Annotated in this window: 54 protein-coding genes, 2 tRNA genes and 2 rRNA genes (1 of these 58 running past the window's edge); 10 read left to right on the top strand and 48 right to left on the bottom strand. The window is 70.0% G+C overall.

Features of this window, described 5'->3' with window-relative positions; translation table 11 throughout:
- From araA to BLR04_RS35260, 13 genes are all read right to left on the bottom strand, one after another.
- Positions 1-634 carry the beginning of an L-arabinose isomerase gene (araA, locus tag BLR04_RS35320; protein WP_090773522.1) on the bottom strand. 830 nt of this gene lie to the left of the window's left edge, so the window shows 634 of its 1464 coding nt (coding positions 1-634); it begins with the start codon at positions 632-634; the stop codon falls past the left edge of the window.
- A complete protein-coding gene (locus BLR04_RS35315) occupies positions 631-1287 on the bottom strand; it encodes an L-ribulose-5-phosphate 4-epimerase (RefSeq protein WP_090773521.1) in 657 nt (218 codons plus the stop codon). The genes araA and BLR04_RS35315 overlap by 4 nt, the downstream gene beginning before the upstream one ends.
- Positions 1284-2984, bottom strand: a complete 1701-nt coding sequence (gene araB, locus BLR04_RS35310) for a ribulokinase (protein ID WP_090773542.1) — start codon at positions 2982-2984, stop codon at positions 1284-1286. The genes BLR04_RS35315 and araB overlap by 4 nt, the downstream gene beginning before the upstream one ends.
- Before the next feature lie 44 nt (positions 2985-3028).
- Positions 3029-4042 (bottom strand): LacI family DNA-binding transcriptional regulator, encoded by a 1014-nt coding sequence (locus BLR04_RS35305; RefSeq protein ID WP_245740878.1) that lies wholly within the window; start codon positions 4040-4042, stop codon positions 3029-3031.
- A 62-nt stretch (positions 4043-4104) separates the two neighbouring features.
- Positions 4105-5367 (bottom strand): multiple monosaccharide ABC transporter permease, encoded by a 1263-nt coding sequence (mmsB, locus tag BLR04_RS35300; RefSeq protein WP_218129290.1) that lies wholly within the window; start codon positions 5365-5367, stop codon positions 4105-4107.
- 5 nt (positions 5368-5372) lie between these two features.
- Positions 5373-6902: a multiple monosaccharide ABC transporter ATP-binding protein gene (gene mmsA / locus BLR04_RS35295; RefSeq protein ID WP_090773519.1), complete on the bottom strand. Its 1530-nt coding sequence runs from the start codon at positions 6900-6902 to the stop codon at positions 5373-5375.
- A gap of 58 nt (positions 6903-6960) precedes the next feature.
- Entirely contained in the window at positions 6961-8079 is a 1119-nt protein-coding gene (gene chvE, locus BLR04_RS35290) for a multiple monosaccharide ABC transporter substrate-binding protein (RefSeq protein WP_090773518.1), read from the bottom strand.
- Between the two features lie 194 nt (positions 8080-8273).
- Positions 8274-9269, bottom strand: a complete 996-nt coding sequence (gene yjfF, locus BLR04_RS35285) for a galactofuranose ABC transporter, permease protein YjfF (protein ID WP_090773517.1) — start codon at positions 9267-9269, stop codon at positions 8274-8276.
- Positions 9266-10318, bottom strand: coding sequence for an ABC transporter permease (locus BLR04_RS35280; RefSeq protein WP_090773516.1), 1053 nt, complete (start codon positions 10316-10318; stop codon positions 9266-9268). Before BLR04_RS35280 ends, yjfF begins: the two co-directional genes overlap by 4 nt.
- Positions 10315-11856: a sugar ABC transporter ATP-binding protein gene (locus BLR04_RS35275; RefSeq protein WP_342672327.1), complete on the bottom strand. Its 1542-nt coding sequence runs from the start codon at positions 11854-11856 to the stop codon at positions 10315-10317. The genes BLR04_RS35280 and BLR04_RS35275 overlap by 4 nt, the downstream gene beginning before the upstream one ends.
- A gap of 69 nt (positions 11857-11925) precedes the next feature.
- Positions 11926-12909 carry an ABC transporter substrate-binding protein gene (locus BLR04_RS35270; protein WP_218129289.1) on the bottom strand — a complete coding sequence of 328 codons (984 nt, stop codon included), beginning with the start codon at positions 12907-12909 and terminating at the stop codon, positions 11926-11928.
- 67 nt (positions 12910-12976) lie between these two features.
- Complete coding sequence (locus BLR04_RS35265) at positions 12977-13960, bottom strand: LacI family DNA-binding transcriptional regulator (protein WP_090773539.1); 984 nt, start codon at positions 13958-13960, stop codon at positions 12977-12979.
- 172 nt (positions 13961-14132) lie between these two features.
- A complete protein-coding gene (locus BLR04_RS35260; RefSeq protein ID WP_090773514.1) occupies positions 14133-14888 on the bottom strand; it encodes a metallophosphoesterase in 756 nt (251 codons plus the stop codon).
- A 95-nt stretch (positions 14889-14983) separates the two neighbouring features.
- Here BLR04_RS35260 and BLR04_RS35255 point away from each other — a divergent pair, with 95 nt between their 5' ends.
- Positions 14984-15178 (top strand): DUF4236 domain-containing protein, encoded by a 195-nt coding sequence (locus BLR04_RS35255; RefSeq protein ID WP_090773513.1) that lies wholly within the window; start codon positions 14984-14986, stop codon positions 15176-15178.
- Between the two features lie 179 nt (positions 15179-15357).
- On the opposite strand, the gene BLR04_RS35250 is transcribed toward BLR04_RS35255, so the two are convergent.
- The 3 genes from BLR04_RS35250 to BLR04_RS35240 form a co-directional block, all read right to left on the bottom strand.
- Complete coding sequence (locus tag BLR04_RS35250; RefSeq protein WP_090773512.1) at positions 15358-16401, bottom strand: hypothetical protein; 1044 nt, start codon at positions 16399-16401, stop codon at positions 15358-15360.
- 2 nt (positions 16402-16403) lie between these two features.
- Positions 16404-16883 (bottom strand): SigE family RNA polymerase sigma factor, encoded by a 480-nt coding sequence (locus BLR04_RS35245; protein ID WP_245740877.1) that lies wholly within the window; start codon positions 16881-16883, stop codon positions 16404-16406.
- A gap of 77 nt (positions 16884-16960) precedes the next feature.
- Entirely contained in the window at positions 16961-17905 is a 945-nt protein-coding gene (locus BLR04_RS35240) for a helix-turn-helix transcriptional regulator (protein WP_090773510.1), read from the bottom strand.
- 92 nt (positions 17906-17997) lie between these two features.
- Here BLR04_RS35240 and BLR04_RS35235 point away from each other — a divergent pair, with 92 nt between their 5' ends.
- Positions 17998-18423 (top strand): VOC family protein, encoded by a 426-nt coding sequence (locus BLR04_RS35235; RefSeq protein ID WP_090773509.1) that lies wholly within the window; start codon positions 17998-18000, stop codon positions 18421-18423.
- Between the two features lie 20 nt (positions 18424-18443).
- On the opposite strand, the gene BLR04_RS35230 is transcribed toward BLR04_RS35235, so the two are convergent.
- The 6 genes from BLR04_RS35230 to BLR04_RS35205 form a co-directional block, all read right to left on the bottom strand.
- Positions 18444-18516 (bottom strand) — tRNA-Ala (locus tag BLR04_RS35230).
- 68 nt (positions 18517-18584) lie between these two features.
- Positions 18585-19412 (bottom strand): alanyl-tRNA editing protein, encoded by an 828-nt coding sequence (locus tag BLR04_RS35225; RefSeq protein ID WP_090773508.1) that lies wholly within the window; start codon positions 19410-19412, stop codon positions 18585-18587.
- A gap of 12 nt (positions 19413-19424) precedes the next feature.
- Positions 19425-20639: a CynX/NimT family MFS transporter gene (locus BLR04_RS35220; RefSeq protein WP_245740876.1), complete on the bottom strand. Its 1215-nt coding sequence runs from the start codon at positions 20637-20639 to the stop codon at positions 19425-19427.
- A 122-nt stretch (positions 20640-20761) separates the two neighbouring features.
- Positions 20762-21361: an SRPBCC family protein gene (locus tag BLR04_RS35215; RefSeq protein ID WP_090773507.1), complete on the bottom strand. Its 600-nt coding sequence runs from the start codon at positions 21359-21361 to the stop codon at positions 20762-20764.
- A 31-nt stretch (positions 21362-21392) separates the two neighbouring features.
- Complete coding sequence (locus BLR04_RS35210) at positions 21393-21770, bottom strand: hypothetical protein (RefSeq protein WP_090773506.1); 378 nt, start codon at positions 21768-21770, stop codon at positions 21393-21395.
- Complete coding sequence (locus BLR04_RS35205; protein WP_090773505.1) at positions 21767-22129, bottom strand: hypothetical protein; 363 nt, start codon at positions 22127-22129, stop codon at positions 21767-21769. The genes BLR04_RS35210 and BLR04_RS35205 overlap by 4 nt, the downstream gene beginning before the upstream one ends.
- 73 nt (positions 22130-22202) lie before the next feature.
- Between BLR04_RS35205 and BLR04_RS35200 the strand changes: the two genes are divergently transcribed.
- From BLR04_RS35200 to BLR04_RS35175, 6 genes are all read left to right on the top strand, one after another.
- A complete protein-coding gene (locus BLR04_RS35200) occupies positions 22203-22697 on the top strand; it encodes a 2-thiouracil desulfurase family protein (protein WP_090773504.1) in 495 nt (164 codons plus the stop codon).
- An 83-nt stretch (positions 22698-22780) separates the two neighbouring features.
- On the top strand, positions 22781-23470 hold the full coding sequence (locus BLR04_RS35195; protein ID WP_090773503.1) for a GAP family protein: 690 nt from the start codon (positions 22781-22783) through the stop codon (positions 23468-23470).
- 28 nt (positions 23471-23498) lie between these two features.
- Positions 23499-25295: a Na+/H+ antiporter NhaA gene (gene nhaA / locus BLR04_RS35190; protein WP_090773502.1), complete on the top strand. Its 1797-nt coding sequence runs from the start codon at positions 23499-23501 to the stop codon at positions 25293-25295.
- A gap of 37 nt (positions 25296-25332) precedes the next feature.
- Positions 25333-25926: a hypothetical protein gene (locus BLR04_RS35185; RefSeq protein ID WP_090773501.1), complete on the top strand. Its 594-nt coding sequence runs from the start codon at positions 25333-25335 to the stop codon at positions 25924-25926.
- A gap of 96 nt (positions 25927-26022) precedes the next feature.
- Positions 26023-26310 (top strand): hypothetical protein, encoded by a 288-nt coding sequence (locus tag BLR04_RS35180; RefSeq protein ID WP_090773500.1) that lies wholly within the window; start codon positions 26023-26025, stop codon positions 26308-26310.
- 222 nt (positions 26311-26532) lie between these two features.
- Complete coding sequence (locus BLR04_RS35175; RefSeq protein ID WP_090773499.1) at positions 26533-26886, top strand: SPW repeat protein; 354 nt, start codon at positions 26533-26535, stop codon at positions 26884-26886.
- 61 nt (positions 26887-26947) lie between these two features.
- Here the strand turns inward: BLR04_RS35175 and BLR04_RS35170 are convergent.
- Positions 26948-27020 (bottom strand) — tRNA-Ala (locus BLR04_RS35170).
- A gap of 66 nt (positions 27021-27086) precedes the next feature.
- Complete coding sequence (locus BLR04_RS35165; RefSeq protein WP_090773498.1) at positions 27087-28004, bottom strand: TetR/AcrR family transcriptional regulator C-terminal domain-containing protein; 918 nt, start codon at positions 28002-28004, stop codon at positions 27087-27089.
- Between the two features lie 160 nt (positions 28005-28164).
- Between BLR04_RS35165 and BLR04_RS35160 the strand changes: the two genes are divergently transcribed.
- Positions 28165-29355 carry an FAD-dependent monooxygenase gene (locus BLR04_RS35160; protein WP_090773497.1) on the top strand — a complete coding sequence of 397 codons (1191 nt, stop codon included), beginning with the start codon at positions 28165-28167 and terminating at the stop codon, positions 29353-29355.
- On the opposite strand, the gene BLR04_RS35155 is transcribed toward BLR04_RS35160, so the two are convergent.
- The 3 genes from BLR04_RS35155 to nadD form a co-directional block, all read right to left on the bottom strand.
- Positions 29352-29981: a histidine phosphatase family protein gene (locus tag BLR04_RS35155; protein WP_090773496.1), complete on the bottom strand. Its 630-nt coding sequence runs from the start codon at positions 29979-29981 to the stop codon at positions 29352-29354. The genes BLR04_RS35160 and BLR04_RS35155 overlap by 4 nt on opposite strands.
- Positions 29978-30373 (bottom strand): ribosome silencing factor, encoded by a 396-nt coding sequence (rsfS, locus tag BLR04_RS35150; RefSeq protein ID WP_090773495.1) that lies wholly within the window; start codon positions 30371-30373, stop codon positions 29978-29980. Before rsfS ends, BLR04_RS35155 begins: the two co-directional genes overlap by 4 nt.
- 91 nt (positions 30374-30464) lie before the next feature.
- Complete coding sequence (nadD, locus tag BLR04_RS35145) at positions 30465-31079, bottom strand: nicotinate-nucleotide adenylyltransferase (RefSeq protein WP_090773494.1); 615 nt, start codon at positions 31077-31079, stop codon at positions 30465-30467.
- 86 nt (positions 31080-31165) lie between these two features.
- Here nadD and BLR04_RS35140 point away from each other — a divergent pair, with 86 nt between their 5' ends.
- Positions 31166-32197: a M48 family metallopeptidase gene (locus BLR04_RS35140; RefSeq protein WP_176903439.1), complete on the top strand. Its 1032-nt coding sequence runs from the start codon at positions 31166-31168 to the stop codon at positions 32195-32197.
- A 101-nt stretch (positions 32198-32298) separates the two neighbouring features.
- Here the strand turns inward: BLR04_RS35140 and BLR04_RS35135 are convergent, their stop codons facing one another.
- From BLR04_RS35135 to BLR04_RS35040, 21 genes are all read right to left on the bottom strand, one after another.
- Positions 32299-34083 carry a serine/threonine-protein kinase gene (locus BLR04_RS35135; protein WP_090773493.1) on the bottom strand — a complete coding sequence of 595 codons (1785 nt, stop codon included), beginning with the start codon at positions 34081-34083 and terminating at the stop codon, positions 32299-32301.
- Between the two features lie 82 nt (positions 34084-34165).
- Positions 34166-34342: a hypothetical protein gene (locus BLR04_RS41050; RefSeq protein ID WP_176903438.1), complete on the bottom strand. Its 177-nt coding sequence runs from the start codon at positions 34340-34342 to the stop codon at positions 34166-34168.
- 50 nt (positions 34343-34392) lie between these two features.
- On the bottom strand, positions 34393-35664 hold the full coding sequence (locus tag BLR04_RS35130) for a glutamate-5-semialdehyde dehydrogenase (protein WP_090773492.1): 1272 nt from the start codon (positions 35662-35664) through the stop codon (positions 34393-34395).
- 75 nt (positions 35665-35739) lie between these two features.
- Positions 35740-36858 carry a glutamate 5-kinase gene (gene proB / locus BLR04_RS35125; RefSeq protein ID WP_393502269.1) on the bottom strand — a complete coding sequence of 373 codons (1119 nt, stop codon included), beginning with the start codon at positions 36856-36858 and terminating at the stop codon, positions 35740-35742.
- Positions 36859-37963: 1105 nt separating this feature from the next.
- The gene (gene obgE, locus BLR04_RS35120) at positions 37964-39316 is read right to left on the bottom strand and encodes a GTPase ObgE (RefSeq protein WP_090773535.1); all 1353 of its coding nucleotides are present in this window, start codon (positions 39314-39316) and stop codon (positions 37964-37966) included.
- A 403-nt stretch (positions 39317-39719) separates the two neighbouring features.
- Positions 39720-39977, bottom strand: coding sequence for a 50S ribosomal protein L27 (gene rpmA / locus BLR04_RS35115; RefSeq protein ID WP_090773491.1), 258 nt, complete (start codon positions 39975-39977; stop codon positions 39720-39722).
- Between the two features lie 15 nt (positions 39978-39992).
- Positions 39993-40295, bottom strand: coding sequence for a 50S ribosomal protein L21 (gene rplU / locus BLR04_RS35110; RefSeq protein WP_090773490.1), 303 nt, complete (start codon positions 40293-40295; stop codon positions 39993-39995).
- 216 nt (positions 40296-40511) lie between these two features.
- On the bottom strand, positions 40512-43406 hold the full coding sequence (locus BLR04_RS35105) for a ribonuclease E/G (protein WP_176903437.1): 2895 nt from the start codon (positions 43404-43406) through the stop codon (positions 40512-40514).
- Between the two features lie 144 nt (positions 43407-43550).
- Complete coding sequence (locus tag BLR04_RS35100) at positions 43551-44318, bottom strand: TIGR03936 family radical SAM-associated protein (RefSeq protein WP_090773489.1); 768 nt, start codon at positions 44316-44318, stop codon at positions 43551-43553.
- A 137-nt stretch (positions 44319-44455) separates the two neighbouring features.
- A complete protein-coding gene (locus BLR04_RS35095; RefSeq protein ID WP_090773488.1) occupies positions 44456-46366 on the bottom strand; it encodes a TIGR03960 family B12-binding radical SAM protein in 1911 nt (636 codons plus the stop codon).
- A 103-nt stretch (positions 46367-46469) separates the two neighbouring features.
- Positions 46470-47636 carry a rod shape-determining protein RodA gene (gene rodA / locus BLR04_RS35090; RefSeq protein WP_090773487.1) on the bottom strand — a complete coding sequence of 389 codons (1167 nt, stop codon included), beginning with the start codon at positions 47634-47636 and terminating at the stop codon, positions 46470-46472.
- Complete coding sequence (gene mrdA, locus BLR04_RS35085) at positions 47633-49678, bottom strand: penicillin-binding protein 2 (RefSeq protein WP_090773486.1); 2046 nt, start codon at positions 49676-49678, stop codon at positions 47633-47635. The genes rodA and mrdA overlap by 4 nt, the downstream gene beginning before the upstream one ends.
- The gene (mreD, locus tag BLR04_RS35080; protein ID WP_090773485.1) at positions 49675-50139 is read right to left on the bottom strand and encodes a rod shape-determining protein MreD; all 465 of its coding nucleotides are present in this window, start codon (positions 50137-50139) and stop codon (positions 49675-49677) included. Before mreD ends, mrdA begins: the two co-directional genes overlap by 4 nt.
- A gap of 43 nt (positions 50140-50182) precedes the next feature.
- Positions 50183-51073: a rod shape-determining protein MreC gene (gene mreC, locus BLR04_RS35075; RefSeq protein ID WP_090773484.1), complete on the bottom strand. Its 891-nt coding sequence runs from the start codon at positions 51071-51073 to the stop codon at positions 50183-50185.
- Positions 51073-52104 (bottom strand): rod shape-determining protein, encoded by a 1032-nt coding sequence (locus BLR04_RS35070; protein ID WP_090773483.1) that lies wholly within the window; start codon positions 52102-52104, stop codon positions 51073-51075. Before BLR04_RS35070 ends, mreC begins: the two co-directional genes overlap by 1 nt.
- A gap of 325 nt (positions 52105-52429) precedes the next feature.
- Positions 52430-52840 carry a nucleoside-diphosphate kinase gene (gene ndk / locus BLR04_RS35065; protein WP_090773482.1) on the bottom strand — a complete coding sequence of 137 codons (411 nt, stop codon included), beginning with the start codon at positions 52838-52840 and terminating at the stop codon, positions 52430-52432.
- 154 nt (positions 52841-52994) lie between these two features.
- Positions 52995-54581 carry an ABC transporter permease family protein gene (locus BLR04_RS35060; protein ID WP_143022351.1) on the bottom strand — a complete coding sequence of 529 codons (1587 nt, stop codon included), beginning with the start codon at positions 54579-54581 and terminating at the stop codon, positions 52995-52997.
- 11 nt (positions 54582-54592) lie between these two features.
- A complete protein-coding gene (locus BLR04_RS35055; RefSeq protein WP_218129288.1) occupies positions 54593-54937 on the bottom strand; it encodes a DUF4233 domain-containing protein in 345 nt (114 codons plus the stop codon).
- The gene (locus BLR04_RS35050) at positions 54934-56253 is read right to left on the bottom strand and encodes a bifunctional folylpolyglutamate synthase/dihydrofolate synthase (protein WP_090773480.1); all 1320 of its coding nucleotides are present in this window, start codon (positions 56251-56253) and stop codon (positions 54934-54936) included. Before BLR04_RS35050 ends, BLR04_RS35055 begins: the two co-directional genes overlap by 4 nt.
- 1121 nt (positions 56254-57374) lie before the next feature.
- Positions 57375-57491, bottom strand: a 5S ribosomal RNA gene (gene rrf / locus BLR04_RS35045).
- 77 nt (positions 57492-57568) lie between these two features.
- Positions 57569-57671, bottom strand: a 23S ribosomal RNA gene (locus BLR04_RS35040); the annotation flags it as partial.

Below are 57671 nucleotides of genomic sequence, written 5' to 3'. Positions count from 1 at the left end.
CGTCGGAGGCGGCGTCCACGGCCTCGACCAGGTCGTTGACCCCGTAGGTGTTGACGGAGACGCCGAACCGCAGCTGGGCCTCGACCTTGTCGCCCTCGGTGACGGCGACGTCGCGCATGTTGTCACCGAAGCGGGCCAGCTTGAGCGTGCGCACCTCGGCGAAGCCGCGGGCGGCGCGCACCCAGGTCATGATGCGCTCGCCGACGACCGGGTCGCTGACGTGCCCGGCCACGGTCTTGCGCGGCACCCCGAGCCGCGTCTGCACGAACCCGAACTCCCGGTCGCCGTGGGCGGCCTGGTTGAGGTTCATGAAGTCCATGTCGATGGTGCTCCACGGCAGCTCGACATTGGCCTGCGTGTGCAGGTGCAGCAGCGGCTTGCGCAGCGCGTCGAGCCCGGCGATCCACATCTTGGCCGGCGAGAACGTGTGCATCCACGTGATCACACCGGCGCACGAGTCGTCGGCGTTGGCGTCGAGCATGATCCGCCGGATGGCCGCCGCGTCGGTCAGGACGGGCTTCCACTCGACCTCGACGGGAAGCTGCTCGGCGATCTGCTGCGACTGCTCGGCCACCTGGCGCAGGGTGTCCTCGCCGTACAGTCCCTGGCTACCGGTCAAGAACCAGATCTTCAACGCGGGCTCCTCTGTCCGTAGACGTTCTGATAGCGGTCGTACAGGCGGTCGATGTCGTCCTGGGCGATGGGCAGCGGGTCGCCGAGCTGGCGGGCGATGTGCACCGTACGGGCCACGTCCTCGCACATGACGGCGGCCTTCACCGCGTCCTTCGCGTCCTTGCCGATGGAGAACACGCCGTGGTTCTGCATGAGCACGGCCTTCGACCGGTGGCCCTTGAGCGTCTTCACGATGCCCTGCCCGATGGAGTCGTCACCGATCAGCGCGAACGGGCCCACCGGGATCTCCCCGCCGAACTCGTCGGCCATCGCGGTCAGCACGCACGGGATGGCCTCGCCGCGCGCCGCCCAGGCGGAGGCGTAGGTCGAGTGGGTGTGCACGACCCCGCCCACCTCGGGCATGTTGCGGTAGACGTACGCGTGCGCGGCCGTGTCGCTGGACGGCGCGTGCTCGCCCTCCACCAGGTTGCCGTCGAGGTCGCACACGACCATGTTCTCCGGCGTCAGCTCGTCGTAGGAGACGCCCGACGGCTTGATGACGAACAGGTCCTCCCCCGGCACCCGGCCGGAGACGTTGCCCGCCGTCCAGACCACCAGGTTGTAGCGGACCAGCTCGGCGTGCAGGTCGGCGACGATCTTCCTCAGTGTGCTCATGCGTCCTTCTCCGTCCGGCGGCCGGGTGCCGCCGCTTCGTTCCTGATCGCGCGCAGGGTGTGCAGCATCCGCCCGTCGGCGAAGAAGTCGTGCAGCCTGCGGTACTCGGCGTAGAGCCGGTCGTAGGCGTCCGCGCGGGCCGCGTCCGGGACGTACGCGTTCTCGGTGCGCTTGCCCATGGCCGCGGCGGCCTCCTCGATGCCGGGGTAGGCCCCGGCGGCGACGGCGGCGTGGATGGCCGAGCCGAGCGCGGGCCCCTGGTCGGAGCCGATGACCGACAGCGGACGGCGCAGCACGTCGGAGTAGACCTGCATGAGGAAGCGGTTCTTCAGCAGGCCGCCGGCCACGACGAACTCCTCGACCGGCACGCCCGCCTGCTCGAACGTCTCCACGATCATGCGCGCGCCGAACGCGGTCGACTCGATGAGGGCGCGGTAGACGTCCTCCGGCTTGGTGGCCAGGGTCTGGCCGACGATCACGCCCGACAGGTTGTGGTCGACCAGCACCGAGCGGTTCCCGCCGAACCAGTCGAGCGCGACCAGCCCGTGCTCGCCGACCTCCTGCTTCTCTGCCAGCGAGGTGAGGTACGCGTGGATGCCGGCCTCGCCGGCCTGCTCCAGGTACGAGGCGGGCACGAAGTTGTCGATGAACCAGGCGAAGATGTCGCCGACCGCCGACTGGCCGGCCTCGTAGCCCCACAGGCCGGGCACGATGCCGTCGCGGACGACGCCGCACATGCCGGGCACCTCGGCGAGGTGGTCGCTCGGCATGATGTGGCAGGTGGAGGTGCCCATGATGGCCACCATCTGGCCGGGCCGCACGGCGTCGGCGGCGGCGGCCGTGACGTGGGCGTCCACGTTGCCGACGGCCACGGCGACGCCCTCGGGGACGCCGGTCCACTCCGCGGCCTGCGCGGACACCCGTCCCGCGAGCCCGCCGAGGTGGGCCAGCGTGGTGCTGCCGACCTTCTCACCGATCGTGCCGGTGGCGAGCTTGCCGACGAACCCGGCGAAGGCGGGGTTGAGCTCGGCGAGGTACTCCTCGGACGGGTAGGTGTCGTCCTGGAAGACGCCCTTGTACCCGACCGTGCAGATGTTGCGGCTCTCGACGCCGGTCAGCTGCCAGATGATCCAGTCGGCCGCCTCGATCCAGCGCTCGGCCCTGGCGTACACCTCGGGAGCCTCTTCGAGGACCTGCAGGGCCTTGGCGAACTCCCACTCCGAGGAGATCTTGCCGCCGTAACGCGGCAGCCAGGACTCGCCGCGGCGCGCGGCCAGTTCGTTGATCCGGTCGGCGTGCGGCTGCGCGGCGTGGTGCTTCCACAGCTTCGGCCAGGCGTGCGGCTCGGCGGGCGTCTCGAAGCACAGCGGGGTGCCGTCGGCCGTGGTGGGCAGCACCGTGCAGGCGGTGAAGTCGGTGCCGATGCCGACGATCTCCTCGGGCCGTACGCCGGAGGCCGCGATGGCCTCGGGGACGGCGATCTTGAGCACGTCGATCCAGTCCTGCGGCGACTGCAGCGCCCAGTCGGGCCCGAGGCGCACACCCGAGCCGGGCAGCTCCTGCTCGATGACCCGGTGGGTGTACTCGTGGACGGCGCTGCCCAGCTCCGCGCCGTCGCTGACGCGAACGACCACGGCTCGGCCGGAGAGCGTGCCGAAGTCCACTCCGACAACGTAACTGTTAGCGTTCACATTGATCTCCAAGGGTTCCGGGTGGCATGCCCATCATCTACCTGACCGCCCTATCCGACAGGGGCCGTGCTCGACCGGACGACGAAACCCGGCGGGACGACCAGCCGCTCGTGCGCGGCGGGTCCCATGTCGATCTGACGCAGCAGGACCTCGATGCAGTGCCGGCCCACCGCGGCGAAGTCCTGCCTGACCGTGGTGAGCGGCGGCGAGAAGAACTCGGACTCGGGGATGTCGTCGAAGCCCACCACGCTGATGTCGTCGGGGACGCGCACCCCCTCCTCCGACAGGGCGCGCAGGACGCCGAGCGCCATCTGGTCGTTGGCCGCGAAGATCGCCGTGACGCCCTTCATCGCGGCCAGGCTCTTGCCCGCCTCGTAACCGGCCCGCGGGCTCCAGTCGCCGGTCAGCGGCTCGGGCACGGGCCGTCCCGCCTCCTCCAGCACCGCGCGCCAGCCCTCGATGCGACCCTCGGTCTCGAGCCAGTCGGCGGGGCCGGTGATGTGCCAGACGGTGTCGTGGCCCTGCTCGAGGAGGTGGCGCGTGGCCAGCCTGGCCCCCTCGATCTGGTCGATGCTCACGGCCGAGACGCCCCCGTGGTGCGCGCCCTCGACCGCCACGGCGGGCATGCCCGCCGGCAGGCTCTCCAGGGCGGCCCACGCCGAGCGCTGCGGCGCCACCACCACGACGCCGTCGACGCCCTGCTCGGCCAGGTAGCCGATGGCGTCGCGCACGTTGTCGCTGTCGATGGTCTTCAGACTGACGATGCTGACGAAGTAGCCCGCGGTCCTGGCCGCCTGCTCGATGCCGTAGATCGTGCTGGCGGGGCCGTACAGCGTGGTGTCGAAGCTGACCACGCCGAGCGTCCGCGACCGCTTGGTGACCAGGGCGCGGGCCACGAGGTTGCGCCGGTAGCCCAGGCGGGAGATCGCCTCCTCCACCCGCGCCCGGGTCGCGGCCCGGACGTTCGGGTGGTCGTTGATGACGCGAGAGACCGTCTGGTGCGACACGCCGGCTTCCTTGGCCACGTCAGCCATGACCGGCTGGCGGCGCTTGGGTGGCGTCACGGTCTCTCCTTCCTCTTTCCTGGGCTGCTCGGATCTTACTAACGGATGATCGTTTCAGGCGATCAGCGCGAGACGCCGCCTCGGCGCTTCGTCCAGACGTCGAACGCCACGGCGGCGAGCAGGACGATGCCCTTGACGAGCATGACCCGCTCACTCGGCGAGCCGATCAGGGACATTCCGTTGTTGATGACCGCCATGATCAGACCACCGGTGATCGCACCCACGACCTTGCCGACGCCGCCCTGGACGGCCGCGCCACCGATGAAGGCCGCCGCGATGGCGTCCAGCTCGAAGCTGTTGCCCGCGGTGGGACCCGCCTGGTTGAGCCGGCCGGCGAAGATGATGCCGGCGATGGCCGACAGCACGCCCATGTTCACGAAGATCCAGAAGACCACCGACTTGACCTTCACGCCGGACATGACGGCCGCCTGGAGGTTGCCGCCGATGGCGTAGATCTGCCGGCCGAAGACCGTGCGGTTGGCCATCAGGGAGTAGCCGAGGACGAGCAGCGCCAGCAGCACGAGCACCCACGGCAGGTTCTTGAACCGGGCGAGCTGCACCACCAGGAAGAGGATCAGCGCGGCGCCCGCCAGCAGCTTGAGCACGAACAGCGCCATCGGCTCGACCGACTGACCGTAGCCCTTGCGGGCGGTCCGGCTGCGCCACTGCGAGACGACCATGCCGGCGATCGCCACGATGCCGATCAGCAGGCTGAACAGGTCGGCGCCGCCGAGCGGGCCGAGGCCGATGTTGCCGATGTAGCCGTTGGTGAAGCCGTTGGCCAGCGTACGGACCTGGTCGGGGAACGGGCCGATGCCCTGGTTGCCGAGCACGGTGAGGGTCAGCGCCCGGAACAGCAGCATGCCGGCCAGCGTCACGATGAACGCCGGGATCCCGAAGTACGCGATCCAGTATCCCTGCCAGGCCCCGATGACCGCGCCGGCCACGAGCGTGATCAGCAGCGCGAGCGGCCAGGGCATCCCCATGTTCACCATGAGGACGGCGGACAACGCTCCCGTGACCGCCACCACCGAGCCGACCGACAGGTCGATGTGCCCGGCGATGATGACGAGGATCATCCCGATCGCGAGGATCAGGACGTAGGAGTTCTGAACGATGATGTTGGAGATGTTCTGCGGCGTGAGGAGCGCTCCGTCGGTCAGCACCGAGAACAACACCACGATCAGCGCGAAGGCGATGTAGATGCCGCTCGATCGCAGGTTGAGGGAAAGCCCGCCGAACGACACCCGCCCGGGCTGCCGTGGCGCCCCCTCGCCGCCGCCCTTGGCGCCGACCTCCACGTCGGCGGGCGTGATGCTGCTCATCAGAGCTACTCCTGTCCCTTGGTCATGAGATGCATGAGACTTTCCTGCGTGGCTTCCCGGCGCGGAACCTCGCCCGTGATGCGACCCTCGGAGAGCGTGTAGATGCGGTCGCACAGGCCGAGCAGCTCAGGCAACTCCGAAGAGATCACCAGCACGGCCTTGCCCTCATCGGCCAGGCGGTTGATGATCGTGTAGATCTCGTACTTCGCGCCGACGTCGATGCCGCGGGTGGGCTCGTCCAGGATGAGCACATCCGGCTCGGTCAGGATCCACTTCGAGAGCACGACCTTCTGCTGGTTGCCGCCGCTCAGCTTGCCGACGATGCTGTCGACGCTGGGCGCCTTGATGTTCATGCTCTGGTGGAACTGCTCCGCTACCCGGAACTCCTGGTTCTCGTTCACCCAGCCGCGCTTGGCCAGGCCCTTCAGCCCCGCCGCGCTGATGTTGCGCTTGATGTCCTCGATGAGGTTGAGCCCGTACCGCTTGCGGTCCTCGGTGGCGTAGGCGATGCCGTGGGTGATCGCGTCCTGCACGTTGCGGATCTCGATCGGCTTGCCGTTCTTGAAGATCTTGCCCGAGATGTGCACGCCGTACGTGCGCCCGAACACGCTCATCGCGAGCTCGGTGCGCCCGGCGCCCATCAGGCCGGCCAGGCCGACGATCTCACCGCGGCGCAGCGTGAGCGACGCGCCGTCGACCACCTTGCGGTCCGGCTGGCTCGGGCTGTAGACGGTCCAGTCCTCGATCCGCAGCGCCTCTTCGCCGATCGTCGGCTCGTGCGGCGGGTAGCGGTTGTCGAGGGCGCGACCCACCATGCCGGCGATGATGCGGTCCTCGGTCACATGGTCGGTGGCCATGTCGAGGGTCTCGATCGTCCGGCCGTCACGGATGATCGTGACGGCGTCGGAGATGGCGGTCACCTCGTTGAGCTTGTGCGAGATGATCACGCAGGTGATGCCCTCGTCACGCAGCTCGCGCAGGAGGTCCAGCAGGTGGGCCGAGTCGTCGTCGTTGAGCGCGGCGGTCGGCTCGTCCAGGATGAGCAGCTTCACCCGCTTCGACAGCGCCTTGGCGATCTCGACGAGCTGCTGCTTGCCGACGCCGATGTCGGAGATCGGCGTCGTGGGGTTCTCTCGCAGGCCGACCCGCTTCATCAGCTCGGCGGCCTCGTAGTTGGTGCGGTTCCAGTCGATGAGGCCGCGCTTGGCCCGCTCGTTGCCGAGGAAGATGTTCTCGGCGATCGACAGTTGCGGGCTGAGCGCCAGCTCCTGATGGATGATGACGATGCCGGCGTGCTCGCTGTCGCGGATGCCGCCGAACTCGCAGCGCTTGCCCTCGAAGGTGATCTCTCCGTCGTACTCGCCGTACGGATAGACCCCTGAGAGCACCTTCATCAGCGTCGACTTGCCGGCGCCGTTCTCGCCGCAGATGGCGTGGATCTCGCCCTGCCGGACCGACAGGTTGACGTCCTGCAGCGCCTTGACGCCGGGGAACGTCTTGGTGATCCCGCTCATCCGCAAGATGTGCTCGGTCATATGCCCCTCGCCCAGGGAGACTCCGGGGACGGCCGGAGCCGCCCCCGGAGGCAGGCCCTTACTTGAGCTGGTCCTCGGTGTAGTAGTTGCCGCCGATGATGACGTCCTTGTAGTTGCTCTTGTCGACGATCACCGGGTCGAGCAGGTACGAGGGCACGACCTTGTTGCCGTTGTCGTAGTCCTTGGTGTTGTTCACCTCGGGCTGCTGGCCCTTGAGCACGGCGTCCGCCATCTTGACGGTCTGCTCGGCGAGCTGGCGGGTGTCCTTGAAGATGGTGGAGTACTGCTCACCGGCGATGATCGACTTGATCGAGGCGAGCTCGGCGTCCTGACCGGTCACGATCGGGTAGGGCTGGCCGCTGGTGCCGTAGCCGGAGCTCTTCAGGGCCGACAGGATGCCGATCGACAGGCCGTCGTACGGGGAGAGCACGCCGTCGACCTTGTCGCCACCGGAGTAGGTCTTGGTGAGGATGTCCTCCATGCGCTTCTGCGCGGTCGCCGGGTCCCAGCGGAGGATGGCGGCGGTCTTGAAGTCGGTCTGGCCGCTCTTCACCACGAGCGTGCCGTCGTCGATCTTCGGCTGGAGCACCGACATGGCGCCGTTCCAGAAGAACGTGGCGTTGTTGTCGTCGGGGGAGCCACCGAACAGCTCGACGTTGAACGGGCCCTTCTTGCCGTCCTCGACGCCGAGGCCCTTGAGCAGCGAGGTCGCCTGCTGCACGCCGACCTTGAAGTTGTCGAAGGTGGCGTAGTAGTCGACGTTCGGGCTGTTGCGGATCAGCCGGTCGTAGGCGATGACCGGGATCTTGCTGTCCGCCGCCTCCTGGAGCTGGGAGCTGATGGCCGTACCGTCGATCGAGGCGATGATCAGGAGCTTGGCGCCCTTGGTGATCTGGTTCTCGATCTGGTTGACCTGCGTCGGGATGTCGTCCTGCGCGTACTGCAGGTCGACCTGGTAACCCAGCGCCTCGAGCTGCTTCTTGACGTTGTCACCGTCGTGGATCCAGCGCTCGGAGGACTTGGTGGGCATGGTGACCCCGACCAGGGCGCCCGCGGGGCCCGCCGCGGCGGACGCGGAGGCGTCAGCGTCGACCGTCTTGGTGCTCGAACCGCATGCCGTCATGGTCGCGGCGAGCGCGATGGCCGACACCACGCCCCCGATTCGTCCCAACCTCATTGTGCATCTCCTTGCAATGGGGGTTGCGGCAGCGCTGGACGCGGCAGCTGCCAGCTACGTCAAGATTCCACTCACAGAAACCGACGAATCGGGACAGAGTCCACGTTCGTTTTGCCGATTGTTATCGTTAACAACGGCTGTGTCAACGGGTGACGCTTACCTGGCGGAAACGTTCCGGTAACTTTTGCCGCAGGTCAGCGCCTTGACCTGGCCGAAAACAGACGCTGGAGCACGATGAAGACGAACAGCAACATTCCAATGAAGATCTTCGTCCACCAGGACGACAGCGTCCCCTCGAAACTGATGATCGTCTGGATCAGGCCCAGCACGAGCACGCCCAGCACGGTGCCGAGCAGAAACCCGCTGCCACCGGTCAGCAGCGTGCCCCCGATGACGACCGCCGCGATCGCGTCCAGCTCCATGCCCACGGCATGCAATCCGTATCCCGAGAGCATGTAGAACGACAGCAGCACGCCACCGAGCGCGGAGCAGAACCCGCTGATCGTGTAGACAGCGATCTTGGTTCGGCCCACCGGCAGGCCCATGAGAAGCGCCGACTGCTCATTGCCGCCTGTCGCGTAGACCGTCCGGCCGAAGCGAGTGTAATGCAGCACGTATGCTGCGACGACCACGACCGCGACGGCGAGCAGCACGCTCGGCGAGATCCACAGATCGGCGAACAGATCGATCCTGGTCTGCGCGAACACCGTGAACGTCGGGTCGGTGATCGGGATGGAGTCCGTGCCGATCGTGTAGCAGAGCCCGCGCGCCAGGAACATGCCCGCCAGCGTGACGATGAACGGCTGGATGTCGAAGGCGTGCACGATGTACCCCATCACCAGCCCGAGCCCCGACCCGACCGCCAGCACGAGCGGCACGACCAGGTACGGCGGCCACCCCGGCCCCTCCATCAGGCTCGCCGCGATCATCGTCGACAGCGCGACCACCGACCCGACCGACAGGTCGATGCCGCCGGTGAGGATCACGAACGTCATCCCTACGGCGACCACCAGCAGGAACGCGTTGTCGATGAAGACGTTGAGTATCACCTGCCCGGTGGCGAAACCCTCGTAGCGGATTCCGCCCGTCGCGAACATCGCCACGAGCAGGCAGCCGGTCACCACGACCGGCAGGTACTTCCCTGGCACCCGCCGCAACCGCAACGCACCCGTGGTCATGGCTGTGTTCATGGCCTCACCCCGTCCTGCGGGCCGGGCAGGCCGGCCGTCTCCCGCTCCGTCCGGTCCGTCGCCGCCGGTACGGCGGGCGCGGCCGCCCGTTTTCGCCCGCCGAACACCTTCTCCCGGAACGACCGCGACTGGACGAGGCAGACGGCCGTCACGACCAGCGCCTTGAACAGCAGCGTCGTCTCCGGCGGCACGCCGATCGAGTAGATCGTCGTGGTCAGGGTCTGGATGATGAGCGCGCCCAGCACCGTCCCTGCCAGCGAGAACCGGCCACCGGCCAGCGACGTGCCGCCGATCACCACGGCCAGGATCGCGTCCAGCTCGATCCACAGGCCCGCGTTGTTGCCGTCGGCGCTGGAGACGTTCGAGCTGATCATGAGCCCGGCCACGCCCGCGCACAGGGCGGCGAAGGCGTAGACCATGACGAGGATCCCGCGCGAGCGGATGCCGGCCAGCCGGCTCGCCTCCGCGTTGCCGCCCACCGACTCGATCAGCATGCCGAGGGCCAGCCGCCGGGTCAGGAACGCGGTGACCACCAGCACCACCGCGACGATGACGATCCCGGACGGCACCGTCAGCCAGTAGCCGCCGCCGATCATCTTGTACGCCGGGTCGTTGACCGTGATGATCTGCCCGCCGGTGATGAGCTGGGCCAGACCGCGCCCGGCCACCATGAGGATCAGCGTGGCGATGATCGGCTGGATCCCGACCGCCGCGACCAGCAGCCCGTTCCATGCGCCCAGCAGCAGACAGAGCCCGAGCGCCAGGGCGATCGCCGTGATCAGCCCGGCGTCCAGGCTGATCTGCAGGCAGGCCAGCGCCCCCGCGATCGCCACCACCGAGCCCACCGACAGGTCGATGCCGCCCGTCGCGATGACCAGGGTCATGCCGATCGCCACGAGGATCAGCGGGGCGCCGAAGCGCAGGATGTCGATCAGGCTCCCGTACAGGTGGCCGTCCCTGACCTGGATGGACAGGAAGCTGGGCGTGAAGACCACGTTCAGGGCCAGCAGCAGCAGGAGCACCCCTGCGGGCCACACCAGACGCTTCACCGGCCTCGCCCTCCGCTCGCGATCGTCTCCATCAGGACGTCGGTCGTCAGCCGCTCGTCGTTGGGCAGCTCCGCCACGAGCCGCCGGTCGCGCAGCACCTCGACCTTGTGACTGAGCCGCAGCACCTCCTCCAGCTCGGCGGAGATGAACAGCACCGCCATGCCGCCGTCGGACAGCTCGGCCACCAGCCGCTGGATCTCGGTCTTCGCCCCGACGTCGATGCCGCGCGTGGGCTCGTCGAGGATGAGCAGCCGCGGTTCGAGGATCAGCCAGCGCGCCAGCACGACCTTCTGCTGGTTGCCGCCGCTCAGGTTGCGGACGAGCTGCTCGGGGTTGGGCGGGCTGATCTTCAGCGCCTTGATGTAGCGCCCCACCAGCTCGTCCTGCTGCTCGCGCGGTACCGGCCTGGTCCAGCCCCTGGTGGCCTGCAGCGCGAGGATGATGTTCTCCCGCACGGTGAGGTCGGGGATGAGGCCGTCGGCCTTGCGGTTCTCCGAACAGAAGGCGATCTTGTGGTTCATGGCCGCGCGGGGCGTGCGCAGCGACGCCGGCGACCCGCCGACCGCCATCTCGCCCGTGCTCGCGTGGTCGGCGCCGAACAACAACCGCGCGATCTCCGTACGTCCCGAGCCCAGCAGCCCGGCCAGACCGACCACCTCGCCCTCGTGGACGGTGAGCGTGAACGGCTCGACGGCACCGGTCCTGCCGACGCCGCGCGCCTCGACGAGCGGCCGGTCGAACGTCCGGTGCGCGCCGTGCAGCCGTTCCAGCGCGGCCAGCTCCTGTCCGATCATCAGCGCGACGAGCCGCACCATGCTCAGCTCGCGTGTCAGGTGCTCCCCGACCAGCTTGCCGTTGCGCAGGATCGTCATCCGGTCGGCGATCTCGTAAACCTGGTCGAGGAAGTGGGAGACGAAGAGGATCGCGATGCCCTGGTCCTTCAGCCGCCGCATCACCCGGAAGAGCTGGGCGACCTCGCCGGCGTCGAGACTCGACGTGGGCTCGTCGAGGATCAGCACGCGCGCGTCCACGTCGATCGCCCGCGCGATGGCCACCATCTGCTGCACGGCCAGCGAGCACGACGACAGGGGCGCCGAGACGTCCAGGCTGAGCTCCAGCCGCGACAGCAGCTCGGTGGCCCTGGCCCGCATGCGTTTCCAGTCGATCCGTCCCCGGCGGCGCGGCTCGCGGCCGAGCAGGATGTTCTCGGCCACCGACAGGTTCGCGCAGAGGTTGACCTCCTGGTAGACCGTGCTGATGCCGGCCTGCTGGGCCTCCAGGGGGCCGGCGAACGCGACGCGCCTGCCTTCGAGCTCGACGGTGCCCGCGTCGGCCGCGTGGACGCCGGTGAGCACCTTGATGAGCGTCGACTTGCCGGCGCCGTTCTCGCCCATCAGCGCGTGCACCTCGCCCGGCAGCAGCCGCAGGTCGACACCGTCGAGTGCCGTCACGCCCGGGAACCGCTTGCCGATGCCCCGCATCGTCAGTACCGGCGCGGGTAAGGCCATCTCGCCCCTTCCGTCTCCTGGCTTCGTCACTACGCCTCCTCACCGCCGCTGTCCAGGCCCACCTCCCCCGGCCGCCGGAGCGGCCGGGGACGGCGAGACTCAGTACTGGCGGGTGGACAGGACCTCCTTGGCCTGCTCCTGCGTGAACGTGGTCTCCTCGGTCACCACGCGGTCCGGCACCTGCTCACCGGCGACGACCTTCTTGGCCAGGTCCATGAGCTGCGGGCCGAGCAGCGGCGAGCACTCCACGATGAAGCTGATCTTGCCGTCGGCGAGCGCCTGCATGCCGTCCTTGACGGCGTCCACCGTGATGATCTTGATGTCCTGGCCGGGCACCTTGCCGGCCCCCTCGATCGCCTCGATCGCGCCGAGACCCATGTCGTCGTTGTGGGCGTAGAGCACGTCGATGTCCGGGTTCGCCTTGAGGAACGCCTCCATGACCTCCTTGCCCTTGGCCCGGGTGAAGTCGCCGGTCTGCGAGGCGATGACCTTGAACTTGGGGTCGGCCTTGATGACCTCCTGGAAGCCGTCCCTGCGGTCGTTGGCGGGCGCCGAGCCGGTCGTGCCCTGCAGCTCGACGATGTTGACCGGGTCGGTGCTGTCCTTGTACTCCTCCACCAGCCAGGTGCCGGCCTTCTTGCCCTCCTCCACGAAGTCCGAGCCGAGGAAGGTCTTGTACAGGCTCTTGTCAGGGGAGTCCACCGCCCGGTCGGTGAGGATCACCGGGATGTTCGCGTCCTTGGCCTCCTTGAGCACGGTGTCCCAGCCCGACTCGACCACCGGCGAGAAGGCGATGACGTCCACCCGCTGCTGGATGTAGGAGCGGATGGCCTTGATCTGGTTCTCCTGCTTCTGCTGGGCGTCGGAGAACTTGAGCGTGATGCCCGCCTCCTTGGCCGCGTCCTGCACGGACTTGGTGTTCGCGGTACGCCATCCGCTCTCCGCCCCGACCTGGGAGAAGCCCATGGTGATCACGTCTGCGCCGCTCGAGCCCCCGCTTGCGCCGCCACCGCCGCTGCCGCACGCCGTCACCGCCATCGCGGTGAGCCCGGCGAGCACCGCCGCCGAGATCCTCTTTAACACGTGGGGAGTCCCTTCTGTGAACGCTCACATCGCCGTGGCGGAGGCCACCTCCGCTTGCGTCCCGCGCCTACGCCGAGCCGGCCGTACTGGCCCGGACGACGAGGGCGGGCGGAACCACGAGCCGTTCGAGCCCGTGGCGACCGTCCTCGAGCTGCCGTACGAGCACCTCGATGCTGTGCCTGCCCACCGCGCCGAAGTCCTGCCTGATGGTTGTGAGCGGCGGCGAGAAGTACGCCGACTCGGGGACGTCGTCGAAGCCGACGACGCTCACCCGCTCGGGCACCCGCACCCCCTGCTCGGTGAACGCCCGCAGCACGCCGAGCGCCATCTGGTCGTTGGCGACGAACACCGCGGTGACGTTCCTCATGCCCGCCAGGACGCGGCCCGCCTCGTATCCCGAGCGCGGGCTCCAGTCACCGGTGAGCGGTCGCGGGACCTGCCGGTCCGCCTGCTCAAGCGCGGCCCGCCAGCCGGCCACGCGTCCTTCCGCCTCCAGCCAGTCGGAGGGGCCGCTGACGTGCCAGACCGTCTCGTGGCCCAGCGCCAGCAGATGCTCGGTGGCGAGCCGGCCGCCCGCGGCCTGGTCGACGCAGACCACGGAGACGTCGCCCGCCTCGCCGCCCTCGACGGCGACGGCCGGGACGCCCAGCGGCAGGTCGGCCAGGGCCCTGGCGGTCGCGCGCTGCGGCGCGACCACCACGATGCCGTCCACGCCCTGACCGGTCAGGTAGTCGAGGGCGTCGCGCATGCCGGCCCGGTCGATCGAGGTCAGGCTGACGATGCTGACGAAGTAACCCGCCGCCCTGGCGGCCTGCTCGATGCCGTAGACGGTGCTGGCCGGGCCGTACAGGGTGGTGTCGAAGCTGACCACGCCGAGCGTCCGTGAGTGCTTGGTGACGAGTGCGCGGGCGACGTGGTTACGGCGGTAGCCGAGCTTGCCGATCGCCGCGAGAACGCGCGCGCGGGTCTCGCCGCGCACGTTCGGGTGGTCGTTCAGCACGCGGGAGACCGTCTGGTGCGACACTCCGGCCTCCCGGGCCACGTCGGCCATGACGGGCGGACGGCGTTGCACGACAGGGCCCACGGCTGAGCTCCTTTCCTGACCTTGGCCCGACTGTGAACGTTAACAACGGTCCCGTCAAGGGCAGCTTCTCCTTACTGAGAGGTCAGGTGAATGTGTCCTTGACGGGTATATCCCTGGCGATCTTGACTGGACACCGCCCCTACGGGACGACGCGGTGATGCGTGGTGAGCCGGCCCTCGTCGTCGAGCACGTGGAAGGAGATCAGCGGCGGAAGCGCGTAGTCGAGGCAGGCGTCCCAGCCGGTGCCGCCCTCCCACGGCAGCCTGAGCGTCGACACCACTCCCCCGGCCACGAGCAGCGGCCGCCCGGCGAACGTGGTGGCGGCGGCCGTGTGGGCGTGCCCGGTCAGCACGGCCGCCACGTTCCGGCGCCCGGCGAGCAGCGACTCCAGCGGCTCCGCCCGGTGCAGCCTGATCCCGTCGAGCATCGGGCTGTGCAGGGTCACCGGCGGGTGGTGGAAGGCCACGAACACCGGCAGGTCCGTGCCGTCCAGCACGGTCTCCAGCCAGGCGAGCGTCTCGTCCTCCAGCCGCCCGGAGGACTCGCCGGGGATGGACGAGTCGCACATCGCGTAGACCGCCCGCTCCGTACGCAGGACCTGGTTGACGGGGCCGTCGCCGGGGTCACCGGGGTCGCCGCCCAGCAGCACCCGCCGGAACTCGGCGCGCACGTCGTGGTTGCCCGGCCCGACCAGGATGGGGTGGCGCGAGGCGAGCAGCTTGGCCGCCGTCTCGTACTCCTCGGCCAGGCCGTGGTCGGCGATGTCGCCGGTGACGAGGACGGCGTCGAGGTCGTACGGCAACGCGTCCAGGAAGCGCATGACGGCCGCGGTACGTGTCGCGGTCTCGGCGGTCGCGCCGATGTGGACGTCACTCAGGTGAGCGATCACGATCATGACAGGCGATCCTTCCGATCGTGTCCCTCCACGCCGGGAACCCGTTCACCCGGGCCGCTCGTTGACGTGGCGAACTCACTCGACGGAGGAGAGACATGGGCTGGCACTACCGCAAGTCAATCAAGGTCGGGCCGTTCCGCATCAACCTCTCGCGGCACGGCGTCGGCCACAGCTTCGGCAACCGCCGCCTGCACGTCTCCACCTACCCCGACGGCCGCCGCCACGTGACCGTACGCCTGCCGGGCGGCTTCCACATCGGCAAGACCTTCGGCAAACCCCACCACCGCTGACCCCCGCCGCGGGCCATAAGAGGCGCCTGTCGAAGTGGGCGCGAAGGCCAGGCGGCCCAGGCCGTAAGAACTCCCGCCCCGTTCAAGTGGGGTGGTATGGCCGCGGGTCCAGGCCGTGAGAACTCCTGCTCCCGTTCAAGCCATGCGGCCCAGGTCTCCCCGTCCCGCCGAAGGCCGCTTCACCGCTGGGCGACGGCTGCCAGGTTCACCACGCGCACTCCGCCGCCTTGCGCCCAGAAGACGACGCCGCTGCCTGTCGACCAGTTCGTGCCACTCCCGGCCTTCGCACCGTCGAAGGTCACGGTCGTACCGGTCGCCGCGTCGTAGATCTCCCCGGCACCGATGAAGAACCGATCGCGATAGGGGTAGCCGCGCAGCCCTCGGCGAACCTCGCTCCGGTTGCCGTCGCTCCGCTGCACCACGGCGGTGCCTCCCCGCATCCCGGCGCACCATGTCGGCCCGCAGCGCAGCCCCTCCACCCCCGGTATTGGGCGGATCCTGATCGTCCGCCCCGTCCGCAGGTCGACGACCTTCGTCGGGTTCGTACGAGTGTCGAGCGGCTCGTCGGTCGCCCACGGCCACTCCACGAGTTGGAGCCCCTTGGACCCGGCCACGCGCTCGGGAGACCCACCGTCGACCCCCATCCGCCGGACGCCGTCCAGCGGTGACGACCACACGACGTACCGCCCGGCGAGCGCGACACGATCGACGGCCTCACCCGCGACCGGGCCGACCTTTCTCGCGCTGCCACCGGTCCGCAGCGAGGCCACCCAGGCGTACCCGTCGGCGAGCCACACCACCCGCTCCCGATCGACGGCCAGGATCACCGGCGCCGTCGCGAGTGCCGTGACCGTCCGCGAACGTCCGGATCCGGCGTCGTAGACCTCCAGCGCCCCCCGGTCGGCCCAGACCAGCACCTCCGTCGCGCTGATCGCCGCCAGCGGCCTGAGTCGTCCCGGCATCGTGAACACAGCCTGCGGCCACACCCGTTCGACGGGGTTCGCCCCTGGCCGTGCGGCGTCCACGACAACCTGCGGCGCAGGCCGGGCGACCAGGACGCCCCATGCCGCCAGCACTGTCACGCAGACGCCCGCGAGCGTCCCTGTCGCTCTTCTGCGCGCCCGGCGACGCCGCTTCGCTGTCACGCCGGCCAGCACGTCCTGGTTCTCGGCGCGATCGGCGATCGTGCGCAGCGCCCGGGTCAGCTGCTCCTCGATGGTCATCGTCACCTGCCTGTGAGTGCGTCAGCGCGGACGCGGAGGGTGGCCAGCGCACGCGACGCCTGGCTGCGGACGGTCGTCTGTGAGATACCGAGCCGCGCCGCGATCTCCCCGTCGGCGAGATCCTCGTAGTACCGCAGCACCAGCACCGTTCGTTGCCGGACCGGTAGGGCCCGCAGCCACTGCCAGATCTCACCGAGTTCAGGTTCGTCCCCATGGACCGGCGGGTGGACGTCGGCGGTCAGGTGCTCGCGTCTTCGCCTGCGCCACCAGCTCACATGCTGCCGAGCCATGATCGTGCGCACGTAGCCTTCCGGGTCGTCCTTGTTGCGCACCCGCCGCCACGAGGAGCTCAGCCTGAGCAGCGCCTCCTGAACCAGATCGGCCGCGTCATCGGTGCTGCCGGTCAACACCAGGCCGTAGCGCAGCAGCGCATGACTCCTGGCGCGGACGAACTCCTCGAATTCCACCTCCCAGGGACGCACGAGCCCCCGCCTTCGTTGCAAAAACTTCCGCCACGTCCGAGGACGAGCGGCGCGACCGTCCCCTATTGGGATCGACGTCAGGTGTGGTGGCGCTCGACCAGTTCGGTGCCGATCCGGGCCAGTTCGGCCCTGACCTCCGCCGGTTCCACCACCTCCACGCGCCCTCCCCACCCGGCGAGCTGCTCGGCGACGGTCAGCGCGTCGGGCGCCGCGACGCGAACCCTCGCCCGCCCGTCCGCTTCGGTCCCCATGGCCTGGCAGTGCCGGCCGAAGTGCTCGCGCAGGATCGGTACGAACCTCGGGTCGATGAGCACGGTGGCGGACAGGGCCGAGCGGCGCCGCTCCATCGCGTCCACGACGTCGTCCCACGCCTCGGCCGGCTCGAAGCCTGCCGGCCGTTCGAACGTCTCCCCCGTCACCACGATCCGAGCGATGCGGTCCACCCGGAACGTACGCCGCCCGTTCGCGGTGCCCGCCAGCAGGTACCAGACGTCGTCCTTGACCACCAGGCCCCACGGGTCGACCAGCCGCTCGGCAGGCCCGCCGCGCCGGCCCTCGTACCCGATCCGCAGCGTACGGCGGCGTACGACGGCGTCCTGCAGCACCTCGACCGGCGCCGGCCGCTCCCGCTCCGGCTCGCCCCAGCGGGCGGGGTCGACGACCACCGCGCCCGCGGCGGCCTCGGCGTCGGCCCGGAACGTCGGGGGCAGCGCCCGCAGCAGCTTGCGCAGCGCGGACCTGACCGCGGGGGCCGCGGGCGCGGCCGGGCCGACGAGCAGGAACAGCGCCTGGGCCTCGTGCGCGGTGAGGCCGCTCAGGTCGGTACGCGCCCCTCCCAGCAGCCGCCACCCGCCACCCCGACCGGGCTGCGCGTAGACGGGCACGCCGGCGGCCGAGAGCGCTTCCAGGTCACGCCGCGCGGTGGCCACCGACACCTCCAGCTCCCTGGCCAGCTGGGCCGCGGTCACCTGCCCACGCGCCTGCAGGACGAGCAGGGCGGCCACCAGTCGATCGGCTCTCACACCCGCGATTCTCCTCCGCGAAAGTGCTCAGTCGTTGAGCACTTCACCTCGCGACAATCGAGACGACATCACCGAAAGAAGGGACGACCGGCATGCTGCGCGGATTCGCGACTCTCAACTTCTGGGCCACCGACCTGGAGGCCGCCAAGGCCTGGTACACCGAGTTCCTCGGCGTCGAGCCCTACTACCAGGTGCCCGGCTACGTCGAGTTCCGGCTCGGCGACTACGGGCACGAGTTCGGCCTGATCGACAGCCGCTACGCCCCCGAGGGCTCCGGCCGCGGTGGCGCGATCATGCACTGGCACGTGGACGACCTGGAGGCCGTCTTCGAACGGCTCCTCGCCATGGGCGCCGAGGAGTACCAGCCGATCACGCACCAGGGCGACGGGGAGGGCTTCGTCACCGCGTCGGTGGTGGACCCGTTCGGCAACGTGCTCGGCATCATGCGCAACCCGCACTACCTGGAGGTGCTCGCCGGCGCGACGCCCGAAAAGGAAACACCCCACCAGGAGGGGTGAGGTGTCAGGGAGAGCAAGAGTGGAGCTATGGGGATTCGAACCCCAGACCTCCTCCATGCCATGGAGGCGCGCTACCAACTGCGCCATAGCCCCTTGCGATCAACAAGTGTATAGGAGTTCCGGCGTGCCCGTGTCACGCCGGACCAACCGGACCCGTACGGCTATCCATGCGCACAGGTGGTGCGCATGGTGAGGGCCGCGTCCTCGAGGGTCAGGGCGACCTCCACCCGGCCGAGTTCCCCCGTCCGCCGCACGTGGGTGCCGCCGCACGGGATGGACGCCTCGCCCTGGGGCAGCGAGCAGTGCCACGTACGGCGTGCGGTCAGCTCGGGCCCCGGCACGTCGACCCGCACCGGCGCGTCGGCGGCCACCCACCCGGCCAGCCGCTCGTTCACGGCCTGGGCGACCTCCGCCGGGTCGAGGCCCTCGGCATCGAACCCCTTCTTGCGCAGCGACTTGCCGAGCCGGTAGACGTCGACGCTGCCGTACGGGCTGATGTGCGAGGACGTGATCGCGGCCTGGTCGAAGTCGGGGTGCCCGAGCGCGTCGGCGCGCACCTCCTTGCGCCAGCGGCCGGCCAGGGCCGCGTTGAGCGCGAGCGCGGCGAGGTGGCAGGCGGTGTGACCGGCGGACAGCCCGGCGCGGAAGCCGGCGTCGACCTCCAGCTCGACCTCCGCGCCGACGGGCAGCGGCCGTTCGGTGACGTGGACGACGAGCCACTGCCACCCCTCGGCGCCGCGCCGCACCGGGATGTCGGCGCCGACGAAGACCTCCCCCTCGGCCGAGCGCGCCCCTGTCACGCAGGCCGTCACCGGAAGCCCGCCGATGGTGCCGAGGTCGCCCGGCTGGTCGGGCCAGGTGTGGTCGAGGGGGTGGAAGGGCGTCTCGGCGACGACGAGGCCGTGCCGGCCCCCCACCGGCACGGCCCCGACGATCTGCGAGCGGCCACTGGTACGGCCGCCGGGAAAGGTGACGAGAGTGGAGTTCACCGGAGGATTCTCTCAGCGGCCGGGTCGCCGCTCGTCCTCCAGGTAGCGTTCGCGGCCGGCGTACAGGCCGGTGACAAGCTGCACGGCCACCACGACGAACATCATCGCGTACGGCAGCGACCACCCGCCGGTGGCGTCGTGCAGCACACCGACCAGCAGGGGGCCGGCTCCGGCGATGAGGTAGCCGACGCTCTGCCCGAACGCCGACAGCGCGGCGGTCTTCTCCGGAGTGCGCGTGCGCGCGGCGAGCATCATCAGCGCGAGCGGGAACGACCCCATGCCGACGGCCACGAACGACACCCACAGCAGCGCCAGCGAGGCGGGCCCGGCCCACAGCCCGGTGAACCCGAGGACGTAGAAGAAGACGAGCGCCACCACGACCGGCCGCTGGTCGCGGAAACGGGTTCCGATCGCGGGCACGACCATCGACACGGGGATGTTCAGCGCGGTGAAGATGCCGACGATGAGCCCGGCCTCGCCGGACTCGTACCCGGCGTCCCTGAGCATGGTGGCGAGCCAGCCGAACATGATGTACGCGACCATCGACTGGGTGCCGAAGTAGACGGCGATCGTCCAGGCCAGGCGGCTGCCCAGGAGGGCGCGGATGCCCTCGTCCCGGCGGCCGGTGTCCCGCTCCGGCTCACTGCGCAGCAGCGCAAGCCACGGAATGGCGGAGACGACGGCCAGGGCCGCCCACACCCCGAGAGCGACGTGCCAGTCGCCCGACACCTGCTCGATCGGCACGGTGGCCGCGGCGGCGAGCATGGTGCCGACCGCGAGGGCCGTGGTGTAGACGGTGGTCATGAACCCGGTACGGGACGGGAAGTGACGCTTGATCAGCGTCGGGATGAGCACGTTGCCGACGGCTCCGCCGGACAGCGCGACCGCGCTGCTCACCAGGAACACCGGGGCCGAGTCGACCAGCACCCGTACCAGCAGGCCCGCGCCGAGCGTGACGAGGGCGAGCAGCAGCAGCCGGTGCTCGCCGACGCGCCGCGACAACGTCGGGGTGATCGCCCCCACCCCGGCGAAGGACAGCACCGGCAGCGTGGTCAGCAGCCCGGTGCCCACGCTGGACATGCCGAGCGTACGCGCGATCTCGCCGAGGAGCGGTCCTACGCTGGTGACGGCGGTACGCAGGTTGAGCGCCGCCAGGACGATGCCCAGCATCACCAGCCAGCCCAGGGACCTTGACCCGCCTCGCGGTTCGTGGGCGAGCGCGCTCATTGCAAACCTCTACTTATCTAATCATGGGATGAATCATCAGCCTAACGGGAGGCAGCGGAAGATTTATTCCTGGACAAGGAAAACCCTCGGTCAAGGCAACCGGGGATCTCCTCAGCGGACGGTCACACGATGGGGCGCGGCCCCTGCGGAGGCATGGGAGGCAGCGGCCCCTCTGGAGGCAGGCCCGGCCCCGGAGGAGGCAGCGTGCCACCCTGCGGCAGATCGCCGCCGACCGTGCCCGGCGGGACGGTTCCCCCTCCGTCGTACGTCGAGCCCTTGTGATGCGGCCCTGGCACGTCGCCGCGCCGGCCGCGCGACTCGACGAACTGCTTGACCCGCTTCACGTCACCGACGACGCGCATGCGGACCAGCTGCAGCCAGTCGGCCGCGGTCTCGGCGAAGCCCTCGGGGTCGTACTCCATCTGGAGCGTGACCCTGGTCGTGTCGTCGTCGATCCGGTGGAAGGTCACCAGACCCGACTGCCGGGGGCTGTCGAGGCTGCGCCAGGCGACGCGCTCGTCCGGATGCTGCTCGGTGATCTCGGCCTCGAACTCCCGCCGCACCCCGGCGATCTCCGCCACCCACGCGGTACGCGTGTCGCCGAGCTGCTTGACGGACTCGACGCCTTCCATGAACTCGGGGAAGCTCTCGAACTGCGTCCACTGGTCGTAGGCCACCCTGACGGGGACCCGCACGTCTTCTGCGTGTTCGATGATGCTCATGGGGTGGGCGTCTGCCCGTGCGCGGCGCGCGTTAACGCCTGCGCAGCAACCAGTACAGGCCCACGAGCGGCAGCACGAGCGGAATGAACAGGTAGCCCTGGCCGTACGCCGACCAGACGGTCGCGTCGGGGAACGCGGCCGGATCGAGGACGCTGAGCGTGCCGACGACCAGCACACCCGCCAGCTCGATGCCGAGCGCGACGAGCGCGAGGCGGCGCGCGCCCCGCCAGAGCGCGACCGTGAGCACGATGTAGACGACCGCGGCGAACGCCGACAGCGAGTACGCGAGCGGCGCCTCACCGAACCGCAGGGCGATCTGCACGCCCGCGCGCGCCCCCGCCGCCAGCGAGAACAGCCCGTAGACGGCGAGCAGCGCGCGCCCGGGCCCGGCGCCGATGGTGGTGGTCACGCCATGCCCTGCCAGATCTGCAGCAGACGGGCGTTCATCACCGCGATCGCGAACCCGGCCACGGTGAGGATCGCCGTGCCCCACCGGCTGCGCTCTGCCAGCGCGAGGAACACCCCGGCGGGCGGGATCAGCACCTGTCCGCCGACGTAGCCGAACAGCGTGACCTTGTCGTCGGGCCCGCCGCCGCCCGCCACGGCCGCGATCACGAACCCGGCCTGGACCAGGACGGCCACTTCGAGCACGGCGAAGCCGACCAGCAGCACCATGCCCATCGGCCGGTCGCGGATGGCGGTGATCAGACTCATCAGCGTCAGCACTACAGCGACGACGATGACGATCGTGGAGACGACGGTGTTCATCGCGGCCAAGGCTACCGCCCGGCATGGTCGCCCTCGATTCCGTCCCGGTCAGACCGCCCGTAGGATCGAGAACGTGCAGAGCATCCTCGTCAGCGCCTGCCTGCTGGGCCGCAAGGTGCGCTACGACGGGCGCGCGAAGACCAGCTCCGACGCCGTGCTCGCGGGGTGGCGGCGGGAGGGGCGGGTCGTGCCTTTCTGTCCGGAGGTGTCCGGCGGCCTGCCGGTCCCCCGGCCCGCGGCCGAGATCGAGGGCGGCGCGGGCGGCGCGTCCGTGCTCGCAGGAAAGGCCCGGGTGCTGGCGAGTGACGGGTCCGACGTGACCGACGCCTTCCTCTCCGGGGCGCGCGCGGCGCTCGCCGCGGCGCGGGCGCACGGCGTCCGCGTGGCGGTGCTGAAGGAGGGCAGCCCCTCGTGCGGCGCGCTGTCGGTGTACGACGGCACGTTCACCGGACGCCGCGCCCCCGGGCAGGGCGTCACGACGGCGTTGCTGGAGAGCCACGGCATCCGCGTCTTCACCGAGGACCAGCTCCCCGAAGCCGCCTCCTACCTGCGCACCCTGGAGACGTAGGCCACCGCTGGTGCAGAAGGTGTACGCTGCACTCCGCCCGCCGAAGGAGGCGCGGCGACGCCCACGTTCAGCAGGATTGCCCCATGACGATCGGACTGCTGCTCGGTCTGGCCGCTCTCGCCCTGGTCGACAGTACGAGCTTCGGCACCCTCATCATCCCCCTCTACCTGGTGCTCGCCCTGGACCGCCCGCGCACCTGGCGGCTGACGGTCTACCTGGCCACCGTGTCGGCGTTCTACTTCCTCGTGGGCGTGGCGCTCATGCTCGGGGTCGGCGTGGTGATGGACGCCTTCGGCGAGGTGCTGCAGAGCCGGCCCGCGTACGTCGCGCAGCTCGTCGCCGGGGTGGCGCTGATCGTGCTGAGCTACCGGCTCGACCCGAAGTGGCGGGCCAAGCGCGGCAAGCCCGAGCTGAAGCTCCAGCCGCGGGTGGGCGGCCCCGCGACGATGGTGATGCTCGGGCTGACCGCCGCCGTGCTGGAGGTCGCGACGATGGTGCCCTATCTCGCGGCGATCGGTCTGATGACCACGTCCGGGCTGGTGGCGGCGCAGTGGCTGCCCGCGCTGGCGGCGTACACACTGGTCATGATCCTGCCCATCCTGGTGATCATCGGGCTGCGCGCGGCGGCCGGCGAGCGGCTGGAGCCCAGGCTGGAACGGCTGCGCCGCTGGCTCAGCAAGCACTCCGCCTCGGCCGCGAGCTGGGCGGTGGCGATCGTCGGCATCCTGCTCATCCGTGACGCGGTGACGTACCTCTTCTCGCAGCCCACCTAGGATCAGAATCTCCGGGGGGAGATCTGTCATGTTGCGGGCGTTCCTGCGTACCGAAGCCGGCAGCACGAGCGTGCTGTTCGCCGCCACGGTGCTGGCGCTGGTGTGGGCCAACTCGCCATGGAGCCACACCTACGAGGCCTTCTGGCACACGCCCATGGGCATCTCCTTCGGCGACGCCGCCTTCTCGCTCGACCTACGCCACTGGGTCAACGACGGCCTGATGACCGTCTTCTTCTTCCTCATCGGGCTGGAGGTCTCGTACGAGATCCGGCTCGGCCAGCTGCGCGACCGGCGGCTCGTCGCCGTGCCGGCGGTGGCCGCATTCGGCGGCATGCTCGTGCCCGCCGGGATCTACCTGATCCTCAACGCGGGCGGGCCGGGGGCCGGCGGGTGGGGCGTGCCGATCGCCACCGACACCGCGTTCGTGCTCGGCGTGCTGGCGGTGGCCGGGGCCCGCTGCCCCGACCCGCTGCGCGCGTTCCTGCTGACGCTGGCCATCGTGGACGACGTCCTCGCGATCTTCATCATCGCGGTCTTCTACACCGAGCAGTTGTCCGTCCCCGCGCTCCTCATCGCCGCGCTGCTGCTGGCGGCCATCGTGACCCTGCGCTGGCTGCGGATCTGGCGGGCGCCCGCGTACATCGTGCTGGGGTTCTCCCTGTGGGTGGCCACCCTGCAGAGCGGCATCCACCCGACGCTGGTCGGCATCGCGCTCGGCATCCTCGTCTTCGTGTACGCGCCCACCGACCACAAGCTGCTGCTGGCCGGCGAGGCCGTCCAGGTGTTCACCAGCACCCCCAGCGCGCGGGCCGCCCGGGAGGCGACGCGGCGCGTGCAGCGGGCTGTCTCCGTCAACGAGCGGCTGCAGCTGCGCCTGCACCCGTGGAGCAGTTACGTGATCGTGCCCGTCTTCGCCCTGGCCAACGCGGGCGTACGGCTCGACGGCGAGGCCCTGCGGACGGCGGCCACCTCCCCCGTGGCCATCGGGGTGATGCTGGGGCTGCTGCTGGGCAAGTTCGTGGGCATCTCGCTGGGCACGTGGCTGCCGCTGCGCCTGCGGTGGGGGATCCTGCCGGGCAACCTCGTCTGGGGGCAGTTGCTCGGCGGCGCGGCCGTGTCGGGCATCGGGTTCACGGTGGCGCTGTTCATCGTCGACCTGGCCTTCAAGGACCCCGTCCTGCACGACCAGGCGAAGATCGGGATTCTCACCGGTTCGCTGCTGTCGGCCGCGCTGGGCTGGCTGATCTTCAAGCTCGCGTGGGATCGCGGCGGCGTGTGCGCACCGCCCGAGGCCGAGCCGAGCGAGGAACTGCCCGTCACCCTGACGGTTCCCGTCGGGCCAGGCGACCACGTGCGCGGTCCCGCCGAAGCCCGCGTCACGATCGTCGAGTACGCCGACTTCGAGTGCCCCTACTGCGGCCGGATCCATCCGGTGCTGGAGGAGGTCCTCCGCAAGAACCCCGACGTCCGGCTGGTGTTCCGGCACTTCCCGCTGCGCACCCTGCACCCCCGGGCGGCGCCGGCCGCGATCGTCGCCGAGGCCGCCGCCGACGAGGGCCGCTTCTGGGAGATGCACGACATCCTGTACGACAACCAGCGCTTCCTCACCGACGCCGACCTCGAGCACTACGCCGCCGAACTGGCCGTCGACGCCTGGGGGAACGTGTCGCGCCACGTCGCCAGGATCGGGCTCGACGAGACGTCCGGACGCGACAGCGGCGTCCGCGGCACCCCGACGCTCTTCCTGAACGGACGGCGTTACGAAGGTTCACTCGACCTGGATTCGATCACCAGGGCGGTGGAAGAAATCCGCGAATCGCCGTAGCGTCAGCGGTTCCGTCACCGTACGCGCTGGAGTCGCCTTGCTGTACTCAGTAATCCCGGCCCTGTTCCAGATCGCCCTGGCCGTCGTGCTGATCGCCGGGGCCGTCCTTGCCGGGACGCGCCGGCACGAACACGGACGCGCGGCGACCATCGGCATGGCAGGGTTCCTCGTGCTCCTGCTGGAGATGGTGCTCAGCACCGTGATGCTGCTGGTGCTTCCGTCACTGGTCTCGAGCCTCAGCGGAGGCCTGATGGCCTCGATGGTGTTCACCGCCGTCACCCTGATCCTGCGCATCGGCGGGATCGCCCTGCTGATCTGGGCCGTGATCGCCCGCCGCGCCCGGCCCCCCAGCCCGCATCGTGGCCCCACCCAGCCGCACAGCACCCCGGCCACCCTGGCGCGCAGCACGCCGGCTGGCCCCAGCCCGGCCACTCCGGTGAGCAGCACATGGGCCGGCAGCAGCCCGGCGCGCAGCATCCTGGCCACTCCGGCGAGCAGAACGCCGGCTGGGGTCAGCCCGGTGAGCAGCGTCCCGGCCGGCCCCAGCAGGGGCAGCCCGGCTGGCAGCAGCCGGGCCACCCTCCGCAGGGCGCCCAACCCGGTTGGCCGCAGCAGTAAGTTCATCACCTGACGGACCGGGTGCCGTTCACGTATGGACGGCACCGCGGGACGCGATGTGCAATGTCCCCACAGATCTCGGCATCGTCTTCGCGCGTCTGAGGGGATCATGACTCCACAGCAGCCCGGCCCGCCGGAACCAGACCCCGACCGTACGGTCAGACACCGCATCCCCCGCCCCGCCCGGCCTCCCTCGGCCGAGACGCCCGACACGCAGCGGCTCCCGTACACCCCCGACATGCTGCCCGACGTGTCGCACTACGCGACCAAACCACCCAAGTCCGCATGGTGGTGGGTCGTCGTGACCGGCAGCCTCCTCCTTCTCGTCGCAGCGGTGGCCGTGGCGGTGATCCTCTGGGCCGACAACGCCACGGCCCACACCCTCGACAGCCCCTGAGCGGCACAAGGCACTCCCCCGACCAGCGACCTTTGCCAAGGATCTACGCCAGCCGCGTGGAAACGCCTTCGATCTGGATATGCGTAAACAAGGAAGACAACTTCCGGAATCAGTGCGTAATGTCACACGTACTACTGGAATGCCAGGACATTTCCGGAAGTTGTGCGGATCACGACTGACCGAACAGGCCAGCCTCACGAACGCCACAAGGCGGAGGTTCTCATGAAGGCTTGGACACGCTGGCAGGACTGGGTCACCCTGGTCGCCGGCATCTACGCGGCACTCTCCTCGATCTGGGTCCACGGAACGTCGGGCGCGACGCCCAGCCTCATCGTGCTGGGCATCCTCATAGCTCTCACCTCGCTCGTCTCCCTGGCCAATCCGGGAGTGGTCGCGACGGAATGGCTCAACACCCTGTGGGGTGTTCTCCTCTTCGTCGCACCGTGGGTGATCACGTACACGCAAAGCACAGCGGCGTCGTGGACGTCCTGGGTCGTCGGCGCGCTCACCGTGATCCTCAGCCTCACGGCGGTGCCCGCCAGCAAGGCAGCGCACCATCACGTCATCCAGCACTGACACACAACGGAAAAAGGCCGGGCCCGTACGAAACGGCCCGGCCTTTTCTGTGCCCGAGGGGTGGAGCTATGGGGATTCGAACCCCAGACCTCCTCCATGCCATGGAGGCGCGCTACCAACTGCGCCATAGCCCCTGGTCACCGCGTCAGGTCCACCCGTTGCGGCGCTCCGAGAGCATATAGCCATCCGGCCCCATTCGCCTAATCGCGGCGCCCGTCCCTGGCCCGTGCCACCAGGACCGCGAGGCCGTCGAGCTGCCGGCGCAGGCCGAACTCGAAGACCGAGTCCACGTCCAGGTCCAGCTCGGGCCGCGACGCCACCTTGGCCAGCGTGGGAAAGGCCCCCGTGGCGAGCACCTGGTCAAGTTCCGCGCCCCGGGCCTGGATCCACTCGTCCCCGGTGACGCCCGTCTCCGTACGCGCCTGCTCCTCGGCCTCCAGGCTGACGGCCGCCCCGCGGACGAGGCTCACCAGGGACAGGACGGCCTGCATCATCGCGTCGGCGTCGAGACCGAGGCCGTCCACGGCCCGCAGCAGCCGGTCGGTGTGCGCCATCCCGTGCGGAGCGAACTCCGGACGGGTCAGCGAGACCGCGTGGGCGAGCCACGGATGGCGCCGGTGGATCCGCCACAGCCGGCGCATCGCCTGCTCAAGCTGCGGCCGCCAGCCGCGCGGGACGGGTCCGGACGGCGGGTCCGCGCCGAAGGCCGCATCGGCCATCAGCCGCACCAGCTCGTCCTTGTCCGCCACGTGCCGGTACAGCGACATGGCCGAGGCCCCGAGGTCGGCGGCGACCCGGCGCATGGAGACGGCCGCCAGCCCCTCGGCGTCGGCGACGTCCATGGCGGCGCGGACGATGCGCTGCCGGGTGAGATCCTGCGCACGCGAGGCGGGCGCCCCGCGCCCTGCCACCACCGTCCCCACGCCGGGCAGTGCCTGCGCGAGCCCCTCCTCCTGCAGCCTCCTGAGCACCTTGGTGGCGGTCGCCATCGCCACACCCCACTCACGGACGATCTGCCGGGTGGACGGCAGCCTGTCGCCCGCCGCGAGCTCCCCGGCGGCGATCCGCCGCCGCAGCTCCGCGGCGATCACCAGGTACGGCGCCTCTTCCCGCGTCACCTGCCTGCCCCTCCGGGGGTGCTCTAGTGCACCAGGCGAATCCCAGACCCTCTTCCCACCTGACCACAGACGGGAGCACTAGTGCAAGAGATCACCGTATTGCCTGGCCGGCGACCACAGGCCTACGGTCCGCGTACACCGTAGACAAAGGAGGCGCGCGATGCGTGCTCGCAGGGTGCTGATCTCAGGCGCGGGCATCGCCGGCCCCGCGCTCTCCCACTGGCTGGCCGGCCAGGGCGACCACGTCACCGTCGTGGAGCGGGCGCCGGGCATCCGCCCGGGCGGCCAGGCCGTCGACTTCCGCGGCGCCCCGCAACTGCGGGTGCTCGACCGCATGGGCATCCTCGACGCCGTACGCCGCGCACAGACCCGCATGGGCGCCATCACCATCGTCGACGAGACAGGCAGGCACCGGTCGAGCCTGCCCTCGGAGGCGTTCAGCGGCGAGGTCGAGATCCTGCGCGGCGACCTGAGCCGCATCCTGCACGAGACGGCCGCCGACGCCGAGTACCACTTCGACGACAGCATCACCTCGCTGACCGAGACCCGCGACGGCGTCCAGGTGACGTTCGAACGGACCGCGCCCCGCACGTTCGACCTGGTCGTGGGTGCCGACGGCATCCGCTCCCGGGTCCGCGGACTTGCCTTCCCTTCGCCGCCGCTGCACCACCTGGGGATGTACGGCGCCGTCTTCTCCGTCCCTGGCACGTACGGCCTCGACCACGCGGGCGTCATGTTCAGCGCCCCAGGCCGATGTGCCACGATCACGAGCGCCGCCGGCCGGACCCGGGTCGCGCTCGACTTCGCCTCGCCCCCGCTCGCCTACGACCACGGCGACCGCGCCCAGCAGGAGCAGCTCATCGCGGCCGCCTTCGACGGCCTCGGCTGGGAGATCCCTGGCCTGCTGGACGAGATGCGCAGAGCACCGGATTTCTTCTTCTCCCCGGCGGCGCAGGTCGTACTGCCCCGCTGGTCGTCCGGCCGGGTGGTGCTGCTGGGCGACGCGGGCTATGCCCCCGGACCGGGCGGCATGGGCACCGGCCTGGCGCTGGTCGCCGCGTACGTGCTGGCGGGCGAACTCGCGACGGCGGGCGACCACCGGACGGCGTTCGCCCGCTACGAGGACGTCTTGCGCCCCTACGTCGCCGTCTGCCACCGCCAGGCACGCGGGGCCGACAGGTTCCTGGTGCCCGCGACTAGGTCGCGGATCTGGCGGCGCAACCAGGTGTTGCGGATGCTTCCGTACATGCCGGGGAAAAGCCTGATCAAGCGGATGACCGACCGCGCCGCCGCGGCGATCACCCTCAAGGACTATCCGTACGGCCCCCAAGCCGTACGGGCGCGATCCTAGACCTGGACGTCGGGCCGGTCGTCGCTGTGGACCGGCTCGGGAAGGGTGCCGGCGTTGTGCTCCAGCAACCGCCACCCCTTGCGCCCCTCCTGCAGGACGGACCAGGAGCAGTTGCCGAGCCCGCCCAGCGCCGGCCACAGGCTCTCGGGCAGGCCGAGCAGGTCGCAGATGCCGAGCCGCAGCGCGGCGCCGTGCGAGGCGACGACGAGCAGGCCGTCGTCGTCGAGGCGGGCGGCCCACCGGCGCAGGGCGGCCCCCACCCGGACGGCCACCTCGGTGACGGACTCGCCGCCCGGCGCGTCCCAGGAGACGTACTCCTCAGGCCAGCGGGCGGCGATCTCTTCGCGGGTGAGCCCCTCCCACGCGCCGCCGCCCCGTTCGCGGAAGTCCTTGTCGACCGCCACGTCGAGCTTGGCGACCCGCGCCAGCGCGAGCGCCGTCTCGTGGGCGCGCTGGAGGTCGGAGGAGACGATCACGGTGGGGCGCAGCGCCGCCAGCAGCGACGCGGCCCTGGCGGCCTGCGCGAGGCCAGTCTCGTCGAGGGGGATGTCGGAGTGCCCCTGGAAGCGCTCTTCGACGTTCCACAACGTCTGCCCGTGCCGCAGGCACACGATCCTCTTGCTCAAGAGCGCGCCCGCTGCAGGTTGGCCTGCAGGACGCTCTCCGGCAGCGGGATGGCCGGGCAGTCCTTCCACAGGCGCTCGAGCGCGTAGAACGTACGGTCCTCCTCGTGCTGGACGTGCACGACGATGTCGATGAAGTCGAGCAGCACCCAGCGGCCCTCACGCTCGCCCTCGCGGCGTACGGGCTTGGCGTCGGCCTCGGTGCGCAGCCGCTCCTCGATCTCGTCGACGATGGCGCGGACCTGCCGGTCGTTGGTGGCGGAGCAGAGCAGGAAGGCGTCGGTGATGACGAGCTGCTCGCTCACGTCGTAGGCCAGGATGTCATCGGCCAGCTTGTCGGCCGCGGCCTCCGCGGCGATGCGCACGAGCTGGACGGATCTCTCAGAAGCGGTCACGATGCGGGTCTGTCCTCCTGTGTCGGCAGCATGCCTATACGTTGAGGGTACCCTTCCGGGCCGTCACCCCTCACCTGCGCGGCCGCCACCGTCAACCGGCCTGGTAGAGGCCCCGTTTGTTGATGTACTGCACGATCCCGTCAGGCACGAGGTACCAGATGGGCTCCCCCTTGGCGACCCGCTGCCTGCACTCGGACGACGAGATGGCGAGGGCCGGGATCTCCAGCAGCGTCACGCGGCCCTCCGGCAGGCCAGGGTCGTGCAGCGTGTGCCCCGGACGCGTACAGCCGACGAAGTGCGCGAGCTGGAACAGCTCGTCGGCGTCCTGCCAGCCGAGGATCGCGCCGAGCGCGTCCGCGCCGGTGATGAAGAACAGCTCAACGTCCGGCCCATAAATTCGCGAAATATCACGCAAAGTATCGATGGTGAACGTCGGCCCAGGACGGTCGATGTCCACGCGGCTGACCGAGAAACGAGGGTTCGAAGCGGTGGCGATGACCGTCATCAGGTACCGGTCCTCGGCCGCCGACACGTCGCGCCCGGACTTCTGGTACGGCCGCCCGGTCGGTACGAACAGGACCTCGTCGAGCTGAAAGTGGTGAGCCACCTCGCTGGCGGCGACAAGGTGCCCGTGATGGATGGGGTCGAACGTCCCGCCCATCACCCCCACCCGGGACTTCCCCTGCACGCTGGGCGCATTCTTCATGAAACGGACCTTACGCGGACGCATCAGGACAACATGACGGGACCCCCTCGGTGATGGCCGCGCACAGCCCCAGTTACGGACGTAGCATGCCGGGCATGACGACCACCCCGGACCGCAACCGCGTCCAACTGCCCGGCATCTCGTCCCGTGCCTACGAACACCCCGCAGACCGGTCCGCACTGGTCGCTCTGCGCAAGTTGAGCGGGTTCGACACTGTTCTCAAGCAGATGTCCGGTCTCGTCAGTGAACGCCGGCTCCGCCTGATGTACCTGGCGTCAGCGGTACGCGTCAGCGAGACCCAGTTCCGCTCCGTCTACGACATGGGCCGCGACGCCGCCTACACCCTCGACCTGCACCGGATCCCCGAGATCTACATCCAGCAGGACCCTCGGGTCCAGGCCAAGGCCATCGGCTTCGACGACCCGTTCATCGTCGTGACCACCGGCCTGCTCAACCTCATGAACGAGGAGGAGCAGCGCTTCGTCATCGGCCACGAGACCGCCCACATCCTGTCCGGGCACGCGGTCTACCGCACGATGCTCGACATCCTGACCACCCTCGCCACCCGCGTCGCCTGGATCCCGCTGGGCTACATCGGCCTGCGCGCGATCGTCGCGGGCCTCGAGGAGTGGTACCGCAAGTCCGAGCTGTCGTCCGACCGCGGCGGCCTGCTCGTCGGGCAGGACCCCGAGGCCGGCAAGCGCGCGCTGATGAAGCTCGCGGGCGGCGCCTACATGCACGAGATGAACATCGAGGCGTTCCTGGAGCAGTTCCACGAGTACGACACCGCGGGCGACCTGCGCGACGGCTTCCTCAAGGTGCTCAACCTGCTCGGCACCACCCACCCGTTCGCCGTGGTGCGCGTGGCGGAGCTCGACAAGTGGCAGCGCAGCGGCCAGTACGACCGCATCATCGCCGGCGACTACCCGCGCCGCGAGGACGACTCCGACGCGCGGGTGACCGACGAGATCAAGGCGGCCGCCGAGTCCTACCGCGCCTCCTGGTCGCAGTCGCAGGACCCGTTCATCGGGGTGCTGCGCGACGTGGCCGAGGGCGCCGTGAACGCGGGCGAGCGCATCTTCAACCGCTTCTCCCGCCGCGACGGCAGCCAGGGCTGACCGGATCACCGGTACGCGGCCGATCCGGTTGATCAGCCGCGCCCCGCCGCCGAGACCGGTCACCGGCAGGCGGCGGGCCACACACACCCCGGTACAGCGCGTCAGAGCAGCAGAGCGATGGCGCGCACGGCCGCCGCACACAGGGCGACGAACCCGCCCAGCACGGCGAGTGCGCGCAACCCGTCCCGGCGCAGGTCGGGCAGCCGCTGGCCGATCCGTTCGATCTCGCGGCCGGTGACCCCGCCGCACAGCATCCCGAACACCACACCCGCCACCGTGACGGGCGCGGCCTGCTGCCACCAGCTCGAGTCGATCTGCCCGCCACCGGTCGCCCAGAGCGCCCCGCCCGCCGCCACCGCGACGGGCAGGCCGGGCCACACGACGGCGGTCACCGCCGCCCCGGTCAGCGCGGCCGGGAAGAACAGCACCCGCAGCGCCGCCCGCGTCCGCCGCGCGCTGCGCTTCCTGACCATCCAGTGGCTCATCCACAGCGACCTGGTCAGCACCACGAGCACCGTCGTGATCGCGATCGACGCGATCGGATAGATCACGGTCACCACCACGCACGGCACCGCCAGCACGGCGAGCAGCAGCAGCGCGCCGTTGCCCGCGGGCAGCGTCGTCGACGACTGGGCCCGCGCCCCGGCCGTACGCCGCTCCTGCGGCTTGGCCGCCGCGGCGCGACTCCTGACCGCGGCGGCGGTGCGCTGGCGCGGCGTGGCCGCCTTGGGCCGCGGCCCGGTGACCTTCTCGCCGCCCGCCCGCGCCCGCGGCGCCGGAACCTGGCTCTCAGCCGGGGTACGCCCGCGCGCCGCCGCGCCCTTGCCCTCAGTGCCCTTGCCCGGCGCGCCCTTGCCTTCCGTGCCCGTCCTCGCGCGCGCCACCGCGGCACCCTTGCCGTCGGGCACGGCCCGGCTCCCGGTACGTGTCCTCGGCGCCGGCACCTTCCCCTCGGACGGCATCGGGTTCGGCCGGCTTCGCGCGGACCGCGCCTCCTCGGAGATCCTGCTGCGCAGGGCCGTCCCCTTGTTGCCGCCCTCCTCCGCCGCGTCGGCGGCGCGCCCGCCGGCGGGGGAAGGCTCCGCGTCGGCCGCGCTGGCCTTGGCCAGCCGGGACAGCCGGTCGGCCAGCAGCGCCGCCGTGGGGCGCTTGCCGGGCTCCCGGTTGAGCGCCGCCCGCACCAGCGGCAACAGCTCCACGGGCACGCCCTTCAGGTCGGCCTGCCCGTTGAGCACCGCATACATCTGCGCCTCGGCCGTCCCCCGCCCGAACGCCGGCCGTCCCGTCGCCGCGAACGCCACCGTGGCCGCCCACGCGTGGATGTCGGCGGGCGAGTCGACCTGCTCGTCGGCGAAGATCTCGGGCGCGGTGTAACCGGGCGTGCCGAGGAACGTGCCCGTCATGGTGAGCCGGGTGGCGTCGAGCACCTGGGCGATGCCGAAGTCGATCAGCACCGGCCCCTCGGCGCCCATGATGATGTTGCCCGGCTTGAGGTCGCGGTGGATGACCCCGGCGGCGTGGATGATCGCCAGCGCCGCGGCGATGCCCTGAGCCATGTCGACGAGCTCCGACACCCCGAGCGGCCCGCTCCGGCGCACGCGTTCGAGCAGCGTGACACCCTCGATGTGCTCCATCACGAGGTACGGGCGGGCGCCGTCGAGGTCGGCATCGAGCACCTTGGCCACGTACGGGCTCTCGACCCGGCGCAGCGCGCGCACCTCGCGCTCCAGCCGCACCCGCGCGGTCGTGTCCTCTGCCAGATCGTGCAGGACCTTCAGCGCGACCTGTTCGCCGCGGCGGGTGGAAGCGAGATAGACCTCACCCATCCCACCCCGGCCGAGCCGCTCGACCAAGGTGTACGGCCCGACCTTGCCGAGCTTGCTCACCGTCCCTCCCCGCCGGGCGCGCCCATAAGGGACACAACCCTAGCGCCGGTTCCTGTTCTGCCGCGTGCGGCACGCCGAAGGTTTACCGGCGAGTGTGCTCGGTGAGCATGCGGTCGAGTTCGACCGTGGGCGCGTCCGCCAGCGGACGGCGCTCGGTCCTGCGCCAGTTGATGTGACCGCGGCTCTCCAGCCAGAGCAGCAGCCGGTCGGCGCCGAACAGCACCGCGGCCGAGAACACGAGGGCGACGACGATTTCCATGCCTGCCAGTCAACCCGCGACGCCCGGCGCCGGTCAGACCGACACGCCGCCTAACCGGCCACCACCGTACCCTCTGACGTGCGCAAATGCCCCTCACCCGTATAGATCCACTTGGTGGAGGTCAGCTCCGGCAGGCCCATCGGGCCGCGCGCGTGCAGCTTCTGCGTGGAGATGCCGATCTCGGCCCCGAACCCGAACTCGCCGCCGTCGGTGAACCGCGTCGAGGCGTTGACCGCGACGGCCGCCGAGTCGACCAGGGCGACGAACCTGCGGGCGGCCCGCTGCGAGCGGGTGACGATGGCGTCGGTGTGCCCCGAGCCGTACCGCCTGATGTGCGTCACCGCCTCCTCCAGCGATCCGACGACCGCGGCGGCGATGTCGAGGGAGACGTACTCGGTGAGGTAGTCGTCCTCGGTGGCGGGCACGACCTCGCCGTAGCGGGCGATCCGCTCGTCGCCGTGCACGGTCACCCCGGCCTCGCGCAGCGCCTCCAGCGCCCGCGGCACGAACGCGTCGGCGATCTCCTCGTGGACGAGGAACGTCTCGGCCGCGTTGCACACCGACGGCCGCTGCGCCTTGGCGTTGAGCAGGATCTGCACGGCCAGCTCGACGTCGGCCTCGGCGTCGACGTAGACGTGGCAGTTGCCGACGCCGGTCTCGATGACCGGCACCGTCGACTCCTCGACCACGGAGTTGATCAGGGACGCGCCCCCACGCGGGATCAGCACGTCGACCAGCCCGCGGGCCCGCATGAGCTCCTTGACCGAGTCACGGGTCTGCCCCGGCACGAGCTGCACCGCCTCCGCGGGCACCTCCGTGGCCTGCAGCGCCTCCTGCATGACCTGCACCAGGGCGGTGTTGGAGGCGTACGCGCTGGAGGAGCCCCGCAGCAGCACCGCGTTGCCGCTCTTCAGACAGAGCGCGGCGGCGTCCACGGTGACGTTGGGACGGCCCTCGTAGATGATGCCGATCACGCCGATCGGCACCCTGACCTGGCGCAGCTCCAGCCCGTTGGGCAGCGTCGAGCCGCGGACGACCTCGCCGACCGGGTCGGGCAGGTCGGCCACCTGGCGTACGGCGTCGGCGATCGCCGCGACGCGCGACTCGTCGAGCCGCAACCGGTCGATCATCGTCTCCGCGGTGCCCTGCGCCCTGGCCCGCTCGACGTCGCGGGCGTTGGCCTCGACGATCTCCGCCGCGCGTGCGACGAGCGCGTCGGCGAGCACGCGCAGCGCGTGGTCCTTCGGCGCCCGCGGCAGCGGGGCAAGCTCGGCGGCGGCCTCTCGTGCCGCGTGGGCGACCTTCAGGAACTCAGTGCTCATCGCTCCGCTCCGCTGCTCAGGGCCGACGTGCCCGGATCGCCGCGCCCGTGCCGCCCCCGTCGGGCGGCACGGACCTCAGCTCTGGGTTTCCAGTATGACGATGTCATCACGGTGGATCAGCTCGCGTTCATATTCCGGACCCAGCGCGCTCGCCAGCTCCTTCGTGGAGCGGCCGAGCAGGCCGGGGATCTCGGTCGCGTCGAAGTTGACCAGCCCGCGGGCCACCACGAACCCCTGCGGGCCGCACAGGTCGACCGGGTCGCCCGCGGCGAACTCGCCCTCCACCGACGTCACACCGGCCGGCAGCAGCGACTTGCGCCGCGCCACGATCGCCTCGACCGCACCGCCGTCGAGATACAGCCGGCCGCGCCCGGTGGTGGCGTGCGCGAGCCACAGCAGGCGCGTGCCTGGGTGCCGGCCGTCGGGGTGGAAGTAGGTGCCGACCTCGGCTCCGGCGAGCGCCTGGGCCGCGTGGGCGGCGGCGGTGAGCACCACGGGCACGCCCGCGCCGGTGGCGATCCTGGCGGCCTGCACCTTCGTGACCATGCCGCCGGTGCCGACCGCCGCGCCGTTCCTGCCCAGCTCGACCCCGGCGAGGTCCTCGGGGCCGCGGACCTCCGCGAGGCGCCGCGTGCCCGGACGGCTCGGCGGGCCGTCGTAGAGCGCGTCGACGTCGGACAGCAGCATCAGCGCGTCGGCGTGGATCAGATGGGCCACGAGCGCCGCCAGCCGGTCGTTGTCGCCGAACCGGATCTCATCGGTGGCCACCGTGTCGTTCTCGTTGACGATGGGCACGATGCCCAGCTCGAGCAGCCGGTTGAGGGTGCGCTGGGCGTTGGCGTGGTGAACCCGCCGCATCATGTCGTCGGCCGTCAGCAGCACCTGCCCGACCCGCAGCGCATAGCGGGCGAAGGACGAGGTGTAGCGGGCGACGAGCACCCCCTGCCCGACGGATGCGGCCGCCTGCTGCGTCGCCAGGTCGCGCGGTCGCGCGCTCAGCCCGAGCGGGCCGAGGCCCGCAGCGATGGCCCCGGAGGAGACCAGGACAACCTGCGTCCCGGTACGGCGCCGCGCCGACAGCACGTCCACCAGGGCGTCGACACGGTCGACGTCGATCGTGCCCTGAGGGGTGGTGAGCGAGGAGGAGCCGACCTTGACCACGACTTTCGAAGCAGAGGCGATCTGTTCCCGCACGTCTAGCAGCCTATCCGCTCCCGCCCCCTACCCCGGATCCCCCGACCCCGGCCCACCAGCCCCGCAAGCACCACCGCCACCGCAGCTACCACCCCTCCCTCACCATCGATCAAGCAGAACCCGGACACATGAACGCAGCCCACGCCCCCTCAGGGCCCACAAATCGCCGCGTCCCATAACCAACATCACCAGCATTCAGGGGCACGGAGGTGAGCGAGATCACCCACGCCAATGCCCTCGTCAACCAGCACCCGTCATCGAGGGCCGCCTGGGCGAGCCGGCACCCACTCCACCTTCGCCACAGGTGCCTCAGCGTGGCTCCCCATCCTGGCGTGGATCTGCGCGGCTTCGTCGCCCGCCCGCTCGACCAGGCCGCGGTCGGTGAGCGCGGTGAGCGCGAGCAGAAGTGGACGCACCCACCCTCGGCCTGATCGCATTGACGGCCCCCAGCCGTCGCACCACCGGCGCCCGCGTCCCCCCACGCGTTGATCGCACGTTGCGGACCCCAGCCGTCGCACCGCCGGCGCCCGCGTCCCCCACGCGTTGATCGCACGTTGCGGACCCCAGCCGTCGCACCGCCGGCGCCCGCGTCCCCCACGCGTTGGTCGGACTTGGCGGACCCCAGCCGTCGCACCAATCGAACTCGCCGATTTGCCCGCGCGTTGATCGCGCCGGGCCCGCCCAACCCTCATCACGGCCGTCTCAACGACCCCATCCACCCTCGGGTGATCGCGGTCGACGACCCCACGCCCGCCGCGAGCGCTCAGCGGCCCGCCCTCGCATCGATCACGCCTCGGCGAACCATCCGCCACGCACCAACCGCGATCGGCGAACTTTCGCCCGCCGCGCGTGCTCGGCGGCCACCCTCACATCAATCGCGCTCAGCACTTACCGTCGCATCGATGACTCGCGGCGAGCCCCCGTCCGCCCACGCGCTGACCGTGCGCGGGGCGCCAACCCCAGCTCTCAGCCGTTGACACGCCGCGCCTGCCGCGCCCGTACCGCGGAGAAGCCAACCCCGGCCCTGGCCGTCGACACGCTGCGCCCGCTGGGCCCGTACCGTAGAGGCGCCATCCGGTTGGAGGCGCCTCTGGCGGCGTCGGTGCTACGCCAGGCGGTTGTCGGTGCCGCGCGGTCCCTGCCTGATCGACTCGGCGTGCAGCGTGGGCTGCCAGTCGAAGACGTAGCCGCCCTCCATCGAGCCGATGACCACCTCCGCCCCCGGCTGGGCCCCGGCCTTGGCCAGCTGCTCCTCGACCCCGAGCCGCTCGAGCCGGTCGGCGAGGTAGCCGACGGCCTCGTCGTTGCTGAAGTCGGTCTGCCGGATCCACCGCTCGGGCTTCTCACCGGTGATCTGGAACAGGTTGTCGTTGACCCGCCGCACCTTGAACCCGGCCTCGCCGAGCTGCTTGGGACGGATCACCAGCCGCGTGGGCTCCTCGACCGGCTTGTTCGCCCGCGCCGCCGCGACCCACTCGCCCATCGCGTACGTGAGCTCCCGCAACCCGTCATGCGTGGCGGCCGAGATCGTGAAGACCTGCAGCCCCTTCTCCTCGAACTCGGCCGCGACCATCTCGGCCAGCTCCCGCGCGTCGGGCACGTCGGCCTTGTTCAGCACGATCATCCGCGGCCGGTCCTCGAGCTTCCCGTACGCCCGCAGTTCGGCCTCGATCACCTCGTAGTCGGTGATCGGGTCTCGCCCGGGCTCCATCGTGGCGCAGTCGATGACGTGCACGAGCATGTCGCACCGCTCGACGTGCCGCAGGAACTCGTGCCCCAGCCCCTTGCCCTGGGAGGCCCCGGGGATCAGCCCGGGCACGTCCGCGACGGTGAAGACGTGGTCGCCCGCCGTCACGACCCCCAGGTTCGGGATCAAGGTCGTGAACGGGTAGTCAGCGATCTTCGGCTTGGCCGCGCTCAACGCGGCGATCAGCGACGACTTGCCCGCGCTCGGGAACCCGACCAGCGCCACGTCGGCGACGCTCTTCAGCTCCAGCACCACGTCCAGCTCGTCGCCCGGCTCGCCGAGCAGCGCGAACCCGGGCGCCTTGCGCTTCGTGGTGGCCAGGGCCGCGTTGCCGAGCCCGCCGTGCCCGCCCTCGGCGAGCACGTACCGAGTGCCCGCCCCCACGAGGTCGACCAGCACCTCACCGGTCACGGCGTTCTTCACCACGGTGCCGTTGGGCACGGGCAGGACGACGTCCTCGCCGTTGGCGCCGTCGCGGTTGGCGCCCTGCCCCTGCTTGCCGTTCTCCGCCTTGCGGTGCGGACGGCGGTGGTAGTCGAGCAGCGTCGCCGTGTTGGGGTCGACCTCGAGAATGAGGTCGCCGCCACGCCCGCCGTTGCCGCCGTCGGGCCCGCCGAGCGGCTTGAACTTCTCCCGGTGGATGGAGGCGCACCCGTTCCCTCCGTCACCGGCCTTGACGTGCAGGACCACCTGGTCCACGAAGTCCGGCATCTCGCATTCCTCCATCACCCCACCAGGGGCATCTCATACCAACACAACGAGACCACAGACGCCCGTAATCCGTACGGCGGCCCCGCATCCCACCAGCGCTCGAGACCTCGAACACCGGCACCCCTGCATCCACCGGCACCCGGACCCCCGGGACACCCGGCGACTCCACTTCGCACCAGCACCCGGAAAAACGCCGAAACCCCCGCGTCCCTCCGACGCCCCTGGACCTCGCACGGTGGAGCTCGCCCAGAAATCCAGGCGCTCGGCGACCCTGTACCAGTACAGGGCCCGAAACCCCTGGCCACTCAACGCGCTCGAACCCGCACTCAACACCCCAGGAAAAGCTCAAGGGGTGGATCGGTAGATCCACCCCTTGACGCGAAACCCGAGGTCGCCGGAGAAACTACTCCGCGACGGGAACGATGCTCACGGCCCGACGGCCGCGCTTGAGACCGAACTGCACGTGGCCGGCGGCCAGCGCGAACAGCGTGTCGTCGCCACCGCGGCCCACGTTGTCACCGGGGTGGAAGTGGGTGCCACGCTGACGGACGATGATCTCGCCCGCGTTGACCAGCTGGCCACCGAAGCGCTTGACGCCCAGACGCTGGGCGTTGGAGTCACGACCGTTCCGGGTGGACGACGCGCCCTTCTTGTGTGCCATCTCTCAAACTCCCGTTCAGGCCTGCTCGATACCGGTGATCTTCACCTGGGTGTACCGCTGGCGGTGACCCTGGCGCTTCTTGTAACCGGTCTTGTTCTTGTACTTGAGAATGCGGATCTTCGGACCCTTGGTCTCACCGAGGATCTCGGCGTTGACCGTGAACTTGCCCGCCTCGGTGGTCACGTCGCCTTCGTTGACGACGAGCAACGTCGGCAGCGAAACCGAAGAGCCGACCTCGCCGGCGACCTTGTCCACCTCGAGGACGTCACCGACGGAGACCTTCTGCTGCCTGCCGCCGCAACGAACGATCGCGTACACCGCGGAACCCTTCTACTGACTCACTGTTGCTTTCGAACATCAGCCGCCCCATGAAAGGGGCTGCCGCCGAATGCTGCGCCTGTCATTCAGCCTGTCGTAACCCGACGAACCGAGTAAGCGCGCCAACAGGGCACGTCACCTGACGCACCGATTCACCAGGGTACCGGATGATCGGGCCCCTAGGCGAACCGGACGGAACGTCGGAAGTCCGCCGATTTACTCGGCCGACTTGGCTCGGCGCGAGCGTCGCCGCCCTCTGCCGGAAGTCTGGTTTGCCTGGTCGTCCTCAGCCGGGACGTCATCAAGCGCACCGGTCACGGTATCACGCCCAGAAGAGTCCTTGGCCGCGGAAACCTTGTCGGAGACCGCCTTCTCGACCGCCATCTTGCCCTGCGTGCCACGCTGCTCGGGCTTGGACTCGACCGGCTCGGTGGAAATGAGCACGCCGCGCCCGTTGCAGCACTCACACGGCGTCGAGAACGCCTCCAGCAGCCCCTGACCGACCCGCTTACGGGTCATCTGGACCAGGCCCAGCGAGGTGACCTCAGCCACCTGGTGCTTGGTCCTGTCGCGGGCCAGGCACTCCAGCATCCGGCGCAGCACCAGGTCGCGGTTCGACTCCAGCACCATGTCGATGAAGTCGATCACGATGATGCCGCCGATGTCGCGCAGCCGCAGCTGCCGGACGATCTCCTCGGCCGCCTCCAGGTTGTTCCTGGTGACGGTCTCCTCGAGGTTGCCGCCCTGGCCGGTGAACTTGCCGGTGTTGACGTCGACGACGGTCATCGCCTCCGTACGGTCGATCACCAGCGAACCGCCGCTCGGCAGCCACACCTTGCGCTCGAGCGCCTTGGCCAGCTGCTCGTCGATCCGGTACGACTCGAACACGTCGTCCTGCTCGTCCCACTTGGACAGGCGCTCGGCCAGGTGCGGCGCGACGTACTCGACGTAGTCGTCGACCGTGTCCCACGCATCGTCGCCCTGCACGACCAGCGAGGTGAAGTCCTCGTTGAACACGTCGCGCACGACCCGGATGGTCAGGTCGGGCTCGGCCGACAGCAGCTCAGGCGGGCTCGCCGACTTGGCCTTCTTCTGGATGCTCTCCCACTGGGCCGACAGCCGGGCCACGTCACGGGCCAGCTCCTCCTCGGAGGCGCCCTCGGCCGCGGTACGCACGATGACGCCCGCGTTCTCCGGCATGACCTTCTTCAGGATGCTCTTGAGCCGCGTGCGCTCCTTGTCGGGCAGCTTGCGGCTGATACCCGTCATCGACCCGTCGGGCACGTACACGAGGTAGCGGCCCGGCAGGCTGATCTGCGAGGTCAGGCGGGCGCCCTTATGGCCGATCGGGTCCTTCGTGACCTGCACGAGCACCGACTGGCCCGACTTCAGCGCCGACTCGATGCGCTTGGGCTGGCCCTCCATCCCGGCGGTGTCGAAGTTGACCTCGCCCGCGTAGAGCACCGCGTTACGGCCCTTGCCGATGTCCACGAACGCCGCCTCCATCGACGGCAGCACGTTCTGCACCTTGCCGAGGTAGACGTTGCCCACGTAGGACTGGCTGGCCTCGCGGTTGACGTAGTGCTCGACGAGGACGCCGTCCTCCAGCACCGCGATCTGCGTCCGGTCGCCCTGGCGGCGCACCACCATCATGCGGTCGACGGACTCGCGGCGGGCCAGGAACTCCGACTCGGTGATGATCGGCGGGCGCCTGCGCCCGAGCTCGCGTCCCTCACGGCGGCGCTGCTTCTTGGCCTCCAGCCGGGTCGATCCGCGCACGCTCTGCACGCCGTCGGTGGCGGTGTCGAGCGCCGCCCGCCCGGAACGCGGCGCGCGGATGCGCACCACCGTGTTCGGCGGGTCGTCACCGGTCGGCTCGGCGACCTCCTCGGTGCCGCGGCGGCGACGACGGCGACGACGACGCGAGGTGGACGTCTCCTCCTGGGGCTCGTCCTCCGACTGCTCGTCGTCGGACTCCTCCTCCGACTCCTCGCCGTCCTCGGCCTCGTCCCGCTCCCGGGACTTGCCGCGACCGCGTCCGCCACGACGGCGGCGACGGCGGCGACTGCCGCCGTCCTCTTCCTGGTCGTCGGCGGTGTCGAGGTCGTTGTCGTCCTCGACGACCGCTTCCTCGACCGTGTCCTCCGCGTCTTCCGGCTCCTCGACCGGCGCCGGCGGCTCGGCGGCCTGCACGACCGCGGGCGTGGCCCGGCTGGGGTCAGGCGCCTGGAACAGCGGCGCGAAGATGGCCGCCGGCCGCCTGAACGAGGCCGCGGACTCGCTCTGCCGCTGCACCGTCAATCCGAACGGGTCGGAGAGCAGGCTGGGCCGCACGACGTCGTCGTCCAGGTCCTCGCCGGCGGGCTCGTCGTCGAGCGGCTCTTCCTCGGGCAGGATCTCGACGATGTCCTCGTCGTCCTCCGCGGCCGCGGGCGTCTCGGCCTCGACTGCGCCCGCGGGCGCAGTCTCGAGTTCGCCGGAGACCGCTTCGTCAGCGGGCGTCTCGTCGGCGCTCACGACCGCGACCTCTTCCGCCTCGGCCTTCTTGCGCGTACGGCGCCGCTTCGGCGCCTCCACGGCCGGCTCGGCGGCGCTCTCGCCGCCCTCGGCGGCGACCGGCTCACCCTCCGCCGCCTCAGCGGCCTTCTTCGTCGTACGCCGCCGCGTGGTCGTCGCGGTGGACCGCGTCCTCGTACGCTTCGGCTTCTCGGCGACACCCTCGGCCTCGACGGCAGCGGACTCACCGGCAGCCTCACCGGCCGCGGGCTCGACGGCGCTCTCCTCGCCCTCGCCCTCGCCATCGGCATGGGACGCGGCGAAAGCGGGAACGGTGGTGACAGCGCCGGCCTCGGCGGCCGCCTCGAGAAGTTCGGGCGCGGGCTCCCCCGCGGCGCGCTGCACCGCGTTCGTCCGCACCGGCTGCACATCGGCCACCTGTGGTGCGGCCTTCGCGGCGATGACGGTGACCGGAACGGAGGCCGGCTCCTCGGGCGGCTCGGGCGGTGGGCCCGCCGGGCGGCTGGCGGAGCGGCGACGTGCGGTCACCTTGGGCTGTTCAATTGTCTCCCCGTCAGGGCCATGGGCCCCGGCGTTGGGCTCGTTGTCGAGCATGCGGGCGCTCTCCCGTCAGCTCCCGGGCGCGTCGCCGCGCCGCGCAGGAGCTCTCGTGTCTCGTTGTCCGCCGGCACGCCCGTGGCGGGCGCACCGGCGCCAAGTCCTGTCAGCGGTCGCGCCCCGCTCGCGCGAGGCACTTCCTTAACCAGCGACGTGCTCACCCACCGGCCCCGCCTCGCCGCCGCGCGTGATGTCGCGGTCCAGGTCGAGCGGGTCGGCAAGCGCACCGGTGCTGGCGTCGAGCGGCCCCTGCGCCAGCCTGGTCACCTCGGGGGGAACCGGCGGCGCGAAGTCGGCCACAAGGCGCAGCCCTGTGAGCACATCGTCGGGTCGAACGGCAGGCGTCATGTGCCGAACAACCATGCGCAGTATGACACACGACTGTCCGCCCACTTGAGCTGCGGTTCTTTCTGCTCCCTCGGAAACCTCGAGCTCCATGACGGCCTGTCGCGCGTCGAAGCGGCGGGGCCCCTTCTTCGTGAGGCGCTCGACTTCCACCGTGCCCGCCGCGAGAAACTTCTCCACCGCCACCTCGGCGAGTTCGCGATCGGCACCGGACAGCCGCACCTCCCACTCGGAGACCTCCAAGCGATCGGCCAGCCCGCCCGTACCCGCCTCCACGACGTCGAGGACATCGAGCCCGTACGGCAACGACTCGTCCAGCCACTGTCTGACCTGGACGGGATCGCACGGCGTGGTGACGCCGATCTCGAGGTACTCGGCTTCGCTGGCGACACCGGTCGGCGCCGCGCCCGCGTAGGAGATCTTCGGGTGGGGCGAGAAGCCCGCGCTGTAGGCCACCGGAATGCCGGCACGGCGGACCGCTCTTTCGACGGCCCGCGAGATGTCGCGGTGGCTGGTGAAGCGCAGGCGGCCGCGCTTGGCGTAACGCACACGCAGGCGCTGCACCGTAGGCGCGGGCGGAGGCCCTTCGGGAACAGGTTTCAGAGCTTGTCGTCCTTCCTCGTCAGAGTTCCTTCGTCTCAGGATAAGCCGCGTCGGCGGGTGTCTGTGTACACCGAGGCACGGACCGCCCACCGAGCGCGCTAGACCACCGTGAGGGGAAGGAGTTTCTTGCCGGTCGGACCGATCTGGATCTCGGTGCCCATCGTGGGACAGACACCGCAGTCGTAGCAGGGGGTCCAGCGGCAGTCCTCGACCTCGCTGCCGGAGACGGCCTCCTGCCAGTCCTGCCACAGCCATTCACGGTCGAGGCCGGCGTCGAGGTGGTCCCACGGAAGGACTTCGTTCTCCTCCCGCTCACGCGTGGTGTACCAGCTGACGTCGACGCCCGCCTGCTCGGCGGCGGCCATCCAACGCTCGTAGGAGAAGTGCTCGCTCCACCCGTCGAACCTGCCGCCGTCCTCCCAGACGGCCCTGATCACCGCGCCGACCCTGCGGTCGCCGCGCGACAGCAGGCCCTCCACGATGGACGGTTTGCCGTCGTGGTAGCGGTAACCGATGGCCCGGCCGTACTCCCTGTCGTTCCTGAGCGCGTCGCGCAGCTCCTTGAGCCGCCGGTCGACGGTCTCGGCGTCGGTCTGCCCCGCCCACTGGAACGGCGTGTGCGGCTTGGGCACGAAGCCGCCGATGGAGACCGTGCAGCGGATGTCGCGGCTGCCGGTCGCCTCACGGCCCGCCTTGATGACCTTCTTGGCCAGGTCGGCGATGCCGAGCACGTCCTCGTCGGTCTCGGTGGGCAGCCCGCACATGAAGTAGAGCTTGACCTGCCGCCAGCCCTGCGAGTAGGCGGTGGTGACGGTGCGGATGAGGTCTTCCTCGGTGACCATCTTGTTGATCACCTTGCGCATCCGCTCCGAGCCGCCCTCCGGCGCGAACGTCAGACCCGAACGCCTGCCGTTCCTGGAGAACTCGTTGGCCAGGTCGATGTTGAACGCGTCGACCCTGGTGGAGGGCAGCGACAGCGAGGTGTTGGTGCCCTCGTAGCGATCGGCCAGGCCCTTGGCCACGTCGGCGATCTCGGAGTGGTCGGCCGACGACAGCGACAGCAGACCGACCTCGTTGAAGCCGGACTCCTTGATGCCGTTCTCGACCATCGCCCCGATCGTGGTGATGGAACGCTCGCGCACCGGACGGGTGATCATGCCCGCCTGGCAGAAGCGGCACCCGCGCGTGCAGCCGCGGAAGATCTCCACGCTGAACCGCTCGTGCACCGTCTCGGCCAGCGGCACCAGCGGCTTCTTCGGGTACGGCCACTCGTCGAGGTCCATCACGGTGTGCTTGTGCACCCGCCACGGCACGTCGGCGCGGTTGGGCGCGACCCGCTTGATGCGGCCGTCGTCGTGGTACTCGACGTCATAGAACTTCGGCACGTAGACGCCGCCGGACTCGGCCAGCCGCATGAGCAGCTCGTCACGGCCGCCGGGCCGGCCCTCGGCCTTCCACTCGCGGATGACCTCGGAGATGGCGATCGAGATCTGCTCACCGTCGCCGAGCACCGCCGCGTCGAGGAAGTCGGCGATCGGCTCGGGATTGAAGGCCGCGTGGCCGCCGGCGAGCACGATCGGGTCGTCCTCGCCGCGGTCGACGGCGAGCAGTGGGATGCCGGCCAGATCGAGCGCCGTCAGCATGTTGGTGTAGCCGAGCTCGGTCGAGAACGACAACCCGAGGACGTCGAACGCGCGCACCGGCCGGTGGGCGTCGACGGTGAACTGCGGGACGCCCTCGGCCCTCATGAGGGCCTCGAGATCGGGCCAGACCGCGTACGTACGCTCGGCCAGCGTGCCGGGGAGCTCGTTGAGGATCTCGTAGAGGATCGCCACGCCCTGATTGGGCAGCCCGACCTCGTAGGCATCCGGGTACATCAACGCCCACCTCACGTCGGCGGAGTCCCAGTCCTTGACGGTCGAGTTGAGCTCACCCCCGACGTACTGGATGGGCTTCTGCACCTTGGGCAGCAGCGCTTCCAGGCGGTGGAAAATCGACTCGACAGGCATACGGTCCAGGGTAGCGGCGCCCCGGCGCTGCCGGGTCCTGACCGGCCTTGATCGAGCCACTTCGGCCGCGGGTTCACCGGCAGCGCAACCGCCACACGCCGCGCTAGGTGAACGTCCGGCGGCGCACCTTGATCGCCTGCAGAAGCCCGACAGCGATGAGGTTGGCGAAGGTGGCGGTGCCGCCGTAGGAGACGAACGGCAGCGGAAGTCCGGTGATCGGCATGATCCCGATCGTCATCCCCACGTTGACGAACGTCTGGAACGCGAACCAGCACACGATCATGCCCGCGACGAGCGTCCCGAACCGGTCCTCGCACTCCCGGGCGATCTTCAGCCCGCGCATCAGCACGATGCCGAGCAGTATCACGACGGTGACCGACCCGAGGAACCCGAACTCCTCCCCCACCACGGTGAAGATGAAGTCGGTGTGCTGCTCGGGCACGAACCGCCCGGTCGTCTGCCCGCCGCCGAGCAGCCCCTTGCCGAGCAACTGCCCAGAACCGATCGCGATCAGCGACTGCGTGCTGTTGTAGCCGACCCCGCGCGGATCGACGCTCGGATCGACGAACGCCGTGAATCGCGCCACCTGGTACGGCTCCAGCATCTGGAAGTAGATCACCGCGAACACCCCGGCGCCCGACAGCAGCGCCAGCAGCACGATCCAGCGCTTCCGCACGCCCGCGATGATCAGCCCGGAAGCCGCGATCACCGCCAGCACCATGCCGGTGCCGAGGTCGGGCTGCAGCATCACCAGCCCGATCGTGATGCCCGCCGCCAGCAGCACCAGCGCCATGTCGATGCCGCGCGGCCGGTCGGTGCCCTCGGACGGCTGCGCCAGCAGCATCGCGATGATCAAAAGCAGCCCGACCTTGGAGAACTCGGACGGCTGCACCGCGAATCCGCCACCGAGCAGGATCCACGAGTGCGACCCGTTGATCGTCGCCCCGAGCGGCGTGAGGACGAGCCCCAGCCCCACCAGCGACAGCAGGAACACCAGCGGCGCGTACGCCCGCATCACCCGATGGTCGACCATGGCGACGAGCCCGCACACCACGAGCCCCAGGGCCTCGTTGAGCAGGTGCTTCTTGACCAGGCCGGTCGAGCCGGGCGCCCACGTCCTGGTGGACGACCAGACCAGCAGCGTGCCGATCACGCACAGCCCCGCCACCGCGACCAGCATCAGCCCGTCGAGGCGGCGCACGGTCGAGTTCTCCTGGGCCATCCGCTGGAACAGCGAGGGCCTCTGCACCGCCACCGCACGCGCGATCATCGACGGATCACCGTCCCGTCAGGGGCGAACTTCGGCAGCTTGGTCGTCAGCCGCCCGCCGGGCACGGCCGCCCGCTGCTTGATCCCGTAGATGCCCTCGTAGATCTCGCGCACGGCCGGCGCAGCGGTGGAGCCGCCCATGCCGCCCTGGGAGATCATCGCGACGACGACGTACTGCGGGTTCTTCGTCGGCGCGAACGAGGCGAACCAGGAGGTGTCCCTCTTCCCCCACACCTCGGCCGTACCGGTCTTGCCCCCGACGCGGATCTTGTCCATCGGCCAGCCGGAGAAGGCCCCGGCCGCGGTGCCGTCGGCGGCCACCTGGCTGAGCGCGTTCTTGATGTAGAGCCGTTCCTTCTCGGTGAGCGGGAGCTTGCCCACCACCGGCACCGGGATGGTCTTGACCACCTTGCCGTCAGGACGCACCTGCGCCCACCCGATGCGCGGGCTGCGCACCTTGCCGTCGCTCACCAGCGCCATGTACGCCCGGGCCAGCTGCAGCGGCGTGACCAGCACGTCGCCCTGCCCGATGGAGAAGTTGGCCGCGTCACCGGGCCGCAGCAGGAACCCTTCCTCACAGTTCTCCAGGGCGAGCCGCTTCAGGAACTCCGCTCGCGCCCGGTCCTTCACCTCGGGGTAGCCCTTGCGCGACCGCTCGCAGTTGGTCGCGCTCGTCTGGTTCCACAGGTTCTTCTTCCAGGCGCGGTCGGGGATGCGGCCCGCGGACTCGCCCGGCAGGTCGATGCCGGTCGGCTTGCCGAACCCGAACTGCCGGGCCACGTTGGCGAAGATCTCCTTCGGCTTCTTCTTCGGTGTGCGCCCGCCGTCCTTGAGGTACTGCTCGTACGACGACCGGTAGAAGATCGTGTCGCACGACTTGACCAGCGCCGTGTGCAACGTGAGCGTGCCGAGCCCGATGCCGCGGAAGTTGTTGAACGCCCGCCCGCCCACGGTGTAGGAGCCCGGGCAGGTGTAGGTGCCCTTCAGCGGGTAGCCTGCGCGCAGCATCGACGTCACCGACGTGACCTTGAACGTCGAACCAGGAGCGAACTGACCGTTGATGGCCCGCGACACGAGCGGTTTGCCGGACTTCTCCGACATCAGCCATTGGTAGCCGCGCGCCGAGATGCCACCGGCCCAGATCTCCGGGTCGTACCCGGGCGAGCTGGCGAGCGCCACGACCCGACCCGTACGGGCGTCGAGCACCACACCGGCCCCGCCGTCAGCGCCCGGCGCGTTCTTCATCGCCTTGTTGACCGCCTTCTCCACCACGGCCTGCACCCGCGCGTCGATGCTCGTCACCAGGTGGTCGCCGGGCACAGGGGTGGTCTGCGCCTCCACGCCCAGCGGCTTGCCCATGCGGTCGACCTGGACCCGCCGCAGGCCCGCCTTGCCGCGCAGCGCCTGGTCGTAGACGTATTCGAGCCCGTCGCGCCCGACGAGGTCGACACCGGAGAAAGCGGCCTTGAGCCCCTCACGCTTCTCGAGCTCGGCCTCGGTGACCGGCTGCAGGTAGCCGAGCATCTGAGCTCCGGCCCTGCCACCGGGGTACTGCCGGACGGAATGGATCTCCGCCGTCACACCGGGGAACTCTTCCTGCCGTTCGAGGATCTGCAGCGCCTCACGGGTGTCGACCTTCTCGTCCAGCGGCACAGGCTGGTACGGCGACCCCGTCCAGCACGGCTTGCCCACCCCCGGCCCGCACGGACGGATGCGCTGCTGCAGGTCCTTCACCGGACGGCCGAGCACCGCCGACAGCTTCTTCAGCACCGCCAGGCCCCCGTCGGGCATCCTGGACAGCTGAGTACGGTCCACGGACACGACCAGTGCGGTCTTGTTGCGGACGAGCGGCCGCCCCGACGAATCGAGGATCTGACCGCGCACGGCCGGAACGATCACCGTCCGGGTACGCGTCTCCGTCGCCCGTGTCACGAACTCCTGCCCCCGCACCACCTGCACCTGCCACAGGCGCACGGCCAGCACCGCGAGCAGTGCCAGCACGAGCACGTGCAGCATCAGCAGCCGGGCCCGCATCCTGGTCATGTCAGAAACCTCACCTGTCTGCTCCGGGTGGCCAGCCACACCACGACCGGGGAGACCAACAGCGTGTAGACGATGGTGACGGGCACCTGTGTGCTCAGCATCGGCATCGTCACCCGCGGATCGGACATCAGCGCGCCCACCCCCGCGGTCGCCAGCGGCGCCAGCAGCACGCACAGCACCACGGTCGGGACCGGCCCGCCGATGCCCCGCCCTGCGAGGTAACCCACCAGCGCGTACACGAACGCGTTCTGCCCGACCAGGTGGGCGCTCGGCGGCATGACGTCGGCCAGCAGCCCGGCGAAGAACCCGAGCACCGCCCCCGAGGACGGACCCCGCGTCCACGCCGCGGCGATGACGGTGAGCAGCACCAGGTCAGGTGCGCCCCCGGCGGGCAGCGGAAGGCGGTTGACCACCATGACCTGCGCGAGCAGCGCCGCGAGCACGGACAGCCAGCCGATCACCTGACCCCCTCCCCGTCGGGCGCGGCCGCAGCCCGCAACCCGCTCACCGCTGCTTCTCCTTCTTCGGTGCGACCTTGGGCGCGACCGCCTCGCGGTCCTCGCGCGTCGGCGCCGCCACCACGACACCGACCACGTCGAGCGCCGTCAGGTCGGCGTACGGCCGGGCGTAGGCGATGCGGGTGAGCTCTCCGGGAGTGGCCTCGACCCGCTCGATGATCCCGATGGGCACACCCGGCGCGTACGGTTTGCCGTCCTTGGACCCGAAGCTGACGATCCGCCCGCCCCTGCTCAGCGGCGCCGTGGAGTCGAGCAGCCGGAACTGCACCAGCCGCCCGTTCTCGCCGACCCCGTGGACGACACCGATCTCCTTGTCGCCCTCGAGCCGCGCGCCGACGGCCGATGCGAGATCGCTGATCAGCAGCACCGTCGAGCTGTGCGGCGAGGTGTACAGCACGCGCCCGACCAGCCCGTCACCGTTGAGCACGGTCATCTCCGGCTGCACCCCGTCGGCCGAGCCCACGTCGATCTGCACGGAATCTTCGAAGCCGGGCAGCCCGCGCCGCGCGACCACGTTGGCCGTGACCACCTTGTAGCCCTTGTCCCTCGTGAGCCCGAGCAGCCGCTCCAGTTCCTTGGCGCGGCCCGCGTCGAGCCGGCCCGCGACCAGGCTCGCGCGCAGTTCGGCGTTCTCCTTCTGCAGCGCATCGATGCGCCGCTGGGCGCTCGGCGCGTCCAGGATCGACTGCACGAACGCGCCGACCGGGCGGACCACTCCCACACCGAACTGCTGCACCGTGCCGAGGACGGTCGCTCCCGCCGTACGCAACTGGCGCAGCGGAGAGCTCTCGCCCGCGCGATGGTCGATGGTCAGGGCGACCAGGGCCACCGAGAGCAGCACTCCCAGGACCAGCCGGCCACGGCGAGAGTCTCTCATCAGTGTCGTGACTCCGGCACCAGGACCTGCTGGAGAGCCTCGAACTCCTCGGCACACTTGCCGGACCCGATGGCGACCGAGTCGAGGGGGTTGTCCACCAGGTGCACGGGCATGCCCGTCTCGTCCTTCACCCGCTCGTCGAGCCCTCTCAGCAGGGCGCCCCCACCGGTGAGCGCGATGCCGCGGTCCATGATGTCGCCGGACAGCTCGGGAGGGCACTTGTCGAGCGTGCTCTTGACCGCGTCGACGATCGCGTTGACCGGCTCCTCGGTGGCCTTCCTGATCTCTTCGCTCGACACCACGATGGTCTTGGGCAGCCCGCTGATCAGGTCGCGCCCGCGGATCTCGGCGTGCAGCTCCTCACCGACGGGGCACGCCGAGCCGATCGCCATCTTGATCTCCTCGGCGGTGCGCTCGCCCAGCATCAGCGAGAACTCCTTCTTCGCGAACGTCATCACCGCCTGGTCGAGCTCGTCGCCGCCGACCCGGATCGACTGGCTGGTGACCACGCCGCCCATCGAGATGATCGCCACCTCGGTCGTGCCGCCCCCGATGTCGACGACCATGTTGCCGGTGGGCTCGTGCACTGGAAGACCGGCGCCGATGGCCGCCGCCATCGGCTCTTCGATGATGTAGACCTTCCGGGCACCGGCCTGGTAGCCGGCCTCTTTGACGGCCCGCTGCTCGACACTGGTGATGCCACTGGGAACGGCGATGATGATGCGCGGCTTGGCGAAATGACGTCGTTTGTGGACGCGCTGGATGAAATAGCGCAACATCCGTTCGGTGACGTCGAAATCCGCGATAACGCCGTCCTTGAGCGGGCGAACCGCGACGACGTTGCCGGGCGTACGACCGATCATCCGCTTGGCCTCGATGCCAACCGCCACGATCTTGCCGGTGACGGTGTTGATCGCCACGACTGACGGCTCGTTGAGCACGATGCCGCGGCCCCGCACATAGACAAGCGTGTTGGCGGTGCCGAGGTCGACCGCCATGTCACGGCCGAGGAACGCGAGCTTGCTGCCCATGGGGAACGGAGCCCTCCGTAACGTCGTTCGCGAATGACTACGGATCGAATTCGAATCGTAACGTGACGTACCCGCCGATGGACGCAATGAGCCGCCGTGACTGTCAAAATTCTCCAGCCGCTACCTCAACCGCAACTTTGCCCGGTTTGCACCACAACATCCGGTGCCTGCCGGCACCGTTCACGTGGCAAGACAGCGAAAACAGTAGGTGAAGCCTCAGACAATTCCTGGCCGGCCCGCACCCACGTGACCGTACGCGGTTCGACCGACAAAAAAGCGCGCCCGCGCAGCCGGAGCTGCACGGGCGCGCGGAGAAAAGGACGGCTCAGAACCGGTCCGGGAAGAAGATCTTGATCTCCCTGGCGGCCGACTCGGGCGAGTCGGAGCCGTGGACGACGTTCTCGCCGATCTCAAGGGCGTGGTCGCCGCGGATCGTGCCGGGGGCCGACTTGACCGGGTCGGTGGCGCCCGCCAGCGCGCGGAAGGCCTCGACGGCACGCGGGCCCTCGAGCACCAGCGCGACGAGCGGACCCGAGGTGATGAACTCCACCAGCTCGCCGAAGAACGGCCGCTCGGAGTGCTCGGCGTAGTGCGCCTTGGCGGTGTCGGCGTCGAGGGTGCGGAGGTCCATCGCCACGACCTTGAGGCCCTTGCGCTCCACGCGGGCGATCACGTCACCGATGAGGCCGCGCTTTACCCCGTCGGGCTTGATCAGGACAAGAGTGCGCTCGGACACTTGTAGTTCTCCTTCGAACAGAATGGGGTCGCGGCCACAGGCGCCCGGCCTGGCCGCGGAGGACGCTTCGCGGGGCTGCACGCCCACACGTCGCCGTAGCGGGCCTCAGCTTACCGTTCTCCGCCCCTGCCCTCGTTTCCGTACGGAAGCCGTTTCATGGCGAGGACGCGTCCTCAGGGGACTGACCCTGCGGCGGCACCGTAGGAAGCCGCTTGTCGTCGCCGCCTGCGGCCGGCGCCTCCCCCTTCCGCCCGTCGTCACTGGCGGCCGGCGCCTCTCCCCTCCGCCCGTCACCTTCCTCGGCGGACGGGACGAGCAGCACGTCCCCCACCGGCCCGCCCGCGCAGGGCAGGCGCTCCGGCGTGTTCTCCGGCGGCTGCTCCCCGCGACGCGCCCACACGGCGACCAGCGCGATGATCAGCACCACCAGGAACCCGCCGATCAGCGCCCACCAGTGCAGCGCGCCCACGAACCCGTCGACCAGCTCCTGCACCGAGCGCGCCCCGTCCAGCATGGCCATCTGCACGCCCGTGCCGAGCAGGAACCCCGCGAGCAGCCCCGCGACCCCCAGCGACAACCCGAACGCCGCCGCCCCGAACGTGACCTCCTGCAGCGTCGCCGTCAACGCCACCGCCGCACCCACCACGAGCAGACCGAACGGCAGCACCAGCGGCAGCCCGTCGGCCGACGGCACGACGAGCCGTACCGAACACAGGCCTGCCACCATGGCCAGCAGACCCAACGGCGCCAGCCACCGCCCGGCCGCGGGCGCGTGCAGCCGCACCCACACCGACACGGCGACGGCGAGCACCCCCGCCACCCCGTACGGCAGCCACAGCCCGCGCAACCCCGGCCCGCCGAGGCCGCCCATCTCGACCATCGTGATCTGCGCGGCGCTCGGCAGCAGCACAAGCCCCACGGCCACCGCGGTATACGCGACCGTACGGCTCTCCGCGGCCCCGATCGACGCCATGACGAGCAGCGCCGTGACCGCCACCGCCGCCAGCACGATCACCCAGCCCGCGCGCCACCCCTCCGAGGCCGTGCTCACCGCCACGACCGCGATGCCGACGGCGGGCCCCGCCGACAGCAGCACCCGGCCGCGCTCCACCACGTCCGGCACAGGAGCGGCGGGACGGCCGGACAGCGTCCACACCCCCAGGTGCACCGCGGCCAGCGCAAGCGCGACCCCCGTCACCAGCGGGTACGGCTGCAGCGTCACCCGCCAGCTGTCAACGTCGTCGAGCGGCCACAGCGCGAACGCCTGCGCGACCAGCAGGCTCAGGCAGAACACACCCACCCACAGAGCCCGCAGGACCGGCGTACGCGCCCAGACGGCCGCGAGCGTGGCCGGAAGGACCAGTCCGGCCCCGACGCCGCGCAGCACGCGAACGACGCCGACGACGAACTCAGAGCCCGCGTACCCGCCCGCCGCGTCGGACACCGCCACCAACGCGAGCCCGGCCACCAGCACGTACGCGGCCGGGACCCGGCGCAGCGCCACAGCGGCGAGCGGGACGGTGAGCATCAACGCCGGCAGGGCGAGCCCTTGGGTGCGCATGAGCCCGGCCTGGTCAAGGTCGCCGGGCAGCAGACCGGCGACAACGGACAGGGTGTTGGGGATCGAGACGATCGCCAACGGCAGCGACGTGACAAGGATCAGCCCGAGCAGCACGTCGAGCTGCCACCGAAATCTGTGGCCAGCCGAGTCGGACGACCGCTGGCTTGGGGGGACGGCCATAAAGGCCGACTTTAGCGGGAAGTAGCGCCCTCGACACGGCGAGCGACGAGAATGGCCGTGATCCACAGTGCGGCAAAGATCGCACCGAGGACGAACATCATCGACACCACGAACCCGGTGCAGATCGCCAGCACCTGCACGACGCTGCCCAAGACGTACCCGATCGGCTTCTTGAGCAGACCCGCGGCCACCACACACAGCACGGCGAGCCCGATGCCCACGGTCACGGCCAGCCAGGGCGTCACCCCGCCGACGCGGATCGCCACCGGCGTGACCAGAGCGGCGACGATGGCCTCCATGCCGAGCACACTCGAGCCCAGCCTGCGCATCCCGGGGGTGACCTCGAAGTTCATCATGGCCTCTCCACCTTGAGCAGGTGGCGGGCGTCTCCCGCGGTCACCACCGACCCCGTGATGAACACACCCGTGCCGCTGAACTCACCCGCGGCGTCCGCCATGGCGATGCCCTTGTCGATGGCGTCATCGAGGCGATCGACGACATGCACGCGATCCTCACCGAACAGCGGCCCGGCCAGCGCAGCGAGCTCCTCCGGAGGCATGCACCTCGGCGACGAGTTCCGCGTCACGATGATCTCGTCGAGTATGGGCTCCAGCAGCTCCAGCAGCCCGTCGACGTCCTTGTCACGCATGACCGCGAGGACGCCGATCACCTTCGCGAAGTCGAACGCCTCGTGCAGGCCCTCCAGCGTCGCCTGCATGCCGCCGGGATTGTGCGCGGCGTCCACCACCACCGTCGGCGTACGCCTCACGACCTCCATCCGTCCCGGCGAGGACGCCTGGGCGAACGCCTGACGTACCAGGTCGGCGTCGAGCGGGTCGTCGCCGCCCGTCAGCGCTTCGACGGCGGCCAGCGCGCAGGCGGCGTTACTCGCCTGGTGGGCGCCGTACAGCGGCAGGTAGACCTCGTCGTACACGCCCTTCAGGCCGCGCAACGTGAGCAACTGCCCGCCGATCGCGACCTCGCGGCTCAGCACCCCGAACTCCAGCCCCTCACGAGCCACGACCGCGCCGACCTCGGCCGCGCGCCGCATCAGCACCTCGGCGGCCGCGAGCTCCTGCTGGGCGAACACCGCCGTCGTGCCGGGCTTGATGATGCCCGCCTTCTCACCGGCGATGCTCGCGACGTCAGGACCGAGGCGGTCGGTGTGGTCCAGCGAAATCGGAGTGATCACCGACACGGCTCCGTCGGCGACGTTGGTGGCGTCCCACGACCCGCCCATGCCGGTCTCGATGACCGCGACGTCGACCGGAGTGTCGCTGAACGCCGCGAACGCCATCGCCGTCAGCAGCTCGAAGAACTGGATACGACGTCCGCCGGCGTCGGTGAGCTCGACGTAGGGGATGATCTCCTCGTAGACCTCGGCGAACCGCTCCTCGCTCAGCGGCTCGCCGTCGACGGTGATCCGCTCACGCATCGAGACGAGGTGCGGGCTGGTGAACCTCCCCACCCGCAGATTTCGCTCCTTGAGCAGCGCCTCCGTCAACCGGGCGGTGCTCGTCTTTCCGTTCGTCCCGGCAATGTGTATGACCGGGTACGCCCGCTGGGGCGAGCCGAGCACGTCCAGGAGGGCCGCGATCCGATCGAGCGTCGGCTCGAATTCCCACTCGACGCCACGATCCAGGATCGCGCGTTCAACCGCACGATAATCCACCCCTCAACCCTACTGACCACCACCAGCACTCCGTACGCCGAGCAGCCGCACGAGCCCACCCCCGAACGAACAGCTCCCCCACCGCCTCACCCCACCCCCGAGCCCTTGCCTCCGTGCGCTGTCATGGCCGCCGCACCTCCCGCGCAGTGGAGATGCGCACGCAGCCACAGGCACGCGCAATCGGAGATGCACCCAGCCACACAGACTGTCCCAGCCACCGACACCGATCCGCTCCAGAAACACCAAAGGGTCCCGTCAAAGACGGACCCCACAAAGAGCACTGCCCCACGACAGCCGTCGACACCTCACCCCGAGCTGTCGCCCGCTGGCCCACCTCACGGGCGCGGCTCCCGGTACGACATCCGCTACCAAGCAGTCAGTCGACAGCCGCCCATTGTCGGCCCCACCCACAACGACCAGCTGCAAGCAGCACCCGCCCGAACGGCACCATCCATACACACGACAGAAAGCCGGCCGATCAGGCGTCCTGCAAACAAAAAGGGGCCGGCCCAGCGGCACCACCCCGCAAACACAAAAAGCCCCACCGAGAACGGCGAATCCCCCAACCACGAAGGCGGCCACCCGAACAGTGGCCCCGCCGACGAACCCCGGCGGGGTCGTGCTGCCGGTGTCGGCACCCGGGGGTCCGGCCAGCTGCCTCGTGGCGTTCACGCGTGAGGGGCGCACCCTAATCAGCCGACCTCCACCACACGAAAAGAGACGCCGACCGAACTACCACCCCACCACACCCGAAACCACAGGGCCCGCCCGAACGAGCCACCCCCACCAACAAAAAACGGCCCGCCTCAACAGCGACCCCAAAACGCAGAAGCGGCCCCACCCACCAGCAGAACCTCTACAAACAAAAGGGGCCGCCTGAACAGCGACCCCCACACCACAGAACAGACCCCACCACCAGACGAAACCCCACCACACACGAAAAAAGACGCCCGCCCGAACGGGCCACCCCACAAACAAAAAAAGGGGCCCCGCCACCAGCGGAACCCCCACACACAACACACACACACAACACACACACGCGCAACACACAACACGGAACACGCAACACAAAAAAGGAGAGGGATCCCATCCCAAGGATGGAACCCCTCCCCACAAAGATTGTCCGGCGGTGACCTACTCTCCCACACCCTCCCGAGTGCAGTACCATCGGCGCAGAGAAGCTTAACTTCCGGGTTCGGAATGTAACCGGGTGTTTCCTTCCCGCCATAACCGCCGTAACCCTCCGAAACACACAAACATCACTGTTTGCTGTCTCAGAATTGCTTAGTGGACGCGAGCAAGAAAAGCCTGCTTTGAGGTCAAGTCCTCGGCCTATTAGTACCGGTCAGCTCCACACGTTACCGCGCTTCCACCTCCGGCCTATCAACCCGGTCGTCTACCGGGAGCCTTACCCCCTC

Origin of the sequence: Nonomuraea maritima (assembly GCF_900100395.1) — a bacterium.
Taxonomy (GTDB): Bacteria; Actinomycetota; Actinomycetes; order Streptosporangiales; family Streptosporangiaceae; genus Nonomuraea; species Nonomuraea maritima.
Note: the sequence above shows the minus strand (reverse complement) of the source record. Positions and strands in the feature narration are given on the sequence as shown.

What these genes read in the sequence shown, in the direction of transcription:
- BLR04_RS35315 (WP_090773521.1), bottom strand. Translation starts at nt 1,287, where the DNA reads ATGAGCACACTGAGGAAGATCGTCGCCGACCTGCACGCCGAGCTGGTC.
- mmsB (WP_218129290.1), bottom strand. Translation starts at nt 5,367, where the DNA reads ATGAGCAGCATCACGCCCGCCGACGTGGAGGTCGGCGCCAAGGGCGGC.
- mmsA (WP_090773519.1), bottom strand. Translation starts at nt 6,902, where the DNA reads ATGACCGAGCACATCTTGCGGATGAGCGGGATCACCAAGACGTTCCCC.
- chvE (WP_090773518.1), bottom strand. Translation starts at nt 8,079, where the DNA reads ATGAGGTTGGGACGAATCGGGGGCGTGGTGTCGGCCATCGCGCTCGCC.
- yjfF (WP_090773517.1), bottom strand. Translation starts at nt 9,269, where the DNA reads ATGAACACAGCCATGACCACGGGTGCGTTGCGGTTGCGGCGGGTGCCA.
- BLR04_RS35265 (WP_090773539.1), bottom strand. Translation starts at nt 13,960, where the DNA reads ATGGCCGACGTGGCCCGGGAGGCCGGAGTGTCGCACCAGACGGTCTCC.
- BLR04_RS35260 (WP_090773514.1), bottom strand. Translation starts at nt 14,888, where the DNA reads ATGATCGTGATCGCTCACCTGAGTGACGTCCACATCGGCGCGACCGCC.
- BLR04_RS35255 (WP_090773513.1), top strand. Translation starts at nt 14,984, where the DNA reads ATGGGCTGGCACTACCGCAAGTCAATCAAGGTCGGGCCGTTCCGCATC.
- BLR04_RS35250 (WP_090773512.1), bottom strand. Translation starts at nt 16,401, where the DNA reads ATGACCATCGAGGAGCAGCTGACCCGGGCGCTGCGCACGATCGCCGAT.
- BLR04_RS35235 (WP_090773509.1), top strand. Translation starts at nt 17,998, where the DNA reads ATGCTGCGCGGATTCGCGACTCTCAACTTCTGGGCCACCGACCTGGAG.
- BLR04_RS35220 (WP_245740876.1), bottom strand. Translation starts at nt 20,639, where the DNA reads ATGAGCGCGCTCGCCCACGAACCGCGAGGCGGGTCAAGGTCCCTGGGC.
- BLR04_RS35215 (WP_090773507.1), bottom strand. Translation starts at nt 21,361, where the DNA reads ATGAGCATCATCGAACACGCAGAAGACGTGCGGGTCCCCGTCAGGGTG.
- BLR04_RS35205 (WP_090773505.1), bottom strand. Translation starts at nt 22,129, where the DNA reads ATGAACACCGTCGTCTCCACGATCGTCATCGTCGTCGCTGTAGTGCTG.
- BLR04_RS35195 (WP_090773503.1), top strand. Translation starts at nt 22,781, where the DNA reads ATGACGATCGGACTGCTGCTCGGTCTGGCCGCTCTCGCCCTGGTCGAC.
- nhaA (WP_090773502.1), top strand. Translation starts at nt 23,499, where the DNA reads ATGTTGCGGGCGTTCCTGCGTACCGAAGCCGGCAGCACGAGCGTGCTG.
- BLR04_RS35180 (WP_090773500.1), top strand. Translation starts at nt 26,023, where the DNA reads ATGACTCCACAGCAGCCCGGCCCGCCGGAACCAGACCCCGACCGTACG.
- BLR04_RS35175 (WP_090773499.1), top strand. Translation starts at nt 26,533, where the DNA reads ATGAAGGCTTGGACACGCTGGCAGGACTGGGTCACCCTGGTCGCCGGC.
- BLR04_RS35160 (WP_090773497.1), top strand. Translation starts at nt 28,165, where the DNA reads ATGCGTGCTCGCAGGGTGCTGATCTCAGGCGCGGGCATCGCCGGCCCC.
- nadD (WP_090773494.1), bottom strand. Translation starts at nt 31,079, where the DNA reads ATGAAGAATGCGCCCAGCGTGCAGGGGAAGTCCCGGGTGGGGGTGATG.
- BLR04_RS35140 (WP_176903439.1), top strand. Translation starts at nt 31,166, where the DNA reads ATGCCGGGCATGACGACCACCCCGGACCGCAACCGCGTCCAACTGCCC.
- BLR04_RS41050 (WP_176903438.1), bottom strand. Translation starts at nt 34,342, where the DNA reads ATGGAAATCGTCGTCGCCCTCGTGTTCTCGGCCGCGGTGCTGTTCGGC.
- BLR04_RS35130 (WP_090773492.1), bottom strand. Translation starts at nt 35,664, where the DNA reads ATGAGCACTGAGTTCCTGAAGGTCGCCCACGCGGCACGAGAGGCCGCC.
- obgE (WP_090773535.1), bottom strand. Translation starts at nt 39,316, where the DNA reads ATGCCGGACTTCGTGGACCAGGTGGTCCTGCACGTCAAGGCCGGTGAC.
- rpmA (WP_090773491.1), bottom strand. Translation starts at nt 39,977, where the DNA reads ATGGCACACAAGAAGGGCGCGTCGTCCACCCGGAACGGTCGTGACTCC.
- BLR04_RS35105 (WP_176903437.1), bottom strand. Translation starts at nt 43,406, where the DNA reads ATGCTCGACAACGAGCCCAACGCCGGGGCCCATGGCCCTGACGGGGAG.
- BLR04_RS35095 (WP_090773488.1), bottom strand. Translation starts at nt 46,366, where the DNA reads ATGCCTGTCGAGTCGATTTTCCACCGCCTGGAAGCGCTGCTGCCCAAG.
- rodA (WP_090773487.1), bottom strand. Translation starts at nt 47,636, where the DNA reads ATGATCGCGCGTGCGGTGGCGGTGCAGAGGCCCTCGCTGTTCCAGCGG.
- mrdA (WP_090773486.1), bottom strand. Translation starts at nt 49,678, where the DNA reads ATGACCAGGATGCGGGCCCGGCTGCTGATGCTGCACGTGCTCGTGCTG.
- mreC (WP_090773484.1), bottom strand. Translation starts at nt 51,073, where the DNA reads ATGAGAGACTCTCGCCGTGGCCGGCTGGTCCTGGGAGTGCTGCTCTCG.
- BLR04_RS35070 (WP_090773483.1), bottom strand. Translation starts at nt 52,104, where the DNA reads ATGGGCAGCAAGCTCGCGTTCCTCGGCCGTGACATGGCGGTCGACCTC.
- BLR04_RS35060 (WP_143022351.1), bottom strand. Translation starts at nt 54,581, where the DNA reads ATGGCCGTCCCCCCAAGCCAGCGGTCGTCCGACTCGGCTGGCCACAGA.
- BLR04_RS35055 (WP_218129288.1), bottom strand. Translation starts at nt 54,937, where the DNA reads ATGATGAACTTCGAGGTCACCCCCGGGATGCGCAGGCTGGGCTCGAGT.